Origin of the sequence: Enterobacter sp. Tr-810 (assembly GCF_011752765.1) — a bacterium.
GTDB classification, from domain to species: domain Bacteria; phylum Pseudomonadota; class Gammaproteobacteria; order Enterobacterales; family Enterobacteriaceae; genus Enterobacter; species Enterobacter soli.
Window position 1 is genome coordinate 516,141 of record NZ_VWWW01000003.1, and the last position, 46,318, is coordinate 562,458.

Here is a 46,318-nt window from a genome sequence, read left to right on the forward strand (position 1 = left end):
CTTAATTTATCCTGCGCGGATTTAAGCGTTGCCTGCGCCTGGTCGCGGGAGGAACGGGCATTTTCCAGGTCGTTGGCGGAAATGGTGCGGCTTTTCCACAGCCCCTGCTGACGGGCGTAGAAGTTCTGCGCATAGTCATAGGCTGCCTGCGCCTGTTTAACTGCCGCCGCGGCCTGGGCAATTTCTTCATCGCGATAGCCTGCCAGCATCAGGTCATACTGTGCCTGGGCGACGGAAACGCCTGCTTTTGCCTGCATCAGCGCGTTCTCGTAAGGCGCGGTGTCCAGCACGCCTAACGTCTGCCCGGTTTTAATGGTGTCACCTTCGTCAACAGAGAGGGAAGCCAGGCGGCCGCCAACACGGAAACTCATGTTCACCGTTCGAATATCGACGTTGCCGTATAGCGTCAGGCCGTTGTCTTGTCGGCTCTGATACCACAGCCAGCCACCGATCCCCGCAGCAAGCAGAATAACGACCACCAGAATGATGGCGACAGGTTTTTTCATGACTTCAGGCTCCTTAGCGTTAAGCCTTGCAGGATCAGATCAAGGTGACAGGTGATCACCTGGCTAATCTGCGCGGCTTTATCCTCATCAAATTGTGTCCAGCCGGTGCGTAACAAAATGGTTTCCCGGCCCAGGCGAAAAGCCAGCACTTCGCCCAGTAGGGCATGGGTATGCAAAATAGTTTCAGTATCACTGGCATCGCGCCCGGTATAGGCCGCAATGAGCCTGGTCAGGTGCGTGTGCATCGGGGAAATCACCTGATCGTGAACCAGCTGGTAGGCAGCGGAAGGCGAGAGTTGCTCGCGTGAGATAAACTTACTCAGGTTCAACGTATCGTCGTGCGTCAGCAGGCGGATCATATTATGGCAGGCGTTGAGAATAAGCTGACGGATGGCGGCACGGTCGGGCGACGACTGGCTGAACAGCGCCGTGGCTTCGTCAACGTGTGGGCGAAAATTCGCGCCGATAAAATCAGCGATCCATTGCGCACAGGCGAGGTACAAATCCTCTTTGGAGCCAAAATAGTAGGTAATGGCCGCTATGTTTTGTCCGGCTTGCGCGGCGATATCGCGCGTGGTGGCATGAAGTCCATACTCGCCAAACTGTGCCAGCGCGGCGGCGATAAGCTGGCTTTTAGCCTGTTCGCCTTTGGTTGTTGTTGGGGTTGTGTTCATAGCGGCATTTAAAATTAATCAATCGATTGATTAAGATTATGCCTGGTTCACTATTTTGTCCAGTTGCCCTCTTATGCGGGAAATATTTCGTCGATGAATCACAGAGGGATATTTTATGCGCCACGTCACAAAAGCTGCTACACTCGAGCGCTTCGCGACATTGTGGTTTTTGTCCTCTCATATTCGTTATATCTCCCTGAAAACTACACCTGTGATGGTCGGGGCGGTTCGGAGTTTTTATGTCTTTTGATTCCCTTGGCCTGAACCCGGAAATTCTGCGCGCGATTGCAGAGCAGGGCTACGTTGAGCCTACCCCAATTCAGACGCAGGCAATCCCTGCCGTACTGCAAGGCCGCGACCTGATGGCCAGCGCCCAGACCGGTACCGGCAAAACCGCAGGCTTTACCCTGCCGCTCCTTGAGCTGCTGGTAAAAAACCAGCCGCACGCAAAAGGTCGTCGCCCGGTACGCGCCCTGATCCTCACGCCAACCCGTGAGCTGGCCGCTCAGATTGGTGAGAACGTGCGTGAGTACAGCCGCTATCTCAACATCCGCTCGCTGGTGGTCTTTGGCGGGGTCAGCATTAACCCGCAGATGATGAAACTGCGCGGCGGCGTAGACGTGCTGGTGGCAACGCCGGGCCGTCTGCTGGATCTGGAACACCAGAACGCGGTGAAGCTCGATAGCATCGAAATCCTCGTGCTGGATGAAGCTGACCGGATGCTGGACATGGGCTTCATTCATGATATTCGTCGCGTACTGGCTAAGCTGCCGCCGCGTCGCCAGAACCTGCTGTTCTCTGCGACCTTCTCCGACGAGATTAAAGCCCTTGCCGAGAAGCTGCTGCATAACCCGCTGGAAGTGGAAGTGGCGCGCCGTAACACGGCGTCCGAGCAGGTGACCCAGCATGTGCATTTCGTTGATAAAAAACGTAAGCGGGAACTGCTCTCCCAGATGATTGGCCAGGGCAACTGGCAGCAGGTGCTGGTCTTCACCCGTACCAAACACGGTGCTAACCACCTGGCGGAACAGCTGAATAAAGACGGCATTCGCAGCGCTGCGATCCACGGTAACAAGAGCCAGGGCGCGCGTACCCGTGCGCTGGCAGATTTTAAATCGGGCGATATTCGTGTGCTGGTGGCAACTGACATTGCCGCGCGCGGTCTGGACATTGAAGAGCTTCCGCACGTGGTGAACTACGAGCTGCCAAACGTGCCGGAAGATTACGTTCACCGTATCGGCCGTACCGGTCGTGCGGCGGCAACCGGTGAAGCGCTGTCTCTGGTCTGCGTTGATGAGCACAAACTGTTGCGCGACATCGAACGTCTGCTGAAAAAAGAGATCCCACGCATCGAAACCCCGGGCTACGAAGTAGATCCTTCCATTAAAGCCGAGCCGATTCAGAACGGTCGCCAGGGCGGCGGTCGTGGTCAGGGCGGCGGTGGCCGTAGCCAACAACCGCGTCGCTCTGAAGGTGGAGCACCGAAATCAGGTAAACCTCCACGCCGTAACAACGATGCGAAACCGGCGGGTGAAAACCCGTGGCGCAGCGGCGAAGGGAAACCGGCAGGAGAAGGGCAACGTCGCCGTCGACCGCGCAAACCGGCTAACCCGCAGTAATCTGGAAGCCCGGCCGTAAAGCCGGGCTTTTCTTTTTGCGACAACGAAAAGAAAGTGCCACAATAGTGGCTGTTTATACAGTATTTCAGGTTTTCCGATGGCTTTAACCGCTGCGCTAAAAGCGCAAATTGGCGCCTGGTATAAGGCGTTACAGCAGCAGATCCCCGACTTTATCCCCCGAGCGCCGCAGCGGCAGATGATTGCTGACGTGGCCAAAACGCTCGCCGGGGACGACGGGCGACATCTGGCGATTGAAGCCCCCACGGGAGTCGGCAAAACCCTGTCGTACCTGATCCCCGGTATTGCCATCGCCCGTGAAGAACAAAAAACGCTGGTGGTCAGTACCGCCAACGTGGCGTTGCAGGATCAGATCTACAGCAAAGATTTACCGCTGCTGCGCAAAATTATCCCGGACCTGCGCTTTACGGCAGCATTTGGGCGCGGGCGTTATGTCTGCCCGCGTAACCTGGCGGCGCTCGCCAGTAGCGAACCCACGCAGCAGGATCTGCTCGCATTTCTGGATGACGAGCTGACACCAAACAACAAAGCCGAGCAGGATCAGTGCGCGAAGCTAAAAGTTTCTCTGGATAGCTATAAGTGGGATGGCCTGCGCGATCACACCGATCAGGCCATTGGTGATGATCTGTGGCGCCGGCTCAGTACCGATAAAGCCAGCTGCCTGAATCGTAACTGTCACTACTACCGCGAATGCCCGTTTTTTGTCGCTCGCCGTGAAATTCAGGAGGCGGAAGTGGTGGTGGCTAATCACGCGCTGGTGATGGCCGCACTTGAAAGCGAAGCAGTATTGCCAGAGCCGAAAAACCTGCTATTGGTGCTGGATGAAGGCCACCACCTGCCTGACGTGGCGCGCGATGCGCTGGAAATGAGTGCTGAAATAACCGCACCGTGGTTTCGCTTGCAGCTGGATCTGTTCTGCAAACTCGTCGCGACCTGCATGGAGCAGTTCCGCCCGAAAACCACGCCACCGCTGGCAGTGCCCGAGCGTCTGAGCGAGCACTGCGAAGAGGTTTATAGCCTTATAGCCTCACTCAATAACATCCTCAATCTCTGGCTTCCGGCAACGCAGGAGGCTGAACACCGCTTTGCGATGGGCGAACTCCCGGATGAAGTGATGGAGATTTGTCAGCAGCTGGCGAAGCACCTTGAAAAATTACGCGGGCTGGCGGAGATGTTTTTAAACGATCTCAGTGAGAAAACCGGCACGCATGATGTGGTGCGATTACACCGTATTCTTCTCCAGATGAACCGCGCGCTGGGGATGTTTGAAGCGCAAAGCAAGTTGTGGCGCCTGGCCTCGATGGTGCAGGCTTCAGGCGCACCGGTCACCAAATGGGCGACCCGTGAAGTGAAAGACGGCCAGGCACATCTGTTTTTCCACTGCGTGGGTATCCGCGTGGCCGATCAGCTGGAAAAGCTTATCTGGCGCAGTGTGCCGCATGTGGTGGTGACGTCTGCCACTCTGCGTTCCCTGAACAGTTTTTCGCGCTTGCAGGAGATGAGCGGCCTGAAAGAGAAAGCGGGCGATCGCTTCGTGGCACTGGACTCGCCGTTTAACCACTGCGAGCAGGGAAAACTGGTGATCCCACGCATGAAGTACGAACCGCTTATCGACAACGAAGAGCAGCATATTGCCGAAATGGCCGCCTATTTCAGTGAGCAAGTAGAAAGTAAAAAATACCCAGGGATGCTGGTGCTGTTTGCCAGTGGGCGCGCGATGCAGCGCTTTCTGGAACATGTTACCGATCTGCGTTTACTGCTGCTGGTTCAGGGCGATCAGCCGCGCTATCGGCTGGTAGAACTGCACCGCAAACGCATCGACAACGGTGAGCGCAGCGTGCTGGTTGGATTGCAGTCCTTTGCAGAAGGGCTAGATCTGAAAGGTGACTATCTGACGCAGGTTCACATCCATAAAATTGCCTTCCCGCCTATTGATAGCCCGGTGGTGATCACCGAAGGTGAATGGCTAAAAAGCCTTAATCGTTATCCATTTGAAGTGCAAAGCCTGCCTGCGGCGTCGTTTAATTTGATTCAGCAGGTGGGGCGTCTAATCCGTAGCCACGGTTGCTGGGGCGAGGTGGTGATTTATGATAAGCGCTTGTTAACGAAGAACTACGGTCAACGCTTGCTGAACGCGCTACCGATATTCCCCATCGATCAGCCTGACGTCCCCGAAGTAAAAAAACGCCCGGTTAAACTGACTACCGGGCGCAGGAAAAGCCTCCGTACTAAGGGGCGCGGTCCTACTGGTAAGTGAATGTCACCTGCACGAGGCTGCTGAACGTACCCGCGCTCACCGGCATGGAGGTAGCGTAGTAGCGTGCAGCCAACGGGAAAGTGGCTGTGTGATCGGATGGGTTAATCAGGGCACTAAAACTGGCCTGAGGCGCGATAAGTATCTTGTCCTGGCGATCGGCTAACTCCAGCGCAAGCCCTTTGGCACTGCCGACATTGGCAAATTTTGTTGGATGTACGCTGTCTGCCTGGCCGTAGAAAAAGGCTGTTGCCAGGGTCAGGGTTTTTGGGCAATGCGAGACACTGAGTGAAAAGTCTTTCCACTCACCCGTATCCCCCACATCCTTGAAATTGCTGGACGCAGCCTGACCGAGATCGACAGTGAGGTTTTTGCTGGCGCTGTCGATAACGCACGTGTTCGCATAGATATTACCGACCATCTGAACCTGGATATCATCCGCATTGGCCTGTGCCATCACGCCCATTGCAACGAAAAGTATGATTTTTTTTATAATGATTACTTATAAGCCAGAGTGATAGTAGCAACGGTGTTGGCAGGCCCGGGAGTGACCTCGTCGCTTGTCTGTTGATAGCGAACCTGGAATGGGATATCCAGCGTTTGGTTTGCCACGGCCTCGCTTTTGGTCGTGACGTATTGATCGAAGGTGGCGATATTGTCGTCGAATAGCATTCTCACACCGACACCTGTCGCCATCCCGGTTTGCTGAGTTAATTTGATCACGCCCTCAAACCCCGATTCATACCCGTTGGCGCTGACGATCTTTACTTCGGGTTGTACAGTGGTATTGCAATTGACGGTGACGTTAAAACTCTGAGCGGGTGAAGAAAGTGTGCCCACACCAATAAAATCGCTGAGCGGGAAATCGCCTAGTTGAACGGTGAGGTTTTTAGGTGAAACGGAGCAAGTCACTGTCTGGACATTAACGTTTCCTGAGTAGGAAATGGTATTAGGGTTACCAATTCCCTCATGTTCATAAACACCAACACCAAACTTTGTTTGTGCCTGCGAGAGCGCTCCAGACTTGACGGTATCGCTAGTCTTAACCAACTCTAGCGTTACGTTAAAATCAAATGACTGACTCACATCCTGAGAAATATACCCCAGTGGCGTGCTGCTTGAGTTGCAGTAAACGCCGCCAGCACCGGTTATACGCTGGCCTTTATCGTTCATCAACGCAACGCCAACGCCCTCGACACCTGTTTCATATACGCCAGAAAGCCCTGGGATCTCCCCACCCGTACCGTAAAAACAAGAGACAATGGGCAGTCCATAATTGTTTGTACCGTAGCAGTTACCTGCAATATGCACGGTTTGTTCAGTCCCTGGAATGGTCGCGCCTACTGGCAGCGTGGTAGAGATCGATATGGTGGTGACGTTGATCAGCTTTGGCAGATCGGGTGTGTCGCACGATGCTTTGGCATGAGGCATAAATAACGCCGCGGTACCCAGAATCAGTAAGAAAAAACATTGTTTAATTATCTGCATAGTGAAACCTTCACGGTAAATCAATGACACTGCGCGGCAGCGTTAATGATGCTGTTTTTATCTTTCTCATCCGTCAGTGCATATTCAGCGACGCAGTGTTCACTGGCGCTTTCACCCCATGACACCGAGAGTGTTCCGCGCTGAGGCATACCGGAGAGGTAAGTCTGGCCGCCGCTGCCAACAATGAACTCGCTGTCCTTGTCTTGTGTGGTCACCGTTGCGCCAAAGGGCAGCGGTTTACCGTTTTGCGTGAGAAGCATTAAGACTCTGCTGCCCACACGGGTGTTAAAGCTGGCGCGAACTACTGCCCCGCGAGTTGGGGTAACCACTTGTGCGGCGTGGGTAACGTCGGCGTCGTCTGGCAATGTTTCGGTATCCAGTGCAATGGTGTTGTGGCGGTAGGCCGTTACAAATGGCACTGCGGTATAGCCGCGGAAGTCTGTTTCAACGCCCGTCTGATTAGTGATGTGCGTACCGTGTGTACCCGGCGCTTTCACCAGCGCAATGGTTTCACCGAGAGGCTGGCTCAGAGTGATGCCATTGGCATGGGCAATGACGCCACCTTGCATACCCACGTTCACCGTCTGCTGGTATTTATCCTGGCTCACACCGCCACTCAGTTCGCCATACGTCCCTTTGTAGTCAGCGTTCATGCTGGTGGAGCTGCCGCTGCCTGTGTCGCTAAGCCCTTCCTGGATGTTCCAGTTCAGGTTATCTTCGGCCAGCGCCGTGCCGTTAAGGCCAATGTTCTGCGTCGTGCCCTCTTTGCTATTGTTCAGGTTGTAAGTCGCCCAGGTGTTATGCATCCAGTGGTCGAGCGGAACAGATACGCTCAGGGAAAACTGGTTGTCGTTGGTGACGGACTCCCCGTTTTCATCGCTGTCATTGGTATTTTTGTTCATGCTGTAGCTCAGGCTGTAACTCACGCCGTGCCAGCTGTTGTTGTAGCTGACGCTCATTGAGGCCATGTCCTGGCTCTGGCTCCAGTAAGTCTCTTTGACCAGGCTCAACGTCATGGAGCCCCAGCCTTCTGGCAACGTTTGGTCGATTGTGGCTTCTTCTCGATCGCGGCGCTGCTGAGGTGCCGACCAGTCATCAGCACGGGTATAAGACTCCATGGTGTCTTCCAGCGTGTAGAACCCTTTGCTGTTGTAGCGATAGCCCGCTACGGAAAAGTTTGTTCCCGAGCCCGCAAAATCTTTGCTGTAGCGGACACGCATAGACTGCCCTTTGCTGGACTGCTGTTTTTTCAGCAATGCCTTTGCGCGGGTGACGTCGAGTGAGAACGCACCCAAATCACCCATGTTTTTACCAATACCCACAGCCTGAGACTGATAATGGCTGCTCTGCTGCACGCCGCCGTAAGCGGTGAATCCGTAAGGTAAGCCGTAAATTGCGCTACCCTGGGCAAACGGTGTTTTCTCGACGTTGTCGTCATACGAGCGATAGCGGCCTGCGGTAACGCTGTAGCGCAGGTTTTTTTCACGCTGCAATACCGGGACTGACGCGTAGGGCACCACAAAATGGCTTTCGCTCCCGTCGGTCTCTTTAACCGTAACCTGTAAATCGCCGCTGCTGCCGGTAGGGTAGAGGTCGTTAATTTCAAACGCGCCAGGTGCGACGGTGTTCTGGTAAATGACGTAGCCGTTCTGGCGAACCATCACCAGCGCGTTACTGTGTGCAGTACCGCGAATAATCGGCGCATAGCCTTTTTCGCTGTCCGGCAGCATGTCGCTGTCGGAATTAATTTGCACCCCGGTATAGGGTACGCTGTCGAACACATCGGCAGGCGAAGAGCTCTGCCCGACGGTGAGATCGCTTTTCATCGAGACGATATCGCGCTGGGCGTAGGTATAGACGGAGGAGAATTTTTGCTGCTTATCGTGGCCCGTGGTACTGCGGTTCCAGGTAGAGTAGTTGCGAATGCGCCAGGCGCCGATGTTAAAACCGGGGCGCAGGTTGATATACTGGTTACTGTTATCCTGCTCGCCTTGTATACGCGAATGGCTCTGGCTGGCGTTTGCGCTGTAGTTGAGCAGGCCTGCGGTGATCCCTTCGTCGAACTCTTTTGGGTCAATGTAGCCGCGTGGCACCTGGCCCAATGCCGTTTGTGGAATACTCAGCATCAACTGTTGATTGCGTACATGGAACGATGCCGATGCCGAAGGGATCGCGCGTAAATCTGCACATTCGCCCTTTACCATTAACGCTGGGTATTTTTTTGTTTTTATGCCGAGGCTTTTTAAATCTTCGAGGCTAAAACACGGCTGAAGCGAACTGCTTCCCTGTTTTTCCTGCTGTAATTTGAACGTCACTTCACGGGTATCGATTTTATTATTATCAATGTAGATCGCGACCTGATATTTACCGGGGGCCTGTCCTGGCCCCTTGTCGTATAGGGATAAATCAGTTTTGCTCTGCAGAGGGTTATCAATATCCAGCAGTGCCGGGTTAAAATAATCATCAGCCCGCGCGTGTTGTGCAAAACACACCACTACCAGACCACATAGCAGAGTCAGCAGCGTGAAAAATTTGCAGGGAAACGGCTCTTTATGGCTGTACATGATTATTTTAATGATGTTTTATCGTGAGATTAATGAACAGACTTTGTCCAGGTTTTACTGATGCTGCCGTAGTCGGTAATAATGGAGTACGTAACAATATTGCCACCGGTATGTGCGGGTAGAGCAATATGCGTCCCGGTTTCAGGGACAGCCCAGGTAGCCTTAGTGATTTTGTGGCCGTTAATCGCTACGTTCTGGAAATTCATGTAGAAAGGTGTCGGGTTATTGACGACCAGGTCGTTTCCTTCACGGTGCCATTCCAGTTTATCCGCAACCTCTTCGGGTTTACCCTTAATGGAAGAAGGGCGGTAAAGTAATTTGATGCGTGTATTAATGGCGAGCTGTAGCGTGTTCACCCCCTCGACGTGTTTCGATGAAGGAATCGCTTTAATATTCATCCAGTACAGTGATTCACGATCTTCAGGTAAATTCCCACCGGTGCGAACGACGCGCAGGACGTTATCCTCTTTCGCATTAAGGCGAAACAGAGGAGGGGTGATCAAAAATGGGGCAGCGGCATTATTTTTATTGCCAGAATCAACCCATGACTGTACCAGATAATCCGTTGAATCTGGGTTTGAAAGGCCAAGAGAGGATTCCTTTTTATCTCCCTGGTAGATCAGACGGGTGCCATTAATAATGACACCGGCATGTGCTGTTGCTGCTACCAATAAAAGAGTGCTTAGCAAATAGCCGTGGCGCATGAATATTTCTCAACATAAATAAAAGATATTAGCTCTGTGAAAAAGCTAATATCTTCCGATTGATAATATCAGTTATAAATAACGGTGAAAGTTGATACGGAATTAGCAGGGCCAGCCGTAACGGCAGCCTGTGTCTGAATATAACGCGCTGCAAATTCCAGATCGTTGACCGTACTTCCTGCATTCAGCGGATACTGGCGGGAAGGGGTATATAAGCTGACGGGTTGTTCTGACGAATCAAGCAACTGAATAGCGACACCGGTTGCCGCATCAGCATCTGCTGTCAATGCCAGCGTGGTGCTGTTATTCGCATCTGGTGTACCGCCGAAATTAATTGCGGCAGTGGTCACTGTCTCCGGGCAATCTTTTAACTGAATGTCAAACTTCGTCGGTGTACTGGTAGAGCCTGCACCAGTAAATACCGTTTTAGAGACTTTGCCTAACTGCACGTTTAATGGATCGCTTAATCCATTAACCACCTGACAAGCAGAATCAACAATTTCACCGGTGAAGTTAATCTGCCCTTCACCGTTTGTTGCCGCAAATGCGGATGCAGAACATCCCACCGTTGCAGCGATGCAAAAACCTAAAGCAACCTTGTTCATAATCAATCCTGGTGTGTTTCGGGTAAATACGTTATCTGGACGTTTTTACCGTTCCCCTCTTAACGTTTCGGCGACTATTTAATCAAAAAAGGTATGCTTAAGAATCTTCTATAGAAATCACAAATAATTGAAATAAACCTTGTGTTTCATTATCTTCCATAAAATCAAGATCTTGATTGCGGTGATAAAAAACTATCGGCCAGCGCATCTTCAGGGCTATATTGTTAACAAGATGATGTTGTCAGGAGAAATGTCGTGGATTATCGCAAAATTATCAAAGAGGTAGGGCGTGGAAAAAATCATGCCCGCGACCTGGATCAGGAAACAGCTCACGCGTTGTATACGCATATGTTGAATGGCGATGTGCCGGAGCTTGAAATGGGCGGCATCCTGATAGCGCTGCGCATTAAAGGCGAAGGTGAGGCCGAAATGCGCGGCTTTTATGAAGCGATGCAGGCGCAAACGCTTCGTCTGACGCCGCCCGTGGCAAAGCCTATGCCGATTGTCATTCCAAGTTATAACGGTGCGCGTAAACAGGCGAACCTGACACCGCTTCTGGCCATTCTGTTACACAAGCTGGGATTCCCGGTGGTCGTTCATGGTGTAAGCGAAGATCCAACCCGCGTTCTGACTGAAACCATTTTCGAGATGCTGGGCATTGAACCGACCCTGCACGCAGGCCAGGCACAGGCGAAACTGGACGGGCATCAGCCGGTGTATATTCCGGTTCGGGCGCTGTGTCCGCCACTGGAAAAGCAGTTGGATATGCGCTGGCGTATGGGCGTGCGTAACAGCGCGCACACGCTGGCGAAACTGGCGACGCCATTTGCGGAAGATGCAGCGCTGCGCCTTTCCAGCGTGTCGCATCCCGAATATGTCACGCGTGTCGCTAACTTCTTTGAGGATATCGGTGGACGGGCGCTGTTGATGCACGGGACCGAAGGCGAGGTTTACGCCAATCCGCAGCGTTGTCCGCAGCTTATGCTGATTGATTCAGCAGGTATGCGTGCCGTTCTGGAGCGTGGTGAAGAGAATTCAGATGTGGTGTTGCCGTCAGCGAAAGATCCGCATACGACCGCACACTGGATTGAACAATGCCTTGCCGGGAATGTCCCCGTTCCGCACTCCATTAAGCTGCAAATGGCCAGTTGCCTGTATGCAACGGGTGAAGCTGAAACGGTGGAAGCCGGGCTTAAGCGCGTTGAGCAGTCATTTTAGGCAAAAAAAAAGCCCGTTCAGTGGCGGACGGGCAAGCAAGGGTAACAACAACAGGGTCAATGAGGGTGGAGCAACTCGCCAGAGGGTATAGCGAGTGTGGAGCATAATTCTGTTCGGTTATTTGTAGATAACCGCAGTACCGCTAAGTTTGTTGTTGGTGTTTGCGGAAGTAATGGTATAACCGCTTGCACCCGCCGCTTCAGCTTTCGCAGCCAGTTTGGCTTCCAGACCGTCCAGAGTGGTTGCACCTTCAGCACTGACCACACCGATTTTATTCATATTCTGCGCCTCGGCAGAGGAGACAGCTTCTGCGGCGAACGCGCCAAAGGACAGAGCAGACAGGGCAACAGCAGCAACAGCATATTTGATGGTTTTCATAGTTAATCTCTCGCAGGTTATTCTGTTAAGGGGACGATGTTCCGTCGATGTGATAAGTATCACGTTTTTTTGCGGAGGATAAAATCGAAGAGAATTGACGGCATTGCTCAAAAAAATTGAATGACAAATAAGTTATTGAATATTAATAAATTCAAAAGCGGGATTTACACTTCTTGTCGCTGCGCTTTACAGAGCCAGAATGAAGGGCACATTTTGCTACGCGTGGCGGAAAATTTCGTGAGCGTAAAGGAAACCGCTTGCGCGGTTATCTTACGTAAATGAAAGTCAACGTAACTGGCTGTCTTTCGATCCTCTGCGATTATATCCCGCATAAGATGAGTTTTTCGAATCTTTATCCTGTTGACAGGTAATGCATAACCGTACGCCGGGAATGGCTTTACGCCGTGCCTCAGGAATCGGAGCGCCGCACTCTGCGCACTCTTCTAAACTTTCACCCTGCGGTATCTCACCGCGAGCGCGCGCGACAGCATCTTCAATTGTACTGTTGATCTGTTCGTTGACCGCGTCATCATTTGCCCAACCGGAAGCCATTGCCTACTCCTGTACAGGGGATGTACCTCATAAGATTACTATGGGGTTAAAAAACGTACAGTCAAGGTGGAGGAAAAGAGAACCGCATCTGCCGGGCAGATGCAGCTCTTTATCAGGAGGGAGCTTATTTGTAGATAGTGGCTGTACCGTACATACGGTTTTCACCCCCAGCAGAATTAACCACAATGCCTTTAGCACCTTCTTCACGCGCTTTTTCGGCGAGTTTCGCTTGCAGGTCGTCAAGATTGGCTGCACCTGTTACGGAAACGGTGCCTGAAGGGCGCAACTGCCCGGTATCGCCATGTGATAGCGTTTCAACAGACCAGGCGGAGAAAGATGCTCCAGCCAGTGCACCTGTGATGACGATGAGTGTCAGGTATTTCTTCATAATCACATCCTCTGAATGACAACGGGTGATCCTCAGTAAGTTTAGAAGCTTGCAGAGTGTGATTTAGAGCAAATATTTGATGATGATCTGCTTATTTTTTGAACGATATAAATTGACAAATCACTGACAGATCATAGACATACAGGCCACTGATTTTTTTCGTAATTTTGCCTCATGCACAGAGATATTTACCCTGGAGTCGGCAAAGGGTATCTTACGCCGCTGTTTAAAGGAGAATGCCATGACTTCCCAAAAGCCGGGGTTGCACCCGCGTAACCGTCACCGCAGCCGTTATGATATGCAGGCGCTGTGCCTGAGCTGCCCACCGTTGCAGGACTTTATTGTGCAAACGCCTGCGGGTGAACCGTCGGTTAACTTTGCCGATCCGCAGGCTGTCAAAATGCTCAATAAAGCGTTGCTTGCCCACTATTACGGCGTTGCGCACTGGGATATTCCCGAAGGCTTTCTCTGCCCACCCGTGCCTGGGCGTGCGGATTATATCCATCATCTTGCCGACTTGCTGGCTGAAGATTACGCAGGCGTTATCCCGAAACAGGCCACGATCCTGGATATCGGCACTGGCGCGAACCTGATTTATCCGCTGATTGGCGCGCATGAATACGGCTGGCGTTTTACCGGAACGGAAATTGACGCCAGTGCTTTCGCCAGTGCGCAGGCGATTATCAATGCCAATGCCGGACTCAGCCGTGCCATTCGACTGCGTCGGCAGAAAGATGCCGCAGATATTTTTAACGGCATTATTCATAAAAATGAGCAGTACGATGCTACCTTGTGCAACCCGCCATTCCATGACTCTGCGGCTTCTGCGCGTGCTGGCAGCGAGCGTAAACGCCGTAATCTGGGGCAGGCTGAAGATGGCGCACTGAATTTTGGTGGCCAGCAGCAGGAGCTGTGGTGTGAGGGTGGCGAAGTAGCCTTCATTCTCAAAATGATCGCCCAAAGCAAAGCATTTGGCCGTCAGGTGAAATGGTTTACAACCCTTGTTTCTCGCGGGGACAACCTGCCGCCGCTGTATCGTGCGTTAACGGAAGCGGGTGCGGTTAAAGTGGTGAAAAAAGAGATGGCGCAAGGCCAGAAGCAGAGCCGCTTTATCGCGTGGTCGTTTATGGACGATAACAAACGCAGCAAATAATCCTCTTGTGTAGGCCGGGTAAGGCGAGGCCGCCGCCCGGCAACACGGCTACAGCGTCGGTTCCTGCGGCGGTGGCGCTGATGCCGGTGATGGCAACACCTGATAGGTCTGCACCGGCATTCGCACATCCGCCAGATCAAAGTGTTTTTTCACCATGCTGTCGAGCGCAAATCGCACGGTCCACTGTTTAAGCGGCTGGGTGGTGAACGACACACGCAGCGTGAACGCCGTATTGGTAAGCCCGACAATACCGGCAAAAGAGGGCTCGCCAATGATAAGCCCCCGAATGCCGTCCATCTCCAGTAACTCTTCCACCGCGGCCTGTAGCGCCTGCTTTGCTTTATCGGCATCTTCATGGCGATCGACATCGTAATTTGCCACTACGGAGCCAATACCGCGCACGAAGTTAGCGAAGGTGGTAATCGATGACCACGGAATAATGTGGTACGCGCCAGTGTCCTGGCGCACGCCGACGGAGCGGATGGACATCCGTTCGACCGTGCCGGTTAATGGCCCGATAGTCACCAGATCCCCAGTGTTCATGCCGTTCTCAAACTGAATAAAGATACCGGTAATAATATCCTTCACCAGCGTTTGCGACCCGAAGGAGATCGCCAACCCCAGCGCGCCGGCACCGGCCAGCAGTGGGGCAATATTCACGCCTATTTCTGACAATACAATCATGATGGTAATGGTGCTGATAATGACCGCCAGCGCATTGCGAAACAGAGTTAACAGCGTGCGGGCACGGGCGCTCGGCAGCGGCCTGCCGTGAATATCTGAAACCAGACGGTTCTCAATCAGGCTCGCCAGCAGCGTCCAGCCTACGGCTGAGAAGAACAGGATCAGCGCGATGCGAATCAGAATATCGACGGTCTTTTCCCCCGCACCGTTGTGCAGCCAGTTCCAGAAATCAAACAGCCCCCAGGCGTTCAGCAGCAGCATCACGGCAACGCAGACGGTAAGGATCCGCGCCACTTTAAGGGATACCGACGCCCAGCCATTCACCCGCTTTTGCAGCTCCGGGTAGTTGCGCTGAACCTGTGGTGACAGGGTGATAGTTTTTGAGATCCAGCGTGAAAGCAGGCCCGAAACGAAGGCAGCAATGCCGATAATGGCCAGGCTTTTGAACGTGGCTCCCATCATAAATTTCAGGCTGTTGCCCGGGTCAAACAGGGAGAAGAAACAGAGCACAATAAAGTAAGCGCTTGCCAGCCAGTGCCACACCAGTGCGAAGGCGCGTATGAACAGGCTGAAGAACGAAAGTGAACGGTCGGCCAGTTGCAGCAGACTTTCGGTGATGTGCTTTTTATTGTGAAAGATCAGGTACAACGCCCAGACGGTAATACAGAGCATGATCAACACGTTGGCCAGTGCGCCGAACTGGACATTCACCTGATTAGAAATGATTGGCACGGCAACCAGCAGCCCATAGCCAATCAACCCGCTGAGAATACTCAACCTTAGAGCCCAGTATTTAGCGCTCTTATCCTGAATGGCAAAAGGGCGAAGATCCGGTACGCCCGGGCAAAAAATGAGGCGTAGCAGCGCCTTAAAAAACTCAATCAGGGCAAATGCGTTCAGGAACAGCGCCTGCTGAAAGGCGATGGTTTTACTGCCGGCATTCAGCGCGTCGCTCGATATCTGCCCGACAAACAGGGTGAGGGCCAGCAGCAGTAAATCAATGATAAATGCGCCGGTAATCATTAGCGGTAACGGAAACCAGCTGCCCTTGTCGCGGTTCTTTTTTCGTCCCCACTGACCCATTTTGCGGTACAGCGGCCAGGCGCACAGGCGTGCCAGCCAGTAAAAAGCAAACACAATGGCTGCCAGCATCAGGAAATGGCTCACCGCAGTGGTAAAAGTCTGCGGGTTGAAAGGCTTATGCGGAGAACCAATTAAGTTGCGCCAGAGCTGGGCAAAGCGTGAAGAGAGGGCTTCACTGTAGTGCCGGCTTACCTCGGTAACATTTTCCAGCACCGTTTTTTGTTCAGCTGTCTCTGGCGGCGCAATAGCGGGGACAGGCTCCTGAGACGGTGTGGCGGCAGCGTTACGTAACTGGCCGATGAGCGCCTGGCGTGAAGTATCATTCTCAAGGATATCGGCCAGCGCGCTATAGGCCGCTTTTTTCTGTTCGGCATCAGGTTCTGGTGGGGGCGTATTCTGCGCGGTGGACGAGGTTCCGGTGGTAACGCCCGGGATCGCGACCGCAAGAGAAGGGGCGCAAAACAGGCTAAGTACAAGCAACAGTATCCACGGCACGGCGTCCTCCGGTGAAAATGTCGAATGAAATGATAAGTATAGAAGGCAGGAGGCGGTGGAGGATTTTTGGGAACAATCTGGCAAAAAAAAGCCGGGTGCAGCTTTCGCTGACCCGGCCTTGTGGCTGAAAGGTGTATCAGGAAACGTGTTGCAGGAATTCCTGCAAACGCTGGCTTGGCGGGTTCGCAATAAGCTCTTGCGGGTTGCCATCTTCAGCGATACGGCCTTTATCAATGAAAATCAGGCGAGAAGCCACTTTCTCGGCAAAGCCGATTTCGTGGGTAACGATAACCATCGTCATCCCTTCTTCTGCCAGATCCTGCATGACTTTCAGCACCTCGTGGCGCAGCTCAGGATCGAGTGCAGAGGTTGGCTCATCAAACAGCATCATTTTCGGTTTCACTGCCAGCGCGCGGGCAATCGCTACACGCTGCTGCTGGCCGCCGGACAACTCAGAAGGGTAGTGGTGCGCACGCTCCGCCAGACCAACTTTCGCCAGTAGATCTTTCGCCAGCGCTTCTGCTGCCGCTTTGTTGGCCCCGCGCACGCGCAGTGGGCCAAACATCACGTTTTCCAGCGCCGTCAGGTGTGGGAACAGGTAGAACTGCTGGAACACCATTCCTGCTTCCTGACGGATCAGACGGTCGTCCACTTTCGGGTCATTGACTTTCAGGCCGTCGACAATCAGGTCGCCACTGGTTATCTCTTCCAGCTTGTTGATGCAGCGCAGCAGGGTAGATTTACCGGATCCAGAGGGCCCGATAATGACCACCACTTCGCCCTGTTTAATATTTAAATCGATATTGTGCAGCACCTGGGTTGGACCAAAGTGCTTGGAAACGTTTTTAAATTCAATCACAGGATTTTCATCCTTCTTTCAAGACGACGCAGAACAAAGCTCAGAACCAGAGTGATAATCAGATAGACAACGGCTACCGCACTCCAGATTTCCAGCGCACGGAAGTTGCCAGCAATAATCTCCTGGCCCTGACGGGTCAGTTCAGCAACGCCGATAACGATAAACAGCGACGTGTCTTTAATACTGATGATCCACTGGTTACCCAGCGGTGGCAGCATACGGCGCAGCGCCAACGGGAGGATAACGTGGCGGATCGTTTCGCGACGTGAAAGACCCAGAGCCAGGCCCGCTTCGCTGAAACCTTTATGAATCGACAGTACCGCACCACGGGTGATTTCCGCGATGTACGCACCGGAGTTGATCATAATGGTGACAACGGCCGCGCTGAACGGATCGATGCGCAGATCGGTGAATGCCATAGGCAGGGCGAAGTAGATGAACATGACCTGTACGACGATTGGCGTACCGCGGATCACTTCAATGAAAACCAGTGCGATGTGGTTAGCAATCCAGCCACCGTAGGTGCGGGCGAAACCGGCGACAAGACCGATAATCAACCCGCCAACCAGACCGAGGACCGAAATCCACAGGGTCATTTTGGCGCCTTCAAGCAAGAGAGGAATGGCAGGCCAGATGGCGCTCCAGTCAAACTGCATGATGTATTCCTGTATACCGTGGTGAAAACAAAAATTTAGCCAGAGGGATGACTAAAATTGTAGGCCCGGTAAGCGTAAGCGCTACCGGGCTTTACAGTACCTGATGGATCAGGTTGATTTATTTAGGTTCAGTACCGAACCATTTTTTGTAGATTTCGTTGTACGTGCCGTTCTCTTTCAGGGTTTTCAGCGCGCCGTTCACTTTAGTGCGCAGGTCATCGCTGCCTTTAGGGAACGCAATACCGTATTGCTGTGCTTCCAGAGATTCACCCACTGCTTTGAACTTGCCGTTGCCCGCAGTTTTGATGAAGTAGAGGATGTTTGGTGTGTCGTGCAGAACGGCATCAGCACGGCTGGTGCCCAGTTCCATGTACGCGTTGTCGATGTTCGGGAACTGACGCAGATCTTTGGTTTTGATGTTTGCTTTTGCGTAGTCAACAGAACCGGTACCGCCTTTTACAGCAACCACTTTGCCGTCGAGATCTTTAACGCTTTTAATGTCGTTATTGTCAGCTTTAACCATCACCAGCAGGCCGCTTTTGTAGTAGCCGTCAGAGAAGTCGATCGCTTTTTTACGTTCGTCAGTAATGGTGATACCTGCCAGCGCCAGGTCAACGTTTTTGGTTTGCAGTGCCGGGATGATACCGCTGAAATCCATTGGCTTCAGGGTGTAATCCAGTTTGAGTTCTTTTGCGATAGCGGCCCACAGATCCACATCGAAACCAACGTATTTGTCACCCTGTTTGAATTCAAACGGAACGAACGCCGTGTCGGTCGCCACAACCAGTTTGTCGGCGGCCTGAGAAGACACTGCAAAAGCCAGGGTAAGTGCAGCCAGTGAAACTTTTAATACAGACTTCATAGCATTTCCTTTTATATCCACGGGGCGATCCCCTGCGAGAACAACAGGCACCATGAAAAAATCGTGCCAACTTTACAACTTGTTGTTTTGCAAAGAGGATGATGTCACAGGTTGCACAATAAACGTGGCAATCCTGTTTTATTGCACCAAGATGGAGCACCCTTTTGGTGCGCTTCGTTTTGGTCAACTGACGGGGTGATATTTAGCGCAGGTTCTGACGAAAAAACAATCTTCTATTAACGGTTGTGTGAGGTGATTATTACATTTCGTTCACTTTTGCAGGGGGTGAACAAAAAAATGCGCACCATAAAAGTGCAAAGCCCCCGCCGAAAGCGAGGGTTTGATAGAAAAATCGTATGGATTACTCGATGTTAGACTCGATGAACCACAGGAATTTATCCAGATCGCGGGAAGCGGCGGTGAAGATGTCCGCGGTGTCTTCGTCTTTGGCTTCACCAATCGCTTTACGAACGTCGTTAGCGACAATCGCATACCTGTCCGCCAGCTCTTTCAGGTGATCCTGAACGGTGTGAATATCCAGCGGGTAACTTTTCAGTGGTGTTTTACTGTTGATGACCTGCGTTGTACCTAGCGCTACGCCCCCTAGCTGAACAGCACGTTCGGCCATGGTATCCAGGTGCTCGGTCAGGGCGGTACGGAATCCATCCAGCATTTCATGTACGGCAATAAAGTTTGCGCCGCGCATGTTCCAGTGAGCCTGTTTCGTTATCAGCGACAGATCAATGAACTGGATCACCTGGCGATTCAGCAACTCAACAGTCGCTTTCTTATCGCTATCTGATACATCGTTGCGGGTATAAAGCAGATTAGATGATTTCGTTTTTACCAGTTTAGCGGTACTCATAATCTCATATCCTCTTGATGTTTGTGTCCCAGGTAATTAACGAAAAAGAGTATAGCACCTGTTCAGGATATTGCGGCTTCGGTCCTGCCTATCAGTTTAATAGCGTAGAGAGCCTTGAGAATTAAATGTCTTTATTATCATTGTGATAATGTATTGGTTGCAGAAATGTTACTATTTCCCATCGTGCGGTGCAGCGCGGTAATGATATTTCAGAATAATGCGAAAATTGTGAATGAATAATACAGGAAGAGATACTGGCGTATATTCTGCATGGCTATTTCGCCATGCAGAATCAATCTCATCAATTAATATCGATTTTTTCGACTTTGCTTTCGCGGCGCAGGGTCAGCGTGGATCCCATTGACGCGGCAATAATGGAACAGAGCGCAAGTGTCTGGGTGAAGGTCAGCGTCTCACCGAGGAACACCATCCCTGAGATCGCCGCCAGCGCGGGCTCCATACTCATCAGCGTTCCAAAGATCCTTGTCGGCAGACGCGTAAGGGCAATCATCTCCAGAGAGTAGGGCAGTGCCGTAGAGAGGATGGCAACTGCAAGCCCTATCGGCATGACTGACCATTGCCAGATAGATTCCGTTGCCTGCGCCATGCCAACAGGGACAAAGACGATCGCGGCAATTAATGAGCCCAGGGCAACCGTTGCCGGGCCATGCTCTTCACCCGCGCGCTGGCCCGTAAGAATATAGACCGCCCAGCAGGCTCCCGCGCCCAGCGCCAGTGCCGCGCCCGTTAAATCAATCTGCGACACATCCTGGCCGAGCGGTAACAGGAACCATAAGCCCAGTACGGCTAACACCACCCAGATAAAGTCTACCGGACGGCGGGAGGAGAAAAGCGCCACGGCCAGTGGGCCGGTGAATTCGAGAGCAACGGCAATCCCAAGCGGTATGGTCTGAATAGAGAGGTAGAACATATAGTTCATGGCCCCCAGCGACAGCCCGTAAAACAGCAAGGGCAGGCGCTGTTCTTTTTTGAAGCGCAACCGCCAGGGTTTGAAAATGACCACCAGTATCGCCGTACCCAGTGCGATACGCAGCGCGGTTACGCCTGGCGCACCGACCAGCGGAAAAAGCGATTTTGCCAGCGACGCACCACTTTGAATGGAGAGCATGGCGATGAGTATGACTGCAACCGGCATCCAGACCGACGTTTTGCGGGATAACCCTGGCATCCTTTCTCCTGTCAATTTATGTCAAGTGAAGTAAAAGCCGCAGTGTATATGGAAATATGCTGCAACGGTTGAGACGCCGTTGAAAAAAAAATGCGTGAAATCCGTAAAATGGTTAAGCGTTGATGGATTTATCGACTGTCAGATTAAGAATAATCTGGATGAATACAGCGGCATGGACGCGCAGTATTAGATTTTTGATGTGGAAATTCTGCGTTATTTGAAAGAGATAGCTGATACTGGAAACGTTCTGTTACAGGAAAGGCTTCATTAGACATCATGAATCAGAAAGAGTTTCACAAGAATTTTTGATATATTTAAAACTTACGGATTTACTTGAAGCACATTTGAGGTGGTTATGAAAAAAATTGCATGTCTTTCAGCACTGGCAGCTGTTCTGGCTGTTTCCGCAGGTACCGCTGTAGCTGCTACTTCTACTGTTACTGGTGGTTACGCTCAGAGCGATATGCAGGGCGTGATGAACAAAGCTAACGGTTTCAACCTGAAATACCGCTACGAGCAGGACAACAACCCACTGGGTGTGATCGGTTCCTTCACTTACACTGAGAAAGACCGTTTCGACAACAGCGCTTACAACAAGAGCCAGTACTACGGTATCACCGCTGGTCCAGCTTACCGTCTGAACGACTGGGCAAGCATCTACGGCGTTGTGGGTGTTGGTTACGGTAAATTCCAGCAGACTGAAAACGAAGGTGCTAACCGCACTGCAAGCACCAGCGACTACGGTTTCTCCTATGGCGCGGGCTTACAGTTCAACCCAATCGAAAACGTTGCTCTGGACTTCTCCTATGAGCAGAGCCGTATTCGCAGCGTTGACGTTGGCACCTGGATCGCGGGCGTAGGTTACCGCTTCTAATCACTTCGGTGAGCCAATAAAAAATCCGCCCAATGTGGCGGATTTTTTTATGGGGAAAATACAGGGATGCAGCTTCCCCAGTCATTTTTTTGCCGGGAGCCCGGGTCGCCAGGGTGGTGGCGGTGAGCCACCCGGGCACGTTCACGTGTTATGGGGTGACAGAGTAGCAAGGAACGTAAAGTGAACGGAATGACCACTACAGCCGTATGTTCCCCCTCACCCCAGCCCTCTCCCCAAAGAGGAGAGGGAGGCGTTCGTGCAGCCTGGGCTTGTTGGAATTGTCACTTACTCTTGATATCGAAGATATCCGTACCCAGGTGGTTATAGTCAACTTTCTGTAACTTGAAGTTGGTAATGTACACTGGGGGAGCCTTCTTACCCGAAACAAACGGGTAATCTTTTTTTATCTCTTCTGCGGAAATCCCGGTCCACTGTGAGAAGAACTCAAGGAAATCATTCGCCGAACGGCGTGCCTTCACGATCCGATGCGTTTTATCATCGCTCGACAGCACCATAAACGGTACCTGGAAGTTCTGCTGGTACTTGTCATCATGCGCCAGATACTGCACCTCTTTTCCACGTTCTTTGAACGCTAAGCCGTGGTCAGAAAAATAGACCATCGAGAAACTTTCCCCGGTATTACGCAACTGATCATAGAGCTTGCTCAGCAACTCATCCGTTTGCGTCATGGTATAGAGATAGCAAGAGGTTTCCTTCGACTGAACGAATTCAGCGTATTTCCCCTGAGTACGGTCGCAAGCCTGCGGGTGCGAACCCATCAGATGCAAGACAATCAGCTGTGGCTGCGTGCGCTGGTTGGCAAAGACCTGAGCGGTCATTTTCAGCAGCGCTTCATCTTTGGTGTTTTTATCGGCTTCAAAATCACCGCTTTTCAGGAACTGAACTTCGTCAGCACGCTTTGCAATGCTGGCAATTGCCGTATCGTACTCGCCAATCTGCCCCTGATTAGAGAACCACCAGGTCTGGAAACCGGCGCGGTTAGCCAGAGTGACAAAGTTATCCTGATACTGCGGTTTACCGTCAACCACGCGGTTTAACGTCAGACCGAGCGATTTTTGCGTTGAGCCGCTGGCGGCGATGTAATCGGTAAATAAGGTGCCATTAACCGAACTTGCAAACGGCGTGTTATCCCAGTGGCCGCCAAACGCTCCCATCGCATCACGACGGGCGCTTTCGCCAATCACCACCACATAGGTGTGATACCTCGGTTTAACCGCCAGCACGTTCCAGGTGTCTTTCATATTTGAAAGCTCAGCCATGCGTGCCTGCTCATCAACAACTTCCTGGTTATTGACCACCACATCTTTCACGAAGCGGAAAACCGGGTAACCAGTATCTTTGAGCTTAAACACACCTCCCCAGGCAAGGTTTTGAATCGGGGCGACAAAGAAGGTCGCTACGCCAATGACCAGGCACAGGTGTTCAATTTTACCCCAGGTTTTTTTCTCTTCGGGTTTACGGCGCATGGCGATGACGCCCAGCGCAAAGATAAAGAGGCCGACCACGTAGCTGTACCACGGGAAGATCGTCAGTATTTCTGTCGACTCTTCCATATTGGTGGAATGCAGGGCCAGCAGGGTATTAAAGTTTGGCGAGCCATAGGCCTGGCCAAACGGAAAATAAAACGCAGCGACCAGAGAACAGATCCCGACTAACGTTTTTTGCGCGCGCGGAGCAGTACGCCACAACACGTGGAGAATGCAGGTAAAAGCCACGGCATAAAGCAGGCTAAATGGATAGCCAAGCGCAAAGTTTATCAGCAGCGATTGCAGAAAGTAGAATCCCGTCCACGGGCTTAAGGCCCGGCTGCGGGTAACAAGTGTATCTTTCAGGGTTAAATTCATAGGTCACTATCATGAAAACGCCATGTGCTCACCCTGGCGTCAAGGGTCAAAGCCTGCCTGACAGTGCGTGGAAAGGGAATGTGGGTCCGCTTCAGCGAGCCGCAAATAGTGCAGGGCTGCACGAAGATAGTGCTAGCGGTAAATAAGGTCAACAGTTGCTAAGCAGATGTTTTGCGAGGGGGATTGCAAATCCGCGAAAAAGTACGGGAATTAGGCGGCCGAAAGCCAGTTTACACGGGGATTGTGACGAAAAAATGAAGCGGCGTACCGCGACGCCGCTTAATGAGAAGGTTTATCGTCCTGCTGCGGTTTGTTGTTAAACATGTCGCACAGCATCGATAACAGCATTAACCGTACTTTAAAGGGAGAGTGAGTAAACACGTTCATACACCTCTTGAATTCGTTCATAAGACCTCCTGATTTAAGATCCCTTCGATCCGTGAAGGGTGACTGCATTACATACAGATATAGCACAGGCTATATTGTATAGCTACGGCTATTTCGTTAATTTTTTGTGCTTGTACAGCTATGGTTTACAATGGCGCTCTCGTAACACGGCGCTGGAAGCGTCACCCCCATTGAGGACACACAATGAACCGTCGCGCAGGTAAGCCAACAATAAAAAAAACGACGCAACTGGTTAATGTTGAAGAGCATGTTGAAGGGTTTCGTCAGGTGCGCGAAGCGCATCGTCGTGAGTTAATTGATGACTACGTTGAGCTGATCTCGGATTTGATTCGTGAGGTTGGGGAAGCGCGCCAGGTAGATATGGCCGCGCGTCTGGGTGTTTCACAACCAACTGTCGCCAAAATGTTAAAACGACTGGCCTCGGTGGGCTTAATTGAAATGATCCCCTGGCGCGGCGTGTTCCTTACGCCTGAAGGCGAAAAGCTGGCCCATGCGAGCCGCGAGCGCCACCAGATAGTAGAGAACTTTTTACTGGTACTGGGCGTAAGCCAGGATATTGCGCGCCGGGATGCCGAAGGCATGGAACACCACGTCAGTGAAGAGACGCTGGCGAAATTCCACGAATTCACCATGAAATACGGGCCATCTGCGGAATGACATTCCCGGGATTGCAGGCGCTGAAACGCGATCGTTTCTTTCATCTCTTATTGATTATCGGGGCAGGGTTAAGCTTTTTTGTCCCTTTTGCACCTCACACCTGGCCGGCAGCTATCGACTGGCGCACGATCATTACGCTCAGTGGTTTAATGATGCTCACCAAAGGCGTCGAGCTGAGCGGCTATTTTGACGTACTGGGGCGCAAAATGGTGCGCCGCTTTGCCACCGAGCGCAAGCTGGCGCTGTTTATGGTCTTGTCGGCTGCCATGCTGTCGACCTTCCTGACCAACGATGTGGCGCTGTTTATTGTTGTGCCACTGACCCTTACGTTACGTAAGCTCTGCGAGATCCCGGTTACCCGGCTTATCATTTTTGAAGCACTGGCGGTTAATGCGGGCTCACTTTTAACGCCCATTGGTAACCCGCAAAATATTCTGCTGTGGGGGCGTTCCGGTCTGTCGTTTGCTGCATTCACCTGGCAGATGCTGCCGCTGGCACTGGTGATGATGGTGTCGTTGCTGGTAGTTTGCTGGTTTGCGTTCCCGGATAAGAGATTGCAGTACCACAGCGGAACAACAGGCCCGGAGTGGAAACCGCGGCTGGTCTGGAGCTGCCTGGCGCTGTATATCGTCTTCCTGACGGCGCTGGAAATGAAACAAGAGCTGGTCGGCGTGGGGCTGGTTGCCTGCGGATTTTTCATTCTCGCCAGACGTGTTCTGGTTAGCGTGGACTGGACGCTGTTGCTGGTATTTATGACCATGTTTATTGATGTCCATCTGCTTATCCAGCTGCCGGTTTTACAGCATGTCCTGCACAGTGTCAGCGGTTTGTCGCAGGCAGGTTTGTGGCTCACGGCAATCGGTTTGTCGCAGTTTATTAGCAATGTTCCTTCAACCATTTTGCTCCTCAATTATGTGCCTCCGACTGTGCTACTGGCCTGGGCGGTAAACGTTGGCGGGTTTGGTTTGCTGCCTGGCTCGCTTGCCAATCTGATTGCCCTGCGGATGGCTAACGACCGCCGTATCTGGTGGCGATTCCATGTATGGTCTCTGCCGATGCTGGCCTGGGCCGCGGCGATCGGATTCGGACTATTCCTTCTCATATAGTGCGCTATTTGTCAGTTTATCCTGGCAAATGTATAGCAACGTCCTAGCTTTAGTGAACGGCATAGTGTGATGCCGCTCACTGACAGGACCGTTGCTGAACTATGGCAGAAGATCAAAACTCGCCTGCTGACGAGCAGGACAACAACAATAACGCGCGCAAGCGCCCGGGCAAAAAACCGTTAATTATCCTTGGCATCGTCGTCATCGTGATGGTGATTGTGGCGGCAGTCTGGTGGTTTTTGACCCGTAATGAAGAGACCACTGACGACGCTTTTACTGATGGTGACGTGGTGACCATTGCCCCGAAAACGGCGGGTTACGTGACCGAGCTTCGCGTGCGTGATAACCAGCGCGTGAAGAAAGGGGATGTGCTGGTGGTGATCGATCCTCGTGATACCACGGCCCAGCGCGATCAGGCTCAGGCCCAGCTTGGGCTGGCGCTGGCTCAGCTCCATCAGGCGCAGGCGCAGCTGGCGCTCTCCAAAGTGCAATATCCCGCTCAGCGCGACGAGGCCAAAGCCCAGGTGCTGAAAGCGCAGGCCGATATGGCAAACGCGCAGGCAGAGTACCGCCGTCAGCGCGGCGTTGACCCGCGCGCAACGACCCAGCAAAGCATTGATTCCGCCAACGCCCAGTTGCGCAGTGCTCAGGCAGGGCTGGCGAGCGCGCAGGCGCAGCTGGAAGTGGCAGAACAGGTTCAGCTGCAGATCCGCCAGCAGGAAACCAACGTTGAAGCCCGCGAGCGCCAGGTTGACCAGGCCAAAGCGCAGCTCGAAACCGCGAATCTCAACCTCTCTTATACCGAAGTCCGTGCCCCGTTCGAGGGTTTTGTCACCAAACGCAACGTCCAGCCCGGCACGCTGGTGCAGGCGGGCACAGCACTGTTCTCGCTGGTTTCCCCAAACGTGTGGGTAGTGGCGAACTTTAAAGAGTCGCAGCTAGAGCGCATGAAGCCTGGCAATAAAGTGAAAGTCTCCGTTGATGCCTGGCCGGATATGGCGCTCGAAGGCCACGTTGATAGTATCCAGCAGGGCAGCGGCTCGCGCTTCTCCGCGTTCCCGTCGGAAAATGCGACAGGAAACTTTGTGAAGATCGTGCAGCGCGTGCCGGTGAAAATCGTGATTGATAAAGGTCTGGATCCGAATAAACCGCTGCCGCTGGGGCTGTCGGTTGAGCCGAAGGTTACGCTGGAATGACGGATCACAGTCACGATAACTGGAAGCCCGTCAGCAACCCGTGGGCGGTGGCGATTGTGGTCACCCTGGCGGTATTTATGGAAATTCTGGATACAACCATCGTTAACGTGGCACTGCCGCACGTCGCAGGGTCGCTCTCGGCCAGCTATGACGAATCCACCTGGGTGTTGACCAGTTACCTGGTGGCGAACGGCATTGTTCTGCCTATCTCAGCCTTCCTTAGCCGATTGTTTGGCCGCAAGCAGTTCTTCCTGATCTGCATTGTGATGTTCACCATATGCTCGTTTCTGTGCGGTATTGCCACCGAGCTGTGGCAAATCATCCTGTTCCGCGTGATGCAGGGCTTCTTTGGCGGCGGGCTGCAGCCTACCCAGCAGTCGGTTTTGCTCGACTACTTCAAGCCCGAAGACAGGGGCAAAGCCTTTGGCCTTTCGTCCATTGCCATCATCGTTGCCCCCGTGCTTGGGCCGACGCTTGGCGGCTGGATCACCGATAACTACTCCTGGCGCTGGGTCTTCTTCATCAACATTCCGGTGGGGATTGTGACGGTGCTGGCAATCTATCAGCTGCTGGAAGACCCGCCGTGGGAGAGCAAATCGAAAGAAAAACTGTCGATTGACTGGACGGGGATTGGTCTTATCGCCCTCGGCCTGGGCTGTCTGCAGGTGATGCTCGATCGCGGTGAAGATGACGACTGGTTCTACTCGAACTTTATTCGCACCTTCGCTGTGCTGACGCTGGTTGGCATTATCGGCGCCATCTACTGGCTGCTGTATGCCAAAAAGCCGGTGGTCGATCTGCACTGTATGAAAGATCGCAACTTCACCGTCTCCTGCCTGCTAATGGCGGGTATGGCGATGATCCTCTACGGCAGCTCGGTGGTGATCCCGCAGCTGGCGCAGCAGGATTTAGGCTATACCGCCACCTGGTCCGGGCTGGTGCTTTCGCCCGGCGCAGTGCTGATTGTATTGACCATCCCGCTGGTTTTGAAATTGATGCCGGTGGTGCAGACGCGCTGGATTATTGCCTTCGGATTTACCTGCCTGGCAGTGTCATTCTTCTGGTCGCGTACGCTGACGCCGGATATCGATTTCGAAACCCTGGTGCTGTTCCGCAGCGCGCAGTCGATTGGGCTGGGATTCTTGTTTGTGCCGCTGACTACCATTGCCTTTATCTCGATACCGAGGCGGCTCAATGCCGACGCGGCGGCGCTGTTTACCATGTTCCGCAACGTGGCCGGTTCGATTGGGATTTCGCTCTCGACGGCGGCGATAACCGAACGCGCGCAGGCGCACAGCGCCCATCTGGCGTATCACGCTTCGCCGTTTAACGAACAGTTCCAGCTGGCGATCCGCGAAAGCGCTCAGGCGATCCAGAACTTCACCACCCAGGTGGGTGACCCGACCGGTATCGCCACTGGACGCATGTACCAGACCATGATCGAGCAGTCGCGCTTCCTGGCCTATATCGACGTTTTCACCCTCCTGAGCGCGGTGGCCTTGTTACTGATCCCGTTTTGTTTGTTGCTCTCGCCGGTTAAGAGCGAGGGGAGTGCAGGAGCACACTGATGATACACAGACGTTTACACCCCCTGATGATAATGATGCTGCTGGTAGGCTGCGCCGTCGGGCCTGATTATCAGCAGCCTGCGCCGCCTGCCCCTTCGCACTGGAACGACAAGGGCGACAGAGAGGTAAAATCAAAAACAGAATCGACGGCAACCAACCCGCGCTGGTGGAAAACCTTCGGCTCGCCACAGCTCGACAGCCTGGTTGAACGCGCCATCGCCGGGAATTTGTCCCTGCAGCAAACGGTGCTGCGCATCGCCGGCGCGCGCGAACAGATTAACCAGGCGGGTGGGGCGTTTTATCCGTCGGTCAACGGTAACCTGCAGGCGACGCGCCAGCAGCTTGGATTGGAAGGAGAGCTGAAATCCCACGGCGTGTACGACCAGCTGGATAACGTCGATCCTGAACTCAGAGGCGCGCTGGGGCCGCTGACGCAGCCGATCAATCTCTACCAGGGCAGCTTCGACGCCCAGTGGGAAATCGACCTGTGGGGCAAGGTGCGCCGTCAGGTGGAGGCCGCCGAAGCGCAGCAGAAAGCGGCGATAGAGCAGCGTAACGACGCGCTGGTGTCGCTGGAGGCCGAAGTGGCCCGGGCGTGGCTCCAGCTGCGCGGGGCGCAGAGCATTATCGCCACGCTGAACACTCAGATTGAGAGCGCCCAGCAGACGCTGGATCTGACCGAAAGCCGCCAGCGCGGCGGGCTGTCTCCGCAGATGGATGTGGAAAACGCCCGTGCGCAGCTGGGCAATCTTGAAGCGCAGCTCCCGCAGTACCAGGCGCAGGAGCGTCAGGCGATGAATGGCCTGGCCATCCTGCTTGGCAAACCGCCGGGCGCGCTGGATGCGGAACTACAATCAGCACAGCCGATGCCCGTGCTGCCGGATATCGTGCAAACGGGCATTCCGTCCACGCTAGCGCGACGTCGCCCCGATGTGCGCGAAGCCGAGGCGAACCTACATGCCGCCACGGCGCAGATTGGTGTTTCGGTGGCGGAACTGTTCCCGAGCTTCACCCTCTCCGGGCAGTTTGGCCTGCGCAACAGCGAAAGCAACTGGCTGACCGACTGGAGCAGCCACTTTTACAGCTTCGGCCCGCAGGTTTCTATTCCCATCTTCCAGGGGGGGCGGCTGGTGTCCAGCGTCAAGGTGGCGCGCGCGCAGCAGGGCGCGGCGGTGCTGGACTATCGCCAGACGGTGCTGACGGCGCTCGGAGATGTGGAAAATGCGCTGGTGAGCTATCGCACCGACCAGCAGCGTGAAGCGGGGCTGGCGAAAACCATCGACGCGCTGCAAAACGCCTTTGACCTGGCGAGCGACAGCTACCGGCAGGGTATCGCCAGCTTTATCGACGTGCTGGACGCCCAGCGCCAGCTGGCGCAGGCGCAGCAGCAGCGCGCGCAGGCACAGGTGCAAAGCGCGCTGGATTTAGTTGCGCTCTATAAAGCGCTCGGCGGCGGCTGGGAGCCGTATCAGCAGGTGCAGCTGCCGGATTACAAGGTCTTTGGCGACGCCTCACGCGGATAACGATTCAGAGGATTGGGCAAGAAACGGACAGGAACGCCACATTCGCGATGGCTGAGGGGCGGGTATAACTAACAGACACCCAATCGACATGCGAGGAAAGCATTATGCGTTATCAAAAACTGGGCAATACCGGTCTGTTTGTTTCTGAACTGTGCCTCGGCACCATGACATTCGGTGGTGAAGGCGGCATGTGGGGCAAGATTGGCCAGCTGCGACAGAATGAGTCAGAGCAGCTGGTAGGGCGCGCACTGGATGCCGGGATCAACTTTATCGATACCGCGAACGTCTACTCAGAAGGGCGTTCGGAAGAGATAACTGGCCAGGCCCTGAAAAACCTGAAAGTCCCGCGTGAAAACGTAGTGGTCGCCACCAAAGTGTTTGGCGAAACAGGCACGGCGGGGGTGAACTCCCGGGGTAACTCTCGTTACCATATCATCGGCAGTGTGAAAGAGAGCCTGCGCCGTCTTCAGCTTGATCATATCGATCTCTATCAATTACACGGCTTCGATCCGGCCACGCCGGTTGAAGAAACGCTTTACGCGCTCGATAACCTGGTGCAGCAAGGCCACGTGCGTTACATCGGTGTTTCCAACTGGGCAGCCTGGCAAATCATGAAGGCGCTTGGGATTTCCGAGCGGCTCGGGCTGGCGCGTTTTGCGTCGTTGCAGGCCTATTACACCATTGCCGGACGCGATCTGGAGCGTGAGCTGGTACCGATGATGCAAAGTGAAGGTGTCGGGCTGATGGTCTGGAGCCCGCTGGCGGGCGGTTTGCTGAGCGGGAAATATGGCCGTGACGGGCAGGGCGAGGCTGGCAGTCGCCGTCTGGAATTTGATTTCCCGCCGGTTAACAAAGAACGCGCGTTTGACTGTGTGGACGTGATGCGCACCATTGCCGGGAGTAAAGGAGTATCGGTTGCACAAATTGCGCTGGCGTGGCTGCTGCATCAGAAGGCGGTCAGCAGCGTCATCATAGGCGCCAAACGCGTGGACCAGCTTGATGACAATATCGCGGCGACCCACATCCGTTTAAGCGACGATGAGCTAAAACAGCTGGATGCCGTTAGCGGGCTGCCGCGTGAATATCCGGGCTGGATGCTCGAGCGCCAGGGTGAATATCGTCGTAATCAATTAGCACAGCAATAACCCCGCTTTCCCCGGCAGCGATTCGCCTGCCGGGGTCACTATTTTTCCCGCACTGCTCACAAAAAACGATCCTTCTCTTTGATTGATTTTTCATCCTCATCTATATGACTAGTCATGAAATTTAAATGACTAGTCATATAGGGAGAGTCCATGAAGAAATTACTGCCAGCCAACTTTTTATGGGGAAACTCGGTTTCCAGTATGCAGACCGAAGGCGCATGGAATGAGGGCGGAAAAGGGATGTCGGTGTACGACATTCGGGAAGCGAGTGAACATGCCTCTGACTGGAAAGTGGCAACCGATTCTTACCATCGTTACCGTGAAGACTTTGATTTGATGCAGGATTTGGGCATGAACTGCTATCGGTTCCAGATCGCCTGGAGCCGCGTGTGCCCGCAGGGTGACGGCGAATTTAACGAAGAAGGTATCGCCTTTTACGACCGCTTTATCAACGACCTGATTGCCCGCGGCATCGAGCCGATGATTTGCCTCTATCACTTTGATATGCCGCTGGCGCTGGCGCAGGAGTACAACGGTTTTAACGATCGCCGCGTGATGGACGCGTTCATCCGTTATGGCAAAAAGATGATCGACTGCTATGGCGATCGCGTGAAGTACTGGCTGACATTTAACGAGCAGAACATTTTCCATATGCCGGAAGCCTTCAGAATTTCCGGTTACATGAAAGGGGAGAAAACCCTGCGCGAGCTGTATGAGCTCCAGCATCATACGATGGTGGCGCATATGGCGCTCACAGAATATCTGCACCAGACCAAACCGGGCAAGCTGATGGGCGGGATGCTGGCGCACCAGCTTATCTATCCGGCCACCTGCAAACCGCGCGATATCTTCTGCGCCCAGCAGTATGACGAGTTCCTTAATCAAAACCTGTTGCGCGTTTTCGCAGGCCAGGGCTATAGCCCGGCGGTGATGGCTGTTGTCGAACAACAAGGTTTTGAGGATATCTACCATCCTGAAGATCTGGCGCTGCTGGCGCGCACCAAAAACGACTACATGGCGTTCAGCTATTACGCCAGTAAAACCCTCGACAGCGATGCCATCCCGGAAGGGACGCCGGTTAACTATTACCTGCTGCATGGCGACAAAAACAACCCATACCTGAAAGCGACCGAGTGGAACTGGCAGATTGATCCGTTGGGTTTCCGCACCATTATCACCCGCTACTACAACGACTGGCGTCTGCCGGTGTTCCCGATTGAAAACGGAATTGGGGTAATTGAATCCTGGGATGGCGTTAACCCGATTAACGATACCTACCGCATTGATTACCACCGCGCGCACATCGAGGCCATGAAAGAGGCCATGTTTGAAGACGGAGCGCAGGTTATTGGCTATCTCGGCTGGGGACTTATCGACATTCTGAGCTCGCAGGGCGACATGCGTAAGCGCTACGGCGTGGTGTATGTGAACCGCGAGAACCATGATTTGCGGGATATGAAGCGCGTGCCGAAAAAGAGCTATGCGTGGTTGAAAAAGGTTATCCATACCAACGGGCGCGAGATGTAAGTTGTACGCTGCCGGGCTGTTTTTGTGACTGATGAATGGGAATATCCGCTATGTCTGAAACAAAAATTACACCTGCGATGCAGTCCTTCGTCGACAGATTTGTTGAGTTTTCGGCGCGCCTGGCCAATCAGGTGCACCTGCGTTCCTTGCGCGATGCCTTCGCCACGGTAATGCCCATTTTTATCCTCGCCGGTTTAGCGGTGCTGGTGAACAATGTGGTATTTCCGTGGTTATTTCACGGCGACACGCTGACGCAGTTTAAAGTGTGGGGAGAGGCGATTATCAACGGTACGCTGAATATCGCCGCGCTTTTGCTTGCACCGATGATTGCCTGGTCGCTGGCACGCAACAAAGATTTCGACAACCCGGTCTCGGCAGTGGTTATCGCGGTCAGTAGTTTTATCATCATGATGCCAATGCATCTGCAACTTACCCCGGTCGGCAGCCAGACCACGGTCAACGTCACGCAGGTGCTGACGTTTGCCAACATCGGCTCCACCGGGATATTTGCCGGCGTACTGATTGGTTTACTCGCGACGGAAGTGTTTATCGCCATTTCCCGACTGAAGGCACTGCACATCTCGCTTGGGGAAAATGTGCCGCCGGCGGTGAGTAAATCCTTTACCGCACTGATCCCAACGATCCTCACGCTCTCGTTATTTGCCGTACTGGCCGCAGTGCTGGCAACCGTGATGCATACGGATCTTATCCATCTGATTACCACCTTTATTCAGCAGCCTTTGCGTCTGATTAACACCAGTCTGCCGGGCACGATTTTTATCTATAGCTTCGGCAATTTCTTGTTCACGCTGGGTATACATCAGTCGGTGGTTAACAGCGTGGTGCTCGAGCCGTTCCTGCTGATTAATACCAATGAGAACATGCTGGCCTTCGCCAACGGCCAGCCGATCCCACATATCATCAACAATATCTTTGTTCCGACGTTTGGCATGGTGGGCGGCACCGGCAGTACCATCTCACTGCTGATCGCTATTTTTGTCTTCTCACGGCAAAAGTCTGCCAAACAGGTTGCACGCCTGTCTCTGGCGCCGGGTTTATTCAATATCAACGAACCCGTGATTTTTGGTCTGCCGATTGTCTTTAACCTGCCGCTGATGATCCCGTTTGTCCTGTTGCCTGCCATTGGCATTTACTTTGCCTGGCTCTGTACGACGCTCGGGTTAATGTCGCGTTGTGTGGTGATGATCCCCTGGACAACGCCGCCCATTCTGAGCGCCTGGCTGGCGACGGCAGGGGACTGGCGGGCCGTGGTTGTGCAGTTGGCAATCATTATATTTGGTGTATTCTTCTACCTGCCTTTCCTCAAGATTGCCGAGAGAGTGGCGTTGAGAAACCGCGGGACAGAAAACTAACGGAAGGAAAGGACGATGGCGGCGAAGTACATCACCATAGCGCGTGAAATCAAAAAACGTATTATCAGCCAACAGTATGCCGCCAATGAACCGCTGCCGGACCAGTTTGCGCTGGCAGCGGAGTTCAGTACCAGTCGTATGACTATTCAGCAGGCCATGCGGCAGCTGATTGTTGAAGGGCTGGTGTATACCCGACAGGGGCAGGGGACGTTCATTCGCAAGAATTTCCTGCAACTCTCGCAGTGGGATCTTTCAGGAAGCGACTACTTTGGCGCGACAAAAACCTGGGAGCATCTGGGCACGGTCAGCAGCCGGGTTGTCCATTTCGAACTGCGTTTTCCCAATGAGAAAGAACAAGCCTCGCTGATGATTAACGGCGATGCGCCCGTGTACGACTTTGTTCGCCTGAGGCTGCTCAATGGCGAGCCCATGTCGCTGGATTCTACCGTGATGCCGCTCAATCTGGTGCCCGGCCTGAATAAATCGCATCTTGAAAGCTCGGTGTTTCGCTACGTGCAGGAGACGCTGGGGCTGAAAATTATGGGGTCATACCGTGTGGTGCGGGCGCTAAAACCCAATGCGCTGGATATGCAGCATCTGGTTTGTGAACAAACCGATCCGGTTCTGGAGGTTGAGCAGGTTATCTATCTGGAAGATGGCACACCGCTGGAGTATGCCCACTGTCACTATCGTTACGATCACGGCGGGATTGTGATCGTCAACAATGGCTAACGCGCTATTCAGCTTTCAGGCACAGGTCTCAAAGTAGCTGTCGGTGTCTTTAATGTAGAGATCGTTCTGGCACAAATAGTGAATCTGACCAGGCTTAAACGTAAATCGAATTTTTTGAAAAAGTGAACGTTTAATTTTACTGGTATTTGCGCGGGACAAACCGTAGTCATGAATAATTTCATGAACAAAACGGATGCTCTGTGCTGAAACATAAACAGGCGTTTTGGTTAACTGGATAAGTTTACTGATCCAGATATCATCCGCACGAGGACAAACTTTAAGGAAGTCCTCATTGTAGTGAAAATACTCCGGGATCATACTTTTCTTGAGCACAACGCCACCCAGACCGGTGATGATATAGTCCTGCTCAATCACTTTCGGTACCGTAATTAACGGGAAATTACGATAGGTATCGAGGATATCTTTCTTCTTCTTTACCGTTTTACGCACGCGGGCCGCGACAACACATTTTTGATTATGACGATAAAAGTCATCAAGAAGAGTTTGCGCCCAAATTTCGTTATAAATGGCATCGTCATCGGCATAGATCAGAATATCGTCATCCGTGGCAACTTGCAGTGCCGGGAATAGTTTACGATAAGGTCCTGTATTCTTTACCCATTTGAAGACGAGGTTAGTGCCTGTTTGACGGATTTTATCCGCCCACTCAGGCTCTTCAGTGATGCCATCGTCACTGAGATATGCGGTGCTGGAAACCCACACAACAATTTGATCGACCCTGGTACTCTGGTTCGCAAGTGACCACACTGTTTGCGAACAGAGATAAAGGCGCGATTTTGTTGTTGTTAAGTTAATACTGATCATCGTGACTAAGCAGGCTCCAGAAAGAATTCACAACCCTACAAAATGCAGAAAAAACTGATTTTATAAGTTGGCGCATGATAGCACTTAGATGAAAAGAAGTAACCCCGAAGCTTTAGCAGAAGATGGCGGAATGGGGGAAATAGCAATTAATGTCTTTTAGCCGCGACAGAAATGTGGGATAGCGCAAATAAAAAACCCCGACAGTGCGGGGTTTTTCGGATTATCTAAATAGCGGGAGCATTTAGTTTAAACGCACTGGCATCCCGGAACGGTTCTGAACCGCCTGGTCAACAACCGTGGATTCTACGTCAGCCTGAGACGTTACAGCTTGCACTGCGCTGTTCAGCGTAATTGGCACGATTTCGTTGTTGTTGATCTGGTCTTCACTGGTAGACAGCGGGTTGTGAACTTCGATGTAACGACTGCCATCCGGCTCGGAAGTGGCTTTTACCGGCTCGTTAATGAACTGCACGCGAGTCCCGACCGGTACGTTTTCGAACAGGAACTTGATGTCGTCGTTACGCAGACGCACACAACCGTGGCTCACACGGAGGCCGATACCGAAGTTGGCATTGGTCCCGTGAATGGCATACAGACGGCCGATGTACAGGGCATACAGACCCATTGGGTTATCCGGGCCTGCCGGTACAACGGCTGGCAACGGCTCGCCTGCGGCAATGTATTCCGCGTGCATTTTCGCCGTTGGGGTCCAGGTTGGGCCTGCTTTCTTACGCTCAACTTTGGTGGTCCAGTTCATTGGGGTGTCTTTACCCAACTGGCCGATACCGATAGGCAGCACGATCACGGTGTTGGTGCCTTTCGGGTAGTAGTACAGACGCATTTCGGCGCTGTTGATCACGATACCTTCATGCACGGTATCTGGCAGGATCAGCTGCTGCGGAATGTTCAGCACGGTACCGGCTTTTGGCAGGTACGGGTCAACACCCGGGTTGGCTTCCAGCATGTTTGACAGGCCGAGCTGGTATTGTGCAGCAAAATATTCCAGTGGCTGAGAGTTACCCTCTTCAACGGTGACAACCTGGTTTTGACCCACCAGACGGCTACCGTCTGTCGGCAGAGGATAAGTCACCGCAGAAGCGGTTTTGCAAAAACCTACTACGGCTAACGCCGCCGCAAAAAGCGTTTTTAATTTCATGTTCATGTTGTGCGAGGTATCTGAGCCACTCTGGCGATTAGTTGATAAGTCTGAATCTGTGATGGGAGCGCATTATATGTGCATTCCCTCTCGCAGGGAATTCAGATGTGTACGAAATCACACTTTTTTCGATTTTGTTAAAGTTTAGTGGAAAGCTGCAACACGGGATCTCAATTCGGAATTGTGGCATAATGCCGTGTTTATCACACTTTTCGCAGGAATCTCCCGTGTTAGTTACCAGCAACGTCACTATGCAGTTTGGCAGTAAGCCGCTGTTCGAAAACATTTCCGTCAAATTTGGCGGCGGCAACCGTTACGGCCTGATTGGTGCCAACGGTAGCGGAAAATCCACCTTTATGAAGATCCTCGGCAGCGATTTAGAGCCGACGCTTGGCAACGTATCGCTCGATCCGAACGAGCGTATCGGTAAGCTGCGTCAGGATCAGTTCGCCTTCGAAGAGTTCACCGTGCTTGACACCGTGATCATGGGGCACGCGGAGCTGTGGGAAGTGAAGCAGGAGCGCGACCGTATTTATGCGCTGGCTGAGATGAGCGAAGAAGACGGCTACAAAGTGGCTGACCTCGAAGTACTCTACGGTGAGATGGACGGTTACTCTGCTGAATCTCGCGCGGGTGAACTGCTGCTGGGGGTTGGTATTCCTGTTGAACAGCATTACGGCCCGATGAGCGAAGTTGCACCTGGCTGGAAGCTGCGTGTCCTTCTGGCGCAGGCCCTGTTCTCTAATCCGGATATCCTGCTGCTCGACGAACCAACGAACAACCTGGATATCGACACCATCCGCTGGCTGGAGCAGACGCTGAACGATCGCGACAGCACCATGATCATCATCTCGCACGACCGTCACTTCCTGAACATGGTCTGTACGCATATGGCGGATCTGGACTACGGCGAGCTGCGCGTTTACCCGGGCAACTACGACGAATACATGACCGCGGCAACCCAGGCACGTGAACGTCTGCTGGCCGATAACGCCAAGAAAAAAGCCCAGATTGCGGACCTGCAGTCCTTTGTCAGCCGCTTCAGCGCCAACGCCTCTAAATCGCGTCAGGCAACCTCTCGCGCTCGTCAGATTGATAAGATCAAGCTCGACGAAGTGAAAGCCTCCAGCCGTCAGAACCCGTTCATCCGCTTCGAGCAGGACAAGAAGCTGTTCCGTAACGCACTGGAAGTAGAAGCACTCTCTAAAGGCTTCGAAAATGGTCCGCTGTTTAAAAACTTCAACCTGCTGCTGGAAGTGGGCGAGAAGATCGCCATTCTGGGTGCCAACGGCGTGGGTAAATCCACCATGCTGAAAACCCTGGTCGGTGAATTGCAGCCGGATAACGGCACGGTGAAGTGGTCTGAAAACGCGCAGATTGGCTACTACGCGCAGGATCACGAATACGAGTTTGAAAACGACCTGACGGTATTTGACTGGATGAGCCAGTGGAAACAGGAAGGCGATGACGAGCAGGCGGTGCGCAGTATTCTGGGTCGTCTGCTGTTCAGCCAGGACGACATCAAGAAGCCTGCTAAAGTGCTTTCCGGTGGTGAGAAGGGCCGTATGCTGTTCGGCAAGCTGATGATGGAAAAACCGAATATTCTGGTGATGGATGAACCTACTAACCACCTGGATATGGAATCTATCGAATCGCTGAACATGGCGCTGGAGATGTATCAGGGTACGCTGATCTTCGTTTCCCATGACCGTGAGTTCGTGAGCTCGTTGGCTACCCGCGTGATTGAGATTACGCCAGAGCGCGTGGTGGACTTCACCGGTAACTACGAAGATTACCTGCGCAGCAAAGGTATCGATAATTAAAAAAAGCCGGGTGGCGGCTTCGCCTTACCCGGCCTACGTTCTATTCCCTCTCCCCGTGGGAGAGGGTTAGGGTGAGGGCATCAGACCGCACTACACCACCCACTCGCTCCCTTCAACCCCGTTCACCAGCAGCGTACGTTTTTCCCCCACCGGTAACGACACCTTCAGCGCTTTCCATGCCGGACGATAATCCCCACTCGCATTGACCTTCAGGTTAATGGTTGCGCCATCGCAAATCATTTCCCACTCAACCCACAGCGCATTACCTTTCTGGTAGCCCCAGGACTCGCCGTCATCTTCAAACAGCAATCCGGTCGTCGTACCCACGCCTTTCACCGGGAACAGTTTCAGCTCGCGGGTATCGTCCTTTTCGGCGCTCACATGGGTAATACGTTCGCTAAGTGGCAGACCTGCGCCGGCGCGTACCAGCAGCGGCAGTTTTTCCAGCGGCGCATCGCGGGTGATCCACTGGCCGCCAGAGAACCACTCGTGGGTGTAAAAATCATACCAGCCGGTTTCGTTATCCGGCAGCCAGACGCGACGTTCACGCTGCCCGGCTTCGACCACGCTTGCCACCAGCACGTCGCGGCCCAGCAGGAAGTCATCGCACTCTTCAAAGGTCTGAACATCATGTTCATGATCGAGGAAGGTCGGGCGCAACATCGGTTCATCGTCCGCATGTGCCTGCCAGAGCAGGGTATAAAGGTAAGGCAGCAGGCGATAACGCAGTTCAATGGCGCTACGAATTGCTGGCGTCACACCCGGATACATCCACGGCTCGTTCACCGTGTGATCGTCATTCCATGAGTGAATGGTAAAACGGGGATGCATCACACCGTTTTGTACCCAGCGGACAAACAGCTCGGCGTCGGGTTTATCGCCGGAGAAACCGCCGACATCGTGGCCCACATTAAACAACCCGGACAAGCTCATCCCCAGCCCCATACGGGTGTTAAAGCGCAGCGTGTCCCAGTTGGTGCGGTTATCGCCACTCCAGGTCTGGACGTAGCGCTGCATCCCGGCACAGCCGGAGCGGGAGATCAGATACGGGCGTTTTTCCGGGGCAAAGCGCTGCTGCGCTTCCAGCGAGGCACGCATCATCAGCAGTGGCATCACCGGGCGAATATGCTTGATGGCGATTTCCTGCCCAAAACCGTGACAACGCGCTTCGCCATCCCACACTTCAAACTCGTTATTGTCGTTCCAGGTGGAGTCAATCCCCATTTCCAGTAACTGTGTGGTGACGCCTTCCTGCCACCACTGAATGGTCTGTGGATTTGTGAAGTCCAGATTAGATCCTTCATCATCCCAGAAACTAGAACGTTCTGGCGCATCCGTTTCTGAATCGCGGATGAACAATCCTTTTTCTGCCACTTCGTTATAGCGCGGGTGATCCTGCAACAGGCACGGTTTAATGTTCGCGGCGAGCTTCAGCCCTGCATCGTGGAACGCCTGGCTCATCACCTTCGGCTGCGGCACCTTGTCGTAGTTCCAGTTAAAGACATAACGCTTGCCGTTGATGGAGGTATAACCCGACGACAGCTGGAACGAATCGCACGGGATGGCGTGTTCTTCGCACAGGCGGATAAAGTTCATCAGCTGGTTTTGCGCGTCCGGTGCATCGGTGTAATGCATGGTCGAACCGCTGTAACCCAGGCTCCATTTCGGCCCAAACAGCGTTTTCCCGGTCAGACGTACGAAGGCTTTGGTGACATCCAGGACCTTTTTGCCGGTAAAGATGTAGTAATCGATATCGCCTGCTTCCGCCTGCCAGCGGCGATAGGCGGTGTGGTAGTTGTCGATTTCGTTACCCAGATCCAGCCAGCAGCTGCTCAGGTTGTCATAAAACAGACCGTAGCTCACGTCATCACGACGGGCGATGGTGAACGGAATATGTTTGTAGAGCGGGTCGGTACTGACCGCGTTATAGCCCATGGCGTCAAGGTTACGCATCTCATAGCGCTTGCCGTTACGCTGCAAATCACCCGCTTTTTCACCCAGACCGTAGAAACGTTCGTCTTTACGGCGGCTCAGGTAGTGCGCCACGCCGTCGCCGTGGGCGTTCAGCAGATAGGCGCTGGTCGGGCGGTCATTCACCAGCGGTTGCCACTCACCCGCGTCATTCCGGTAATGCCACTCGAGCCACAGCGGCTGATGCACCGTCACCCGCAGCTGTTCAGTGGCGACCGTCAGGGTATCGCCCAGTTGCGTCAGCGTCCAGGCAGGGCAGGAAAACCCGCTCAGATCGTCGCGGCGACGGCCTTCCCACGGCACATCTTTCTCTGGGGCGATGCTCCAGGTGCGGTCCAGCGCCAGCTCGCCTTTGCGTTTAATCAGCACGCGGAACAGATTCTCTTCCAGCACATACAGGCACAGGCGGTGCTGATTATCGACCACCAGTTCCAGATGGTTCGCCGACTGCTTATCTACGGTCCAGCTTTTCAGGGTTTTCATATGCAATACATCCACTATCAGGCGCGTTTAGCGCGACGTTCAGCAATAAATGCCACCAGGAAAACAGCGCCAATCAGGTCAAAGAAGCCCATGGCAATGAACAGCGGGTTAAAGCCGATTTTGTCGGCGGTAACACCAATCAAAAGAGAGAACAAGAAACTGGCGATCCACGCTGCCGAGCCGCGCATCCCGTTGACAGTGGCCATCTGACCCTTATCAAACGACTCCACCACCAGGGCGCTTAACATGCAGGAGATAATCTGATGCCCAAAACCGCCGATGGAGATCAGTACAATGGTGATATACGGGTCGCGGGTGATGGCGACGATGCCTAATGAGATCATCAGGAACGCGCCGGTGACGGAGCTGGCCACCACTGAGTTCACGCGGGAGCAGCCGAACAGCCGGGTATACAGACGCGTGAGATAACCACTGGCCACGCTGCCGAGATCTGCGGCAAGGAACGGCAGCCAGGCGAACATCGCAATCTGCTTCAGATCCATACCGTGCTCTTTAGCAAGGTACAGCGGCACCCAGAAACTCAGCACCGCCCAGGCGGGTTCAGCCATAAATGCCGGAATAGCGATACCGTAAAAGCGTTTGTTTTTAGAGACGGTTTTAAGCGCGGTCAGGAACGGCAGTTTCACCGCGGGTGGTTCGTTATCCTGCTTGATAAATGCCAGCTCATCTTTGCTCAGATTCGGGTGTTGTTCCGGATTGTGGTAGAACGCCCACCAGAGGATCACCCACAGCAGCGCCAGCACGCCGGTGAACATAAATGCACCCTGCCAGCCGAAAGAGGCGTGAGCAAAGTAGATAATCGGCGGTGCCAGCATCGCACCAATCGAAAAGCCGACACCTGCCCAACCGGCGGCCACAGGGCGTTCAGATTTCGGGAACCATTCGCCGATGGTTTTGGCGTTAGCCGGGGTGGCAGCCGCTTCCGAGGCGCCCATAAAGAAGCGCAGGATCGCAAGATGCAGCCAGCTTCCGGCTCCCGCATGGAAAATACACATCAGCGCCCAGAGACCCGCGCAGACCATAAAGCCAATCTTCAGGCCGATGACATCAATCAGCCAGCCACACAGCGGCTGGAAAATGGTGTAGGCAATCTGGAACGCGCCGACTATCCAGGAGTATTGCTCGGTGGTGATGCCCAGGCTCTCTTTCAGCTCGGGTGCAAGAATTCCCAGTGAGTTACGGGTGATGTAGTTGACGGTGACGCCAAGTAAAAACAGGACCAGTACATACCAACGCAGGTTTTTAATGACCCGGCGGGTTTTACTTGCTGTTGCAGTGTTATTGATATCCTGACTCATTTCTCTCTCCACAAGAGGGACGGTAGGGGGCAGACGTTTCGGATGTCACACACATTTTTATATGGCTTTGATAGTTATCCGTTTTGCTGATAAAAGTTGCTATACAACTAGTATGGAAGCTGTGTGACAAATTCACATTAAGGGAGAAAATGGGCAGGCAATAGCGGATTTTGTGCAAGCTTTCTCATAACTGGCCGCAATCATTTGGCATCATTGCGACTAACGCACTGTTTACCTGACATTCACGTTATGAAAATTTTTTCATTTCGCAAATGGAGCAAGATCACAAAATGGATAAAAGGCTAAAAATCGCTGAAATTGCCGCCCGCACGCAGCTTTCCATTAGCACGGTTTCGCGGGTGCTGGCAGGCAAGGCGAACACCAGTGAAAAAGCGCGCAGCAAAGTGCTGGAATGCGCGCGGGAGCTGGGCGTGATGGACGGTATGGCCGCGGGCAGGCTGCTGCTGAATAGCCTGATGGTCTTTGCGCCGCAGCGGGCATTTGATGAGCGGTCCGACATCTTTTACTACCGGGTGATCCAGAGTGTGAGTAAAGGGCTGGCGTCTCATGAGGTCCGGCTGCGTTATTGCGCGCTAGAAGAGAACGACAGCGACGCCCAGCTCTTTCTGGCGCGGATGAATGAAGCCGATACGCAGGCCGCGATTTTACTGGGGATAGACGACCCGCATATCCACGATCTCGCGGTGGATGTGGGTAAACCCTGTATGCTGATCAACTGCCGCGATCGCCTGATGCGCCTGCCCGCCGTAGCCCCTGACCACCGGGCCATTGGTGAACGCGCGGCTGAGTATCTGTTTGAAATGGGGCACCGTGAGGTGATGACCGTACTGTGCCTGCGCCGTTACACCATGGAGCTGCGTCTGGCGGGCATTCGTGAAGCGTGGCAATACCATAATCTGAAATTTACGGACAAGCGCGACCTGCTGGTGGTGCCAAGCTTTAGCGCGAAAGAGACCGAACAGCTGGTCAGTGAATGGCTTCGTCAGCGAGAGGGGAAAGACCTACCCACGGCGTTTTTAGTTGGCGGTGATTTTATGGCTGCGGGAACCATAAGCGCCTTGAAAAAGCATGGGCTGCGCGTGCCGCAGGATGTGTCGGTGATGAGTATTGATGGTTTTAACCTGGCGGCCATCCAGGATGTGCCGCTAACAGCGATACACGTACCGCGTGATGAACTCGGGACAGAAGCAGTGCATATGCTTCAGCAACGGCTGATGCGCCCGACGGCGCCGGTAGGCACGTTATTGCTGAACGGGACGCTGACGATTCGGGAATCAGTACGGCGGATACGTCAGGGGAAACGACGCACCGCCGTTGAGCGGGAAGGGTTATATGACAGTTAGACCATGCCCAGCGCGCGCTTACCGTGGATATTCAGGTCATTCACGGTAAAGCGATCCTGCCAGGTTGTTTCATAATCTTCACGCGGGAAATCGCCCGGAGATGCGCCGGTTTCCAGTGCCACTTTCACCTTTTTCGCATAGGCGAGGTTTTTCTCGCACATCGGCGCGGCAGGGATATACATCACGTTACCCCAGCCTTGTTGTTCCTCAACCGGGGCGACGGAGTGGATCACATCGCAGTGCCACCAGACGGAATCACCTGCTTCCAGCGCCGGAATGCTGGTTAACGCTTCGATGAGCAGCGGATGCCATTTTTCAGAAATCGGCAGTACGCGACCCGGTGCCACGCCACAAAGCTCATCTTCCGGAACATCGTCCAGCAGTGGGCGCAGCAGAATGTAAGCCATCGCTTCCGGGATAGGCACTACATGCAGCAGGCCCTGGCCCGGGATCATATCCGACAGCGCCGTCCAGCCCTGGAAGGTGCGGAATACAGAACACTTCGTGGTGTTATCCACGGTGTACTCTTCCACTTCGGTACGGTGCGCGGCATTCCACGGATCGTATTTCTCCACATTGCCGTCAAACACGCGAGCAAACACCTGCTGATAAGCTGGCAGCAGCCAGCGCTCCAGCGCACCAGAATCAGTGTGCGCCCCCAGGCCTTTGGAGGTGGTTCCCGGCGGACGACGGCGAATACGGTCAGGATAAATGACGCTCACATCCGGGTTGAACCACTGTTTGCCGTTGCTCTCGAATGTCCATAAACGGTTCAGGAATGATTGTACCTGCGCCATCTCTTCGCTCTGGCGGGCCTGCATCTGCGCCTGCGACCAGTAGATCGGGTAAATCTCCGGGCGGGAAGCCGTTAAGGTACCGAAGAAGTTATCGCCCGGGCCTTTATACACATCATCGAACTGATTGAGATCGAGGTAGTCGAGCATCGAGTTATCCCATGCCAGCGCCTGCTCGCGAGGGAAGTGCCCTTTGATCACCGCACAGCCACGGCGTTTTACTGCTTCCCGCTGTGCATCCGTGATCTGACCGTTTTTGACATCCGCAAACGGGATCACCGGCCAGACGGACTCGCCCTTATTTTTCAGCGCGTTAATCTCTGCCACACGGGTGGCGATTTTATCACTGAGTTTGTCGAACACCGCCTGAACGTCACCGATCTGCGCACGTAACTCGCGTTTCATCTGACGGATTGCTGCTTTGTGGTCCGCAGGCAAAATTTCACTGGTAAACGTCATAACTGCCTCGCATCTTTCATTCGAAAGTAAAAGTGTCTACAAGTGATACTTTAAGTTAAAAATAAGTTAATGCAAGTTTAAAAACTTGACGTGCAGCACAGGATGAAAAAAGAGTGAGGTGCCGGGGCAGTACCCCGGCGGGAGGCTATCAGAGGTCGAACGGGGAATGCGTGTCGAGCACGGCCTGAATGACATTCAGCGCGCCCTGGTGGTTGTTATCGTCGGTACTATAGCGGCTGATGTCTTGAATGCTTTGTGCGGCGTTGCCCATCGCAAACGAGAATTTCACCAGCTTCAGCATTTCTGCATCGTTGCCGCTGTCGCCGATGGCAACGCACTCCTGCGGGGAGATTTTCCAGCGTTTCAGCAGTCGGCTAATGCCGTTGGCTTTGTGCAGGCCCGGGATAATCAAATCAACAAAGCCGAAGCCGCTGGTCACAGGTTTCATAATACCGTCCAGCGAGACATGCAGTTTGTCGATAAGGTTCGGGATATCGCTGTCCGGCAGGTTCAGGGAGAACTTAAACAGAATGTCGTCGATTTCGCGGTAATCGCTGATGCGTTTTAAGCGGTGATAGTGCTTTGACATCAGTTTCACGAATTCCTCGGGGGCCTGATCGCTAACGTAAGCACTTTCGAGCCCGCAGGCCACGAAATTCAGCCCCTTGTCTTTTAGCAGCTCGCCAACGACGATTTGCGACTCATGACGGGTCAGCTCGCCGTGGAAAATCTGTTCGCCATGATCGAAAACCAGAGCGCCGTTTTCCGCCACGAAGGAGATCTGCTCTTTCAGCTCCGGGAAGAAGGAGATGAGCTGGTAATACTGGTTGCCGCTGGCGACAACGAATTCAATATTACGGGCTTTAAGCTGCTCAAACTGTGCCTGAAAGCGGTCTCTGTCGTACTGCTTGGCATCATCAAGGAAAGTTCCGTCCATATCGGTGACGATAACTTTAACGGTCATACTGTGCTCCTGGGTCACTGCGTTTGAAACATTCTAATAACAAGGTGACGGGGAGCACAAATTTAATTTCATTCGAAAGTAAAAGCAAAACGGCAACCGAGGTTGTAATGCCTGTCAGTTAAGCACGGTGGAGTTTTCCGTTCACCTTAATAGCCGCAGAAAATAATTCGTTCAGAACACGTGAACGGGATAAGGGAGCCGCCGTGTATGAACCGGTCACATGGGTAACACTTTAAACCGGGCACATGGGTAACAGGTTATAACAGTACGGTAAACAGCTGACGGAGGTTTACCGTGCCCTGGACTGAGACTGTTACCATGCAACGTTTGCAGTTTGTCGCGGCCTGCCTTGAAGGCAACCTTCCCGTTGCC

40 protein-coding genes (1 of these 40 running past the window's edge) are annotated in these 46,318 nt (G+C 53.3%); 16 read left to right on the plus strand and 24 right to left on the minus strand.

The window, feature by feature from the left end:
- Nucleotides 1–506, minus strand: partial view of a secretion protein HlyD gene (gene hlyD, locus F3J30_RS12570; RefSeq protein ID WP_166717442.1) — the 5' portion only. Its footprint begins 490 nt before the window's first position; the window shows 506 of its 996 coding nt (coding positions 1–506); it begins with the start codon at nucleotides 504–506; its stop codon lies beyond the left edge, outside the window.
- Complete coding sequence (gene cecR, locus F3J30_RS12575; protein ID WP_014069440.1) at nucleotides 503–1,180, minus strand: transcriptional regulator CecR; 678 nt, start codon at nucleotides 1,178–1,180, stop codon at nucleotides 503–505. Before cecR ends, hlyD begins: the two co-directional genes overlap by 4 nt.
- Nucleotides 1,181–1,419: 239 nt before the next feature.
- Here cecR and rhlE point away from each other — a divergent pair, with 239 nt between their 5' ends.
- The gene (gene rhlE / locus F3J30_RS12580) at nucleotides 1,420–2,799 is read left to right on the plus strand and encodes an ATP-dependent RNA helicase RhlE (protein WP_166717443.1); all 1,380 of its coding nucleotides are present in this window, start codon (nucleotides 1,420–1,422) and stop codon (nucleotides 2,797–2,799) included.
- A 97-nt stretch (nucleotides 2,800–2,896) separates the two neighbouring features.
- The gene (dinG, locus tag F3J30_RS12585; RefSeq protein WP_166717444.1) at nucleotides 2,897–5,074 is read left to right on the plus strand and encodes an ATP-dependent DNA helicase DinG; all 2,178 of its coding nucleotides are present in this window, start codon (nucleotides 2,897–2,899) and stop codon (nucleotides 5,072–5,074) included.
- Here dinG and F3J30_RS12590 read toward each other — a convergent pair.
- From F3J30_RS12590 to F3J30_RS12610, 5 genes are all read right to left on the minus strand, one after another.
- The gene (locus tag F3J30_RS12590; protein ID WP_166717480.1) at nucleotides 5,061–5,564 is read right to left on the minus strand and encodes a fimbrial protein; all 504 of its coding nucleotides are present in this window, start codon (nucleotides 5,562–5,564) and stop codon (nucleotides 5,061–5,063) included. The genes dinG and F3J30_RS12590 overlap by 14 nt on opposite strands.
- Nucleotides 5,565–5,569: 5 nt before the next feature.
- Complete coding sequence (locus F3J30_RS12595) at nucleotides 5,570–6,559, minus strand: fimbrial protein (RefSeq protein ID WP_166717445.1); 990 nt, start codon at nucleotides 6,557–6,559, stop codon at nucleotides 5,570–5,572.
- Between the two features lie 20 nt (nucleotides 6,560–6,579).
- The gene (locus tag F3J30_RS12600) at nucleotides 6,580–9,123 is read right to left on the minus strand and encodes a fimbria/pilus outer membrane usher protein (RefSeq protein WP_166717446.1); all 2,544 of its coding nucleotides are present in this window, start codon (nucleotides 9,121–9,123) and stop codon (nucleotides 6,580–6,582) included.
- Nucleotides 9,124–9,152: 29 nt separating this feature from the next.
- On the minus strand, nucleotides 9,153–9,827 hold the full coding sequence (locus tag F3J30_RS12605; protein WP_166717447.1) for a molecular chaperone: 675 nt from the start codon (nucleotides 9,825–9,827) through the stop codon (nucleotides 9,153–9,155).
- Nucleotides 9,828–9,895: 68 nt separating this feature from the next.
- A complete protein-coding gene (locus F3J30_RS12610) occupies nucleotides 9,896–10,432 on the minus strand; it encodes a fimbrial protein (RefSeq protein WP_166717448.1) in 537 nt (178 codons plus the stop codon).
- A 255-nt stretch (nucleotides 10,433–10,687) separates the two neighbouring features.
- Here F3J30_RS12610 and ybiB point away from each other — a divergent pair, with 255 nt between their 5' ends.
- Nucleotides 10,688–11,650 (plus strand): DNA-binding protein YbiB, encoded by a 963-nt coding sequence (ybiB, locus tag F3J30_RS12615; RefSeq protein ID WP_166717449.1) that lies wholly within the window; start codon nucleotides 10,688–10,690, stop codon nucleotides 11,648–11,650.
- Nucleotides 11,651–11,767: 117 nt separating this feature from the next.
- Here the strand turns inward: ybiB and ybiJ are convergent, their stop codons facing one another.
- The 3 genes from ybiJ to mcbA form a co-directional block, all read right to left on the minus strand.
- Nucleotides 11,768–12,028 carry a DUF1471 family protein YbiJ gene (gene ybiJ, locus F3J30_RS12620; RefSeq protein ID WP_014069449.1) on the minus strand — a complete coding sequence of 87 codons (261 nt, stop codon included), beginning with the start codon at nucleotides 12,026–12,028 and terminating at the stop codon, nucleotides 11,768–11,770.
- Nucleotides 12,029–12,313: 285 nt separating this feature from the next.
- Nucleotides 12,314–12,580, minus strand: a complete 267-nt coding sequence (locus F3J30_RS12625; RefSeq protein WP_166717450.1) for a DksA/TraR family C4-type zinc finger protein — start codon at nucleotides 12,578–12,580, stop codon at nucleotides 12,314–12,316.
- A gap of 124 nt (nucleotides 12,581–12,704) precedes the next feature.
- Nucleotides 12,705–12,968 carry a DUF1471 family periplasmic protein McbA gene (mcbA, locus tag F3J30_RS12630; RefSeq protein WP_166717451.1) on the minus strand — a complete coding sequence of 88 codons (264 nt, stop codon included), beginning with the start codon at nucleotides 12,966–12,968 and terminating at the stop codon, nucleotides 12,705–12,707.
- 241 nt (nucleotides 12,969–13,209) lie between these two features.
- Between mcbA and rlmF the strand changes: the two genes are divergently transcribed.
- Nucleotides 13,210–14,121: a 23S rRNA (adenine(1618)-N(6))-methyltransferase RlmF gene (gene rlmF, locus F3J30_RS12635; RefSeq protein WP_166717452.1), complete on the plus strand. Its 912-nt coding sequence runs from the start codon at nucleotides 13,210–13,212 to the stop codon at nucleotides 14,119–14,121.
- Between the two features lie 48 nt (nucleotides 14,122–14,169).
- On the opposite strand, the gene ybiO is transcribed toward rlmF, so the two are convergent.
- From ybiO to rhtA, 6 genes are all read right to left on the minus strand, one after another.
- On the minus strand, nucleotides 14,170–16,383 hold the full coding sequence (ybiO, locus tag F3J30_RS12640) for a mechanosensitive channel protein (RefSeq protein ID WP_166717453.1): 2,214 nt from the start codon (nucleotides 16,381–16,383) through the stop codon (nucleotides 14,170–14,172).
- Nucleotides 16,384–16,519: 136 nt separating this feature from the next.
- Entirely contained in the window at nucleotides 16,520–17,242 is a 723-nt protein-coding gene (glnQ, locus tag F3J30_RS12645) for a glutamine ABC transporter ATP-binding protein GlnQ (protein ID WP_014069454.1), read from the minus strand.
- A complete protein-coding gene (glnP, locus tag F3J30_RS12650; RefSeq protein WP_003858462.1) occupies nucleotides 17,239–17,898 on the minus strand; it encodes a glutamine ABC transporter permease GlnP in 660 nt (219 codons plus the stop codon). Before glnP ends, glnQ begins: the two co-directional genes overlap by 4 nt.
- A gap of 118 nt (nucleotides 17,899–18,016) precedes the next feature.
- On the minus strand, nucleotides 18,017–18,760 hold the full coding sequence (gene glnH / locus F3J30_RS12655; protein WP_014069455.1) for a glutamine ABC transporter substrate-binding protein GlnH: 744 nt from the start codon (nucleotides 18,758–18,760) through the stop codon (nucleotides 18,017–18,019).
- 361 nt (nucleotides 18,761–19,121) lie between these two features.
- Nucleotides 19,122–19,625, minus strand: coding sequence for a DNA starvation/stationary phase protection protein Dps (dps, locus tag F3J30_RS12660; RefSeq protein WP_014069456.1), 504 nt, complete (start codon nucleotides 19,623–19,625; stop codon nucleotides 19,122–19,124).
- 301 nt (nucleotides 19,626–19,926) lie between these two features.
- Nucleotides 19,927–20,814 carry a threonine/homoserine exporter RhtA gene (gene rhtA, locus F3J30_RS12665; protein ID WP_014069458.1) on the minus strand — a complete coding sequence of 296 codons (888 nt, stop codon included), beginning with the start codon at nucleotides 20,812–20,814 and terminating at the stop codon, nucleotides 19,927–19,929.
- Between the two features lie 355 nt (nucleotides 20,815–21,169).
- On the opposite strand from rhtA, the gene ompX reads away from it, so the two are divergent.
- Nucleotides 21,170–21,688: an outer membrane protein OmpX gene (gene ompX, locus F3J30_RS12670; protein WP_014069459.1), complete on the plus strand. Its 519-nt coding sequence runs from the start codon at nucleotides 21,170–21,172 to the stop codon at nucleotides 21,686–21,688.
- Nucleotides 21,689–21,969: 281 nt separating this feature from the next.
- Here the strand turns inward: ompX and F3J30_RS12675 are convergent, their stop codons facing one another.
- Both F3J30_RS12675 and mntS read right to left on the minus strand, forming a co-directional pair.
- Complete coding sequence (locus F3J30_RS12675) at nucleotides 21,970–23,553, minus strand: phosphoethanolamine transferase (protein ID WP_166717454.1); 1,584 nt, start codon at nucleotides 23,551–23,553, stop codon at nucleotides 21,970–21,972.
- A gap of 279 nt (nucleotides 23,554–23,832) precedes the next feature.
- On the minus strand, nucleotides 23,833–23,961 hold the full coding sequence (gene mntS, locus F3J30_RS12680; protein ID WP_014069461.1) for a manganase accumulation protein MntS: 129 nt from the start codon (nucleotides 23,959–23,961) through the stop codon (nucleotides 23,833–23,835).
- A 183-nt stretch (nucleotides 23,962–24,144) separates the two neighbouring features.
- Here mntS and mntR point away from each other — a divergent pair, with 183 nt between their 5' ends.
- From mntR to F3J30_RS12725, 9 genes are all read left to right on the plus strand, one after another.
- Entirely contained in the window at nucleotides 24,145–24,618 is a 474-nt protein-coding gene (mntR, locus tag F3J30_RS12685) for a manganese-binding transcriptional regulator MntR (protein ID WP_014069462.1), read from the plus strand.
- On the plus strand, nucleotides 24,615–25,724 hold the full coding sequence (locus F3J30_RS12690; protein ID WP_166717455.1) for an anion transporter: 1,110 nt from the start codon (nucleotides 24,615–24,617) through the stop codon (nucleotides 25,722–25,724). Before mntR ends, F3J30_RS12690 begins: the two co-directional genes overlap by 4 nt.
- A gap of 101 nt (nucleotides 25,725–25,825) precedes the next feature.
- On the plus strand, nucleotides 25,826–26,920 hold the full coding sequence (locus F3J30_RS12695; RefSeq protein WP_166717456.1) for an HlyD family secretion protein: 1,095 nt from the start codon (nucleotides 25,826–25,828) through the stop codon (nucleotides 26,918–26,920).
- On the plus strand, nucleotides 26,917–28,488 hold the full coding sequence (locus F3J30_RS12700; RefSeq protein ID WP_166717457.1) for a DHA2 family efflux MFS transporter permease subunit: 1,572 nt from the start codon (nucleotides 26,917–26,919) through the stop codon (nucleotides 28,486–28,488). Before F3J30_RS12695 ends, F3J30_RS12700 begins: the two co-directional genes overlap by 4 nt.
- Nucleotides 28,488–30,011 carry an efflux transporter outer membrane subunit gene (locus F3J30_RS12705; RefSeq protein WP_166717458.1) on the plus strand — a complete coding sequence of 508 codons (1,524 nt, stop codon included), beginning with the start codon at nucleotides 28,488–28,490 and terminating at the stop codon, nucleotides 30,009–30,011. The genes F3J30_RS12700 and F3J30_RS12705 overlap by 1 nt, the downstream gene beginning before the upstream one ends.
- A 104-nt stretch (nucleotides 30,012–30,115) precedes the next feature.
- Complete coding sequence (locus tag F3J30_RS12710) at nucleotides 30,116–31,156, plus strand: aldo/keto reductase (RefSeq protein ID WP_166717459.1); 1,041 nt, start codon at nucleotides 30,116–30,118, stop codon at nucleotides 31,154–31,156.
- 150 nt (nucleotides 31,157–31,306) lie between these two features.
- Nucleotides 31,307–32,683 (plus strand): glycoside hydrolase family 1 protein, encoded by a 1,377-nt coding sequence (locus tag F3J30_RS12715; protein WP_166717460.1) that lies wholly within the window; start codon nucleotides 31,307–31,309, stop codon nucleotides 32,681–32,683.
- 50 nt (nucleotides 32,684–32,733) lie between these two features.
- Nucleotides 32,734–34,056, plus strand: a complete 1,323-nt coding sequence (locus F3J30_RS12720; RefSeq protein WP_166717461.1) for a PTS transporter subunit EIIC — start codon at nucleotides 32,734–32,736, stop codon at nucleotides 34,054–34,056.
- Nucleotides 34,057–34,071: 15 nt separating this feature from the next.
- Nucleotides 34,072–34,788, plus strand: a complete 717-nt coding sequence (locus F3J30_RS12725; protein ID WP_166717462.1) for a GntR family transcriptional regulator — start codon at nucleotides 34,072–34,074, stop codon at nucleotides 34,786–34,788.
- 15 nt (nucleotides 34,789–34,803) lie between these two features.
- Here the strand turns inward: F3J30_RS12725 and F3J30_RS12730 are convergent, their stop codons facing one another.
- Together F3J30_RS12730 and ldtB are read right to left on the minus strand one after the other, a co-directional pair.
- Nucleotides 34,804–35,613, minus strand: a complete 810-nt coding sequence (locus tag F3J30_RS12730; protein ID WP_014069471.1) for a glycosyltransferase — start codon at nucleotides 35,611–35,613, stop codon at nucleotides 34,804–34,806.
- A 241-nt stretch (nucleotides 35,614–35,854) separates the two neighbouring features.
- The gene (gene ldtB, locus F3J30_RS12735; protein WP_014069472.1) at nucleotides 35,855–36,775 is read right to left on the minus strand and encodes a L,D-transpeptidase; all 921 of its coding nucleotides are present in this window, start codon (nucleotides 36,773–36,775) and stop codon (nucleotides 35,855–35,857) included.
- 221 nt (nucleotides 36,776–36,996) lie between these two features.
- On the opposite strand from ldtB, the gene F3J30_RS12740 reads away from it, so the two are divergent.
- The gene (locus F3J30_RS12740; RefSeq protein WP_014069473.1) at nucleotides 36,997–38,592 is read left to right on the plus strand and encodes an ABC-F family ATPase; all 1,596 of its coding nucleotides are present in this window, start codon (nucleotides 36,997–36,999) and stop codon (nucleotides 38,590–38,592) included.
- Nucleotides 38,593–38,682: 90 nt separating this feature from the next.
- Here F3J30_RS12740 and F3J30_RS12745 read toward each other — a convergent pair whose 3' ends face one another.
- Together F3J30_RS12745 and F3J30_RS12750 are read right to left on the minus strand one after the other, a co-directional pair.
- The gene (locus tag F3J30_RS12745; protein WP_166717463.1) at nucleotides 38,683–41,046 is read right to left on the minus strand and encodes a glycoside hydrolase family 31 protein; all 2,364 of its coding nucleotides are present in this window, start codon (nucleotides 41,044–41,046) and stop codon (nucleotides 38,683–38,685) included.
- Between the two features lie 17 nt (nucleotides 41,047–41,063).
- On the minus strand, nucleotides 41,064–42,365 hold the full coding sequence (locus tag F3J30_RS12750) for an MFS transporter (RefSeq protein WP_014069475.1): 1,302 nt from the start codon (nucleotides 42,363–42,365) through the stop codon (nucleotides 41,064–41,066).
- Nucleotides 42,366–42,655: 290 nt separating this feature from the next.
- Between F3J30_RS12750 and F3J30_RS12755 the strand changes: the two genes are divergently transcribed.
- Entirely contained in the window at nucleotides 42,656–43,729 is a 1,074-nt protein-coding gene (locus F3J30_RS12755; protein WP_014069476.1) for a LacI family DNA-binding transcriptional regulator, read from the plus strand.
- Here F3J30_RS12755 and F3J30_RS12760 read toward each other — a convergent pair.
- Nucleotides 43,726–44,982, minus strand: a complete 1,257-nt coding sequence (locus F3J30_RS12760; protein WP_166717464.1) for a DUF1479 domain-containing protein — start codon at nucleotides 44,980–44,982, stop codon at nucleotides 43,726–43,728. The genes F3J30_RS12755 and F3J30_RS12760 overlap by 4 nt on opposite strands.
- Before the next feature lie 148 nt (nucleotides 44,983–45,130).
- The gene (locus F3J30_RS12765; protein ID WP_166717465.1) at nucleotides 45,131–45,946 is read right to left on the minus strand and encodes a Cof-type HAD-IIB family hydrolase; all 816 of its coding nucleotides are present in this window, start codon (nucleotides 45,944–45,946) and stop codon (nucleotides 45,131–45,133) included.
- Between the last annotated feature and the right edge of the window lie 372 nt (nucleotides 45,947–46,318).

Bases quoted from the DNA above. Each gene is read 5' to 3' on its own strand.
- mntS (WP_014069461.1), bottom strand. From the start codon at position 23,961: ATGAACGAATTCAAGAGGTGTATGAACGTGTTTACTCACTCTCCCTTT.
- ldtB (WP_014069472.1), bottom strand. From the start codon at position 36,775: ATGAACATGAAATTAAAAACGCTTTTTGCGGCGGCGTTAGCCGTAGTA.
- F3J30_RS12625 (WP_166717450.1), bottom strand. From the start codon at position 12,580: ATGGCTTCCGGTTGGGCAAATGATGACGCGGTCAACGAACAGATCAAC.
- rhtA (WP_014069458.1), bottom strand. From the start codon at position 20,814: ATGCCAGGGTTATCCCGCAAAACGTCGGTCTGGATGCCGGTTGCAGTC.
- rhlE (WP_166717443.1), top strand. From the start codon at position 1,420: ATGTCTTTTGATTCCCTTGGCCTGAACCCGGAAATTCTGCGCGCGATT.
- F3J30_RS12690 (WP_166717455.1), top strand. From the start codon at position 24,615: ATGACATTCCCGGGATTGCAGGCGCTGAAACGCGATCGTTTCTTTCAT.
- F3J30_RS12705 (WP_166717458.1), top strand. From the start codon at position 28,488: ATGATACACAGACGTTTACACCCCCTGATGATAATGATGCTGCTGGTA.
- dps (WP_014069456.1), bottom strand. From the start codon at position 19,625: ATGAGTACCGCTAAACTGGTAAAAACGAAATCATCTAATCTGCTTTAT.
- F3J30_RS12610 (WP_166717448.1), bottom strand. From the start codon at position 10,432: ATGAACAAGGTTGCTTTAGGTTTTTGCATCGCTGCAACGGTGGGATGT.
- ompX (WP_014069459.1), top strand. From the start codon at position 21,170: ATGAAAAAAATTGCATGTCTTTCAGCACTGGCAGCTGTTCTGGCTGTT.
- cecR (WP_014069440.1), bottom strand. From the start codon at position 1,180: ATGAACACAACCCCAACAACAACCAAAGGCGAACAGGCTAAAAGCCAG.
- rlmF (WP_166717452.1), top strand. From the start codon at position 13,210: ATGACTTCCCAAAAGCCGGGGTTGCACCCGCGTAACCGTCACCGCAGC.
- F3J30_RS12600 (WP_166717446.1), bottom strand. From the start codon at position 9,123: ATGTACAGCCATAAAGAGCCGTTTCCCTGCAAATTTTTCACGCTGCTG.
- F3J30_RS12605 (WP_166717447.1), bottom strand. From the start codon at position 9,827: ATGCGCCACGGCTATTTGCTAAGCACTCTTTTATTGGTAGCAGCAACA.
- ybiJ (WP_014069449.1), bottom strand. From the start codon at position 12,028: ATGAAAACCATCAAATATGCTGTTGCTGCTGTTGCCCTGTCTGCTCTG.
- glnH (WP_014069455.1), bottom strand. From the start codon at position 18,760: ATGAAGTCTGTATTAAAAGTTTCACTGGCTGCACTTACCCTGGCTTTT.
- F3J30_RS12765 (WP_166717465.1), bottom strand. From the start codon at position 45,946: ATGACCGTTAAAGTTATCGTCACCGATATGGACGGAACTTTCCTTGAT.
- mcbA (WP_166717451.1), bottom strand. From the start codon at position 12,968: ATGAAGAAATACCTGACACTCATCGTCATCACAGGTGCACTGGCTGGA.
- F3J30_RS12710 (WP_166717459.1), top strand. From the start codon at position 30,116: ATGCGTTATCAAAAACTGGGCAATACCGGTCTGTTTGTTTCTGAACTG.
- F3J30_RS12730 (WP_014069471.1), bottom strand. From the start codon at position 35,613: ATGATCAGTATTAACTTAACAACAACAAAATCGCGCCTTTATCTCTGT.
- F3J30_RS12695 (WP_166717456.1), top strand. From the start codon at position 25,826: ATGGCAGAAGATCAAAACTCGCCTGCTGACGAGCAGGACAACAACAAT.
- F3J30_RS12720 (WP_166717461.1), top strand. From the start codon at position 32,734: ATGTCTGAAACAAAAATTACACCTGCGATGCAGTCCTTCGTCGACAGA.
- F3J30_RS12760 (WP_166717464.1), bottom strand. From the start codon at position 44,982: ATGACGTTTACCAGTGAAATTTTGCCTGCGGACCACAAAGCAGCAATC.
- F3J30_RS12715 (WP_166717460.1), top strand. From the start codon at position 31,307: ATGAAGAAATTACTGCCAGCCAACTTTTTATGGGGAAACTCGGTTTCC.
- F3J30_RS12745 (WP_166717463.1), bottom strand. From the start codon at position 41,046: ATGAAAACCCTGAAAAGCTGGACCGTAGATAAGCAGTCGGCGAACCAT.
- F3J30_RS12725 (WP_166717462.1), top strand. From the start codon at position 34,072: ATGGCGGCGAAGTACATCACCATAGCGCGTGAAATCAAAAAACGTATT.
- F3J30_RS12750 (WP_014069475.1), bottom strand. From the start codon at position 42,365: ATGAGTCAGGATATCAATAACACTGCAACAGCAAGTAAAACCCGCCGG.
- dinG (WP_166717444.1), top strand. From the start codon at position 2,897: ATGGCTTTAACCGCTGCGCTAAAAGCGCAAATTGGCGCCTGGTATAAG.
- F3J30_RS12700 (WP_166717457.1), top strand. From the start codon at position 26,917: ATGACGGATCACAGTCACGATAACTGGAAGCCCGTCAGCAACCCGTGG.
- F3J30_RS12755 (WP_014069476.1), top strand. From the start codon at position 42,656: ATGGATAAAAGGCTAAAAATCGCTGAAATTGCCGCCCGCACGCAGCTT.
- F3J30_RS12595 (WP_166717445.1), bottom strand. From the start codon at position 6,559: ATGCAGATAATTAAACAATGTTTTTTCTTACTGATTCTGGGTACCGCG.
- mntR (WP_014069462.1), top strand. From the start codon at position 24,145: ATGAACCGTCGCGCAGGTAAGCCAACAATAAAAAAAACGACGCAACTG.
- glnP (WP_003858462.1), bottom strand. From the start codon at position 17,898: ATGCAGTTTGACTGGAGCGCCATCTGGCCTGCCATTCCTCTCTTGCTT.
- F3J30_RS12675 (WP_166717454.1), bottom strand. From the start codon at position 23,553: ATGAATTTAACCCTGAAAGATACACTTGTTACCCGCAGCCGGGCCTTA.